This window comes from Methanimicrococcus blatticola (assembly GCF_004363215.1).
Lineage (GTDB): Archaea > Halobacteriota > Methanosarcinia > Methanosarcinales > Methanosarcinaceae > Methanimicrococcus > Methanimicrococcus blatticola.
The window spans coordinates 1-57,671 of the sequence record NZ_SNYS01000011.1 but is presented as its reverse complement, the minus strand read 5'-3'; the positions used below and the strand labels follow the sequence as shown (position 1 = coordinate 57,671).

47 protein-coding genes, 3 tRNA genes and 3 pseudogenes (1 of these 53 running past the window's edge) are annotated in these 57,671 nt (G+C 42.5%); 20 read left to right on the top strand and 33 right to left on the bottom strand.

Translation table 11 applies throughout. The annotated features are described in order from the left end of the window. Nucleotides 1–304, top strand: partial view of a phosphoribosylformylglycinamidine cyclo-ligase gene (purM, locus tag C7391_RS07865; RefSeq protein ID WP_133518008.1) — the final stretch only. It extends 698 nt beyond the left edge of the window; only the last 304 of its 1,002 coding nucleotides appear in the window; its start codon lies beyond the left edge, outside the window; it ends in the stop codon at nucleotides 302–304. Between the two features lie 76 nt (nucleotides 305–380). Continuing rightward, complete coding sequence (locus tag C7391_RS07860; RefSeq protein WP_133518007.1) at nucleotides 381–680, top strand: DUF1894 domain-containing protein; 300 nt, start codon at nucleotides 381–383, stop codon at nucleotides 678–680. Between the two features lie 67 nt (nucleotides 681–747). Here C7391_RS07860 and C7391_RS07855 read toward each other — a convergent pair whose 3' ends face one another. The 8 genes from C7391_RS07855 to C7391_RS07825 form a co-directional block, all read right to left on the bottom strand. Beyond that, complete coding sequence (locus C7391_RS07855) at nucleotides 748–1,074, bottom strand: hypothetical protein (protein ID WP_133518006.1); 327 nt, start codon at nucleotides 1,072–1,074, stop codon at nucleotides 748–750. A 288-nt stretch (nucleotides 1,075–1,362) separates the two neighbouring features. Continuing rightward, entirely contained in the window at nucleotides 1,363–1,632 is a 270-nt protein-coding gene (locus C7391_RS07850; RefSeq protein ID WP_133518005.1) for a hypothetical protein, read from the bottom strand. 371 nt (nucleotides 1,633–2,003) lie between these two features. Beyond that, nucleotides 2,004–2,318: a hypothetical protein gene (locus C7391_RS07845; protein ID WP_133518004.1), complete on the bottom strand. Its 315-nt coding sequence runs from the start codon at nucleotides 2,316–2,318 to the stop codon at nucleotides 2,004–2,006. Nucleotides 2,319–2,548: 230 nt separating this feature from the next. Further along, a tRNA-Gln gene (locus tag C7391_RS07840) sits at nucleotides 2,549–2,621 on the bottom strand. A gap of 184 nt (nucleotides 2,622–2,805) precedes the next feature. Continuing rightward, nucleotides 2,806–2,952 carry a hypothetical protein gene (locus C7391_RS08385; RefSeq protein ID WP_166627459.1) on the bottom strand — a complete coding sequence of 49 codons (147 nt, stop codon included), beginning with the start codon at nucleotides 2,950–2,952 and terminating at the stop codon, nucleotides 2,806–2,808. Nucleotides 2,953–2,965: 13 nt separating this feature from the next. Beyond that, complete coding sequence (locus C7391_RS07835) at nucleotides 2,966–3,253, bottom strand: hypothetical protein (RefSeq protein ID WP_133518003.1); 288 nt, start codon at nucleotides 3,251–3,253, stop codon at nucleotides 2,966–2,968. A 1-nt stretch (nucleotide 3,254) separates the two neighbouring features. After that, complete coding sequence (locus C7391_RS07830; protein WP_133518002.1) at nucleotides 3,255–4,319, bottom strand: DMT family transporter; 1,065 nt, start codon at nucleotides 4,317–4,319, stop codon at nucleotides 3,255–3,257. A 257-nt stretch (nucleotides 4,320–4,576) separates the two neighbouring features. After that, on the bottom strand, nucleotides 4,577–6,001 hold the full coding sequence (locus C7391_RS07825) for an APC family permease (protein ID WP_223611049.1): 1,425 nt from the start codon (nucleotides 5,999–6,001) through the stop codon (nucleotides 4,577–4,579). Nucleotides 6,002–7,213: 1,212 nt separating this feature from the next. On the opposite strand from C7391_RS07825, the gene C7391_RS07820 reads away from it, so the two are divergent. From C7391_RS07820 to C7391_RS07810, 3 genes are read left to right on the top strand one after another with little or no spacing between them, the layout of a single operon-like run. Beyond that, a complete protein-coding gene (locus C7391_RS07820; protein ID WP_133518000.1) occupies nucleotides 7,214–7,702 on the top strand; it encodes a helix-turn-helix transcriptional regulator in 489 nt (162 codons plus the stop codon). Between the two features lie 6 nt (nucleotides 7,703–7,708). Further along, nucleotides 7,709–8,017 (top strand): transcriptional regulator FilR1 domain-containing protein, encoded by a 309-nt coding sequence (locus C7391_RS07815; RefSeq protein ID WP_133517999.1) that lies wholly within the window; start codon nucleotides 7,709–7,711, stop codon nucleotides 8,015–8,017. Between the two features lie 46 nt (nucleotides 8,018–8,063). Next, nucleotides 8,064–8,267 (top strand): hypothetical protein, encoded by a 204-nt coding sequence (locus C7391_RS07810; protein WP_133517998.1) that lies wholly within the window; start codon nucleotides 8,064–8,066, stop codon nucleotides 8,265–8,267. A gap of 151 nt (nucleotides 8,268–8,418) precedes the next feature. Here the strand turns inward: C7391_RS07810 and C7391_RS07805 are convergent, their stop codons facing one another. The 8 genes and pseudogenes from C7391_RS07805 to C7391_RS07770 form a co-directional block, all read right to left on the bottom strand. Further along, the gene (locus tag C7391_RS07805; protein WP_133517997.1) at nucleotides 8,419–10,515 is read right to left on the bottom strand and encodes a hydantoinase/oxoprolinase N-terminal domain-containing protein; all 2,097 of its coding nucleotides are present in this window, start codon (nucleotides 10,513–10,515) and stop codon (nucleotides 8,419–8,421) included. A 685-nt stretch (nucleotides 10,516–11,200) separates the two neighbouring features. Continuing rightward, nucleotides 11,201–11,851: a cobalamin B12-binding domain-containing protein gene (locus C7391_RS07800; RefSeq protein WP_133517996.1), complete on the bottom strand. Its 651-nt coding sequence runs from the start codon at nucleotides 11,849–11,851 to the stop codon at nucleotides 11,201–11,203. A gap of 33 nt (nucleotides 11,852–11,884) precedes the next feature. Continuing rightward, nucleotides 11,885–13,372, bottom strand: a pseudogene (gene mttB / locus C7391_RS07795) ([trimethylamine--corrinoid protein] Co-methyltransferase). Between the two features lie 460 nt (nucleotides 13,373–13,832). Next, nucleotides 13,833–15,239: pseudogene (gene mtbB / locus C7391_RS07790) on the bottom strand ([dimethylamine--corrinoid protein] Co-methyltransferase). A gap of 27 nt (nucleotides 15,240–15,266) precedes the next feature. Continuing rightward, entirely contained in the window at nucleotides 15,267–15,899 is a 633-nt protein-coding gene (gene mtbC / locus C7391_RS07785) for a dimethylamine corrinoid protein MtbC (RefSeq protein WP_133517995.1), read from the bottom strand. 836 nt (nucleotides 15,900–16,735) lie between these two features. After that, nucleotides 16,736–17,473: a DNA polymerase sliding clamp gene (locus C7391_RS07780; RefSeq protein ID WP_133517994.1), complete on the bottom strand. Its 738-nt coding sequence runs from the start codon at nucleotides 17,471–17,473 to the stop codon at nucleotides 16,736–16,738. A 133-nt stretch (nucleotides 17,474–17,606) separates the two neighbouring features. After that, the gene (locus C7391_RS07775; protein WP_133517993.1) at nucleotides 17,607–17,918 is read right to left on the bottom strand and encodes a transcription factor S; all 312 of its coding nucleotides are present in this window, start codon (nucleotides 17,916–17,918) and stop codon (nucleotides 17,607–17,609) included. A 181-nt stretch (nucleotides 17,919–18,099) separates the two neighbouring features. Next, nucleotides 18,100–19,485 carry a tripartite tricarboxylate transporter permease gene (locus tag C7391_RS07770; RefSeq protein WP_133517992.1) on the bottom strand — a complete coding sequence of 462 codons (1,386 nt, stop codon included), beginning with the start codon at nucleotides 19,483–19,485 and terminating at the stop codon, nucleotides 18,100–18,102. A gap of 111 nt (nucleotides 19,486–19,596) precedes the next feature. Between C7391_RS07770 and C7391_RS07765 the strand changes: the two genes are divergently transcribed. Beyond that, on the top strand, nucleotides 19,597–20,547 hold the full coding sequence (locus C7391_RS07765) for a TIGR00269 family protein (RefSeq protein WP_133517991.1): 951 nt from the start codon (nucleotides 19,597–19,599) through the stop codon (nucleotides 20,545–20,547). A gap of 61 nt (nucleotides 20,548–20,608) precedes the next feature. On the opposite strand, the gene C7391_RS07760 is transcribed toward C7391_RS07765, so the two are convergent. Further along, the gene (locus C7391_RS07760; protein WP_133517990.1) at nucleotides 20,609–21,043 is read right to left on the bottom strand and encodes a C-GCAxxG-C-C family protein; all 435 of its coding nucleotides are present in this window, start codon (nucleotides 21,041–21,043) and stop codon (nucleotides 20,609–20,611) included. 230 nt (nucleotides 21,044–21,273) lie between these two features. Beyond that, nucleotides 21,274–21,408, bottom strand: a complete 135-nt coding sequence (locus C7391_RS08600) for a hypothetical protein (protein ID WP_263295339.1) — start codon at nucleotides 21,406–21,408, stop codon at nucleotides 21,274–21,276. A gap of 139 nt (nucleotides 21,409–21,547) precedes the next feature. Between C7391_RS08600 and aspS the strand changes: the two genes are divergently transcribed. Both aspS and rpiA read left to right on the top strand, forming a co-directional pair. Further along, a complete protein-coding gene (gene aspS, locus C7391_RS07755) occupies nucleotides 21,548–22,888 on the top strand; it encodes an aspartate--tRNA(Asn) ligase (protein WP_133517989.1) in 1,341 nt (446 codons plus the stop codon). A 9-nt stretch (nucleotides 22,889–22,897) separates the two neighbouring features. Next, nucleotides 22,898–23,596, top strand: coding sequence for a ribose-5-phosphate isomerase RpiA (gene rpiA, locus C7391_RS07750; RefSeq protein WP_133517988.1), 699 nt, complete (start codon nucleotides 22,898–22,900; stop codon nucleotides 23,594–23,596). Between the two features lie 50 nt (nucleotides 23,597–23,646). On the opposite strand, the gene C7391_RS07745 is transcribed toward rpiA, so the two are convergent. Together C7391_RS07745 and C7391_RS07740 are read right to left on the bottom strand one after the other, a co-directional pair. Then, nucleotides 23,647–26,100, bottom strand: coding sequence for an ATP-dependent DNA helicase (locus C7391_RS07745; protein WP_166627458.1), 2,454 nt, complete (start codon nucleotides 26,098–26,100; stop codon nucleotides 23,647–23,649). Between the two features lie 197 nt (nucleotides 26,101–26,297). Then, nucleotides 26,298–26,852 carry a S26 family signal peptidase gene (locus tag C7391_RS07740; protein WP_133517986.1) on the bottom strand — a complete coding sequence of 185 codons (555 nt, stop codon included), beginning with the start codon at nucleotides 26,850–26,852 and terminating at the stop codon, nucleotides 26,298–26,300. A 263-nt stretch (nucleotides 26,853–27,115) separates the two neighbouring features. Between C7391_RS07740 and C7391_RS07735 the strand changes: the two genes are divergently transcribed. Together C7391_RS07735 and C7391_RS07730 are read left to right on the top strand one after the other, a co-directional pair. Next, a complete protein-coding gene (locus C7391_RS07735; RefSeq protein ID WP_133517985.1) occupies nucleotides 27,116–28,633 on the top strand; it encodes a DNA-directed DNA polymerase II small subunit in 1,518 nt (505 codons plus the stop codon). A 26-nt stretch (nucleotides 28,634–28,659) separates the two neighbouring features. Beyond that, the gene (locus tag C7391_RS07730; protein WP_133517984.1) at nucleotides 28,660–31,005 is read left to right on the top strand and encodes a DNA topoisomerase; all 2,346 of its coding nucleotides are present in this window, start codon (nucleotides 28,660–28,662) and stop codon (nucleotides 31,003–31,005) included. A 185-nt stretch (nucleotides 31,006–31,190) separates the two neighbouring features. Here the strand turns inward: C7391_RS07730 and C7391_RS07725 are convergent, their stop codons facing one another. The 4 genes from C7391_RS07725 to C7391_RS07710 all read right to left on the bottom strand — a co-directional run bounded on the left by C7391_RS07725 (nucleotide 31,191) and on the right by C7391_RS07710 (nucleotide 35,479). Next, nucleotides 31,191–32,054: a geranylgeranylglycerol-phosphate geranylgeranyltransferase gene (locus C7391_RS07725; protein ID WP_133518047.1), complete on the bottom strand. Its 864-nt coding sequence runs from the start codon at nucleotides 32,052–32,054 to the stop codon at nucleotides 31,191–31,193. A 48-nt stretch (nucleotides 32,055–32,102) separates the two neighbouring features. After that, nucleotides 32,103–33,017, bottom strand: coding sequence for a quinolinate synthase NadA (nadA, locus tag C7391_RS07720; protein ID WP_133517983.1), 915 nt, complete (start codon nucleotides 33,015–33,017; stop codon nucleotides 32,103–32,105). A gap of 127 nt (nucleotides 33,018–33,144) precedes the next feature. Further along, nucleotides 33,145–34,470 carry a KamA family radical SAM protein gene (locus C7391_RS07715; RefSeq protein WP_133517982.1) on the bottom strand — a complete coding sequence of 442 codons (1,326 nt, stop codon included), beginning with the start codon at nucleotides 34,468–34,470 and terminating at the stop codon, nucleotides 33,145–33,147. A gap of 187 nt (nucleotides 34,471–34,657) precedes the next feature. Beyond that, nucleotides 34,658–35,479 carry an aspartate dehydrogenase gene (locus tag C7391_RS07710; protein WP_133517981.1) on the bottom strand — a complete coding sequence of 274 codons (822 nt, stop codon included), beginning with the start codon at nucleotides 35,477–35,479 and terminating at the stop codon, nucleotides 34,658–34,660. Nucleotides 35,480–35,720: 241 nt separating this feature from the next. Here C7391_RS07710 and nadC point away from each other — a divergent pair, with 241 nt between their 5' ends. The 3 genes from nadC (at nucleotide 35,721) to C7391_RS07695 (ending at nucleotide 39,398) form a co-directional block, all read left to right on the top strand. Next, nucleotides 35,721–36,557: a carboxylating nicotinate-nucleotide diphosphorylase gene (nadC, locus tag C7391_RS07705; protein WP_263295338.1), complete on the top strand. Its 837-nt coding sequence runs from the start codon at nucleotides 35,721–35,723 to the stop codon at nucleotides 36,555–36,557. A 162-nt stretch (nucleotides 36,558–36,719) separates the two neighbouring features. Beyond that, entirely contained in the window at nucleotides 36,720–37,982 is a 1,263-nt protein-coding gene (locus tag C7391_RS07700; protein WP_166627457.1) for a DUF11 domain-containing protein, read from the top strand. 288 nt (nucleotides 37,983–38,270) lie between these two features. Then, entirely contained in the window at nucleotides 38,271–39,398 is a 1,128-nt protein-coding gene (locus tag C7391_RS07695) for a cell division protein FtsZ (RefSeq protein ID WP_133517979.1), read from the top strand. 643 nt (nucleotides 39,399–40,041) lie between these two features. Here the strand turns inward: C7391_RS07695 and C7391_RS07690 are convergent. Next, nucleotides 40,042–41,664: an MATE family efflux transporter gene (locus C7391_RS07690; protein ID WP_133517978.1), complete on the bottom strand. Its 1,623-nt coding sequence runs from the start codon at nucleotides 41,662–41,664 to the stop codon at nucleotides 40,042–40,044. Nucleotides 41,665–42,127: 463 nt separating this feature from the next. On the opposite strand from C7391_RS07690, the gene C7391_RS07685 reads away from it, so the two are divergent. Then, nucleotides 42,128–42,586 (top strand): 30S ribosomal protein S15, encoded by a 459-nt coding sequence (locus C7391_RS07685; RefSeq protein ID WP_133517977.1) that lies wholly within the window; start codon nucleotides 42,128–42,130, stop codon nucleotides 42,584–42,586. Nucleotides 42,587–42,970: 384 nt separating this feature from the next. On the opposite strand, the gene C7391_RS07680 is transcribed toward C7391_RS07685, so the two are convergent. The 5 genes and pseudogenes from C7391_RS07680 to ilvE form a co-directional block, all read right to left on the bottom strand. Then, on the bottom strand, nucleotides 42,971–43,858 hold the full coding sequence (locus C7391_RS07680) for a hypothetical protein (protein ID WP_133517976.1): 888 nt from the start codon (nucleotides 43,856–43,858) through the stop codon (nucleotides 42,971–42,973). Between the two features lie 206 nt (nucleotides 43,859–44,064). After that, complete coding sequence (hisS, locus tag C7391_RS07675; protein ID WP_133517975.1) at nucleotides 44,065–45,312, bottom strand: histidine--tRNA ligase; 1,248 nt, start codon at nucleotides 45,310–45,312, stop codon at nucleotides 44,065–44,067. A gap of 62 nt (nucleotides 45,313–45,374) precedes the next feature. Next, nucleotides 45,375–45,803: a VOC family protein gene (locus C7391_RS07670; protein ID WP_133517974.1), complete on the bottom strand. Its 429-nt coding sequence runs from the start codon at nucleotides 45,801–45,803 to the stop codon at nucleotides 45,375–45,377. Between the two features lie 132 nt (nucleotides 45,804–45,935). Beyond that, the gene (locus C7391_RS07665; protein ID WP_133517973.1) at nucleotides 45,936–47,033 is read right to left on the bottom strand and encodes an OBG GTPase family GTP-binding protein; all 1,098 of its coding nucleotides are present in this window, start codon (nucleotides 47,031–47,033) and stop codon (nucleotides 45,936–45,938) included. Between the two features lie 426 nt (nucleotides 47,034–47,459). Next, nucleotides 47,460–48,323, bottom strand: a pseudogene (gene ilvE, locus C7391_RS07660) (branched-chain-amino-acid transaminase); the annotation flags it as partial. 312 nt (nucleotides 48,324–48,635) lie between these two features. On the opposite strand from ilvE, the gene C7391_RS07655 reads away from it, so the two are divergent. Continuing rightward, nucleotides 48,636–48,710: transfer RNA gene (locus C7391_RS07655), tRNA-Arg, on the top strand. A gap of 78 nt (nucleotides 48,711–48,788) precedes the next feature. Here C7391_RS07655 and C7391_RS07650 read toward each other — a convergent pair. Beyond that, entirely contained in the window at nucleotides 48,789–49,706 is a 918-nt protein-coding gene (locus tag C7391_RS07650; RefSeq protein WP_133517971.1) for a hypothetical protein, read from the bottom strand. Nucleotides 49,707–49,971: 265 nt separating this feature from the next. Between C7391_RS07650 and C7391_RS07645 the strand changes: the two genes are divergently transcribed. Genes C7391_RS07645 through C7391_RS07625 form a run of 5 tightly spaced genes read left to right on the top strand, consistent with a single transcriptional unit; the run spans nucleotide 49,972 to nucleotide 56,666 of the window. After that, the gene (locus C7391_RS07645) at nucleotides 49,972–52,941 is read left to right on the top strand and encodes an S-layer protein domain-containing protein (protein ID WP_133517970.1); all 2,970 of its coding nucleotides are present in this window, start codon (nucleotides 49,972–49,974) and stop codon (nucleotides 52,939–52,941) included. Nucleotides 52,942–52,957: 16 nt separating this feature from the next. Next, complete coding sequence (locus C7391_RS07640) at nucleotides 52,958–54,085, top strand: 3-dehydroquinate synthase II (RefSeq protein ID WP_133517969.1); 1,128 nt, start codon at nucleotides 52,958–52,960, stop codon at nucleotides 54,083–54,085. Nucleotides 54,086–54,099: 14 nt separating this feature from the next. Next, nucleotides 54,100–54,849 carry a type I 3-dehydroquinate dehydratase gene (aroD, locus tag C7391_RS07635; RefSeq protein WP_133517968.1) on the top strand — a complete coding sequence of 250 codons (750 nt, stop codon included), beginning with the start codon at nucleotides 54,100–54,102 and terminating at the stop codon, nucleotides 54,847–54,849. Nucleotides 54,850–54,866: 17 nt separating this feature from the next. Further along, the gene (gene aroE / locus C7391_RS07630) at nucleotides 54,867–55,766 is read left to right on the top strand and encodes a shikimate dehydrogenase (protein WP_133517967.1); all 900 of its coding nucleotides are present in this window, start codon (nucleotides 54,867–54,869) and stop codon (nucleotides 55,764–55,766) included. A 12-nt stretch (nucleotides 55,767–55,778) separates the two neighbouring features. After that, nucleotides 55,779–56,666, top strand: coding sequence for a methyltransferase (locus C7391_RS07625; protein ID WP_223611048.1), 888 nt, complete (start codon nucleotides 55,779–55,781; stop codon nucleotides 56,664–56,666). Here C7391_RS07625 and C7391_RS07620 read toward each other — a convergent pair. Together C7391_RS07620 and C7391_RS07615 are read right to left on the bottom strand one after the other, a co-directional pair. Next, entirely contained in the window at nucleotides 56,663–57,346 is a 684-nt protein-coding gene (locus C7391_RS07620) for a TIGR00266 family protein (protein WP_133517966.1), read from the bottom strand. The genes C7391_RS07625 and C7391_RS07620 overlap by 4 nt on opposite strands. A 101-nt stretch (nucleotides 57,347–57,447) precedes the next feature. After that, nucleotides 57,448–57,519 (bottom strand) — tRNA-Cys (locus C7391_RS07615). Nucleotides 57,520–57,671 lie beyond the last annotated feature (152 nt).

Below are 57,671 nucleotides of genomic sequence, written 5' to 3'. Positions count from 1 at the left end.
TAAAAAGCATGAAGTTCACGGTCTTGCTCACATCACCGGCAGCGGTCTCTTAAAACTCAGACGCATCACAAATCTCGGGTTTGATTTCGATGACCCGATTGAACCGCCTGAAATTTTCAAATTCCTTCAAGAACAGGGCAATGTCAGCGACCTTGAAATGTACAAGACATTCAATATGGGAATGGGCTTCATTATCATTGTTCCTGAAGAAGTCGCGCCTTACGTCATGGGAATGACCGGCGGCAAACGTGTCGGAAAAATTGTTGAATCCGGCATTAAGTTGAAAAATTTAGTGATTGAGTAATCTCAATCCTTCTTTTCCTTTTCTTTCTTTTCATCTTTTTAACTTATTTTTCATCAAAATCAATTCGGTGCTTTTTATGGTTTGTATTAAAAATTTGGAAGTTGTCATTATCGGCAGTGAAATGACGCTTTCCGAATGTGAAGAATTGATTTTGGAAAAATCAGACGAAGTCTGGCTTGTTCCGGGCGGTTATGAATTGCTCGGCGTTTTATTAAAAGGAGCGCGACCGTTTCCGGTCGGCATTTCCGGCAATGATTTGTTTTTCCAATATGTAAAACCGTGTTTCGGGATTTTTGCGCTTCAATTGGAAAATTGTGAAGAAATTGAAGCGTTGAAGATGGATTTTCAAAATAAAAATTTCCAAAAAATAAAATAAGTAAAACTTGGAAATAAAAAGATTAAATCCAAAAATGAAAAAAGCGTAAAAATAAAAAAACAAAACCTCAATTTTTAACATAAACGAATTCAACCCAAGATCGTTCAAGAATCAGATTCCGACCGTCAATCATCACGATGCCGGAGTCTTGAGTTGAATTATTGCCGCAGACAGAAAGCCGATAAATGTCATTTGATTTTGTCCATGAACCGGTATAGGAGCCTGTTGTCCAATAATCTGAAATCCAAGTTCCGTCTTCATAAAAAATCATAGTGTCATTTATTTCTTTATTGATCCATGTGCCGACAATTTTATCATTGCCGAAGCAGCCTGAAAACATACAGGCGGCAAAGACAAGGATAAAAGACCATGTCGGGAAATGTTTTTGAACCATTTGAATTCCTCAAGAGTTAATACAGATAAATAATTGAAAATATTTATTTGATTAAAAAAATACAGACTTTTTGAAATAAAAATGTATTTATTGAGTGAGAATAAAAATAGAATTACTCGGTTCAAAAAGAGAGAGATAAGACAGTAAAAGAAAAGAATTGATAAGAAGAAACCGTTCAAAGAAAAAATCAAAAACAATCCCAAAAAGAAAATCAAAAATAATCCAAAAAGAGAAAACAGGTATTCATTTGAAAAATCAAATGAATAACTGATTAAATATTAAAACGACTTACTGTTTGGTAAAGTCGCCTTTCAACGAAAAGATACCGAAGCCGAGGTTGACTTGGAGGTTTTTGCCGTCAATGATGGCTGAACCGATTTTACCGTTGTTGTAGTAAAGAGCATAACTTCCGTCATCTGCTTTTTCCCATGTGCCTTTTGCACCTAAGGAACCGAAGGATGCGGAGTATGTGCCGTCTTTGTTAAATGTGATTGTTGCTTCAGAATCTGTGCTTTTCCATGTTCCGACGATCTTGTCACCAAGGCAGCCGGAGAACATACAAGCCACCAAAACAAGAACTAAAACGGATGCGAGTAAAGTTTTTTTGATAATAGTATCCCCTCAATAAATGAGTTTTAATTAGTATTATTAAAAGCTGAATGATAAAATTCAGCAGATATTAAAAATACTTATGAGTATAAAAACATATATCATCAAATTTTACAATATTTTCAAATACAAGTTATCAGTTTTTGAAATCCTCATTAATTCCGAGCAAGATCATAAAAAACAAAAAACGAAAACAAAAAACGAAAACAAAAAACGAATCAAGCTTTTTTGGAAAATAAAATCCCTTTGAAAAAATAATTGTCAGAACGGTTGACGTTCTGATACAAATATTAGGCATTTGTTTTAACTTATCAAATGAATCAAGCGGCAACGCGTTTGAAATCTTCATTCAAATCAAGCATTCCATACGTTAATTGAAGATGAATCAAATCGTCATTTACAAAAGATGCCGTTCCCGCGCGAATACCGTAACAATACAGTCCGTAATTTTCGCCGTCGGGTTTCCATTCGCCCTGCGCAATCAAATTGCCCGCGTGAATGCCGCATGTCCCGTTTTCATAGAATGTAAAAATGGTATCATCGGTTTCTGTTGCTTCCCAGCTGCCGATAAAATCATTTGCTTGTGCTTTATTCAAACAGCCTGAAAACGCGCAGGCTGCGACTAATAGAACCATTAAACCAATTATTATTATTTTGAAAGAAGCCATTTTTGGCCACCCACCCTCATTTTTGAGATAAATATTAAACCGTTTTTATAATTGATAACAGCAGATTTTGTATTTAAAGATGAGTTTGAAATTTTTTTAGAAAGAGCTGCTGAGCCGAGAAATAATGACCGAGTGAAACTGAAAAGAATAAAAAGAAATGAATCAAATGAAAATAAAAAAGTAGTAAATGAAAAAAGTAGTCCCGAACGGATTCGAACCGCTGTCACCGGCTCCAAAGGCCGGAATGATTGACCACTACACTACGGGACTGCGCGAATGAATGAGAAAGGAAACGCTCACATAAAAAGATTTTGATGTGAAAAGACACTTTTAAAAAAATAAGAAAACGGAGCAAAGAAAAATTTGCCCCGAATTTGATATTCGCCTGACAGTCGGCGAATATCGGTTGGATTGGACAGTTTTTAATTTTTGATGCTTGAATCTGATACGGATATCAGAATTCTGTAACAAAACGGCGGGCCATATAGAGGGCGGCGATACCGATGACGATAATGAAAATCATCCAAGTGATATCGGCGACCGGAACAATACCGGCCCACATTTCATTATAAGCTGCCATAGCTGCTTCTGTTTGTACCATTTATGACGCCTCCTTAGTTTGCGCAAGCACTGTTGGCTTTTTCTTTTCCGAAGTCAGTGATGACATACTTGTGCAGCAAGAAATCCTTCTTGTAAATGCCTTCAGTATCCACTTTCTGTTCAATGTCAGAAAGCATGCCGCCGGAAGCCAATTCAATGATGTCGAAATTAATCAGGTCACGTTCATAATTTCCACTCATTTTGTATTCTTTGAAAATCATTTCAACGATCTCATAATTCCAATAGGATTGGCCGTCTTTGAAGATTTCCAAAATTCTGATTTTAAGCGGTCTTTCACCCATTTTAGTCACCTCTCAAACTTGCCATACCGTCTGTGCTCTCAGTGAACATCAGCAAACTGCCGGCGACACAGAGAATACCGCCGATGATAATCGTCCATCCCGGAGATGTTCCGAAGAAAAGGAAAACGAAAATCACAGCACAAAGACCGTAAAGGTTACCAATGCCCTGACCGCGGCCGACACCGATAAGCGGGAACGATTTGTACCAGGTCACATAACAGAAACCGAATGTGATACCGGCAAACATCAAAACGACAAGAACCAGCGGGTCAAAGATCTGAAGCGCGTATGTAATCATCGGGAAACCGAGAAGTGAAAGAACCGGAATGACGATGATCCACCAGTAGCCTGCTTCTGCAATGAAACGGATGGTCAAAGCGGAGTCGGGTTCAGCCAAGTCAAGACCTTTTCCGGCGACAGCGCCTTCAAGACCCCAGCTGACGGCAGCCATTAAACCGCCGAGGTAACCGAACCACTGAACACTGCCGGTTGCCAATTCAGAGACGAGACCGCCGGCGTAAATGGAAATACCTCCGGCAACAATAACAATAATACCGGCTGCAGCGCGTTTAGAGATTTTCTCGCCGTACCAAAGACGGGCGACAGTTGCGCCGACAACAGGATACAACAAACCGGCAACAGCTGAGAAAGCGGCACCGATGAAACCCATAGCTAAGTATGAACCAAAAACGGCCAACATACCGCAAATACCGGCGAGGAAGAACCATTTAGAACATTTTTTAAAGTCAAGGATTGTGCGCTTTAATTCTTTCAATTTGTGCTTGCCGAGAATGGCGTTCCATGCGAGTAACGCAATCACACAAGTTAAAGCGTTTAATGCCGTAATTAAAACGGCCACAATCACCAATGACATAGACTCGCCGTGCGTTGCTGCAATGGCGACAGACATGTCATCAAACGGATTTAAAACCCAAATTGCTGTACCGGGAAGATACCAGATACCCCAAAAAACAGCACAGAAAAGTGCCCACATATAACCGTATTTAAATTTACGGCTTCTTTCTTTTTCTCTTATTTCTTCTAAAGAGACCACATTTTCAACCATAGATATTTCTCCTGAAATATTGTTCGCCCACACACACTTTTAGCGACACCTCATAAAGAGGCCGAATGGTCACCTTTTGTTTTTTCGTTTTGCTTCGGCAAAAGTGCCGAAATAATTGAATTTGAAAGGATTGCCATGCACCGAACGAAATTCGGTTTGAAATGCAATACCATTCCCTTCAAGATCATTATAACAGGAAAACGATTGTTGCCAAATCGGCAATCAATCGATGATCCTTTAAAATTAAGCTTTCAGTTTTAAGCTGCAGCTTTATTCTTTTGTTCTTTTTGTGCCCACCACCAAAGCGGCGCGAAAACACCGAGAACAACGAAACCGAGAAGTGTCGGTCCCCAGCCGGCGTCAGTTGCATTCAAGTAAATAATACCCACCAAGTACAAGGTGAGGTTAAGTATTGAGAATGCCAATGCGACGTATTTCCAGCCCTTGGGTGCCTTGAACGGGCGTTCCAAGTCCTTGAATTTCGGATCTGTTGCTGCTTTGTAGTATGCCAATAAGCTGATACCGTTTGCAAACACATAGCCCATTGCGGATGCTGACAAAATAGCAGCCGGACCGCTGGATGCTTCCATGAAGGAGAAGATCAAAATCAACAGGACGTTGAAAATCGCAATGATATACATTGCTCTCATCGGTGTTCCTTTCGAGTTCACTTTGGACAAGTAAGACGGCAAGTTACCTTCAACAGCCATTGAGTGCATAGATCTTGCAGATCCGTTAAAGGCGGTCTGAATGATCAAAACCATTGCTGCGATAAGCATAACAATAGCGATTAATGCGCCCCACTCGCCGAAGACCATTGTTGCCATCGGAAGAAGCGGAGAAACACGCTGTTCAATAATGCCGTCAACGCCGAGCGTTCCGGTAACGGATGCCTGGACGAAAACGAAAGAGAACAAACAGATTAAACCGCAGATGAAAAGTGCTTTCGGAACGTCGGATTTCGGATTCTTATATTCCGGACCGTAGATAGCTGCAGTTTCCCAGGCACAGGCACTCCACTGAGCGGTGGCCATGATACCGAGAAGAATTAAAACGTTTGAAAGTCCCCAGTTCCAGTCTGTCGGGAACCAGCTGCCTGTGATATATTCCACATGGAAGTTGCCTGTAAAGAACGGAGCAACCGTAATCACAAGAAGCGGAATTAATGAAAAGACGGCTAAAATATAACCGACCGTTGCACCGCTTGAAACACCTCTTGAGTTAATCAAAATAAGTGCAGCGAAGATAATAATTCCGGCTCCGATGGAGAGAAGAACGGGTGATACATCAGCGAATGCAGGAATAATAGAAGGCATGATACCGCTGAGATAGTCGCCGATTAAAATAGAGTAAATCGCAAGCACAGGGTTCCATGCAAACCAATAACTCCAAGCGGAGAATCCACCGATAAATTTACCTGTTTGTGTTCCTGCGCCGAACACTGTCTGTGCGAAACCGGGCAAACCGGATGCGTTGGCAAATGTTGTTGCCATTTCACCGTATGCCAAGTTCTGGATAAAGCCCTGCAATACTGAGAGACCCCATGCGACAATCGCAAAAGCCCATAAGTAAACCGCAAAGGTACCGATTGACGGTAAAATCAATAAGGGTACACCGAGCGCAATTGCAAGACCTTGTTTCCAATCAATTGATCTTTGTAATGAAGTACTGTCACTGTCCACAAAACCACCTTGGTTTCTAATAATTACAACAATAATCTGACAAACACTCGCAAAACAGAATTTTCAAATCGAAACCCCCATCAAAATTTTTGATATGGAGAATCAATTTTACATTGATTCCATAAAACCGAGAAATATTAGAAACGACAGCGGAAGTCGTAATAAACGTAAACCGAATATCGGCCGTTGTCTACAGCCTCCGCTCATCCAATCATTTTTGTTTGCCTTTAAACCTCCGTATATTTTGCACGCGTGTTTTTCGCACGACATACAAAATGGGAACACGAAACTAAAAAATAAAGTTCAAGAGAAATATCCCTCGAAAATACCCCCATATCCCTGTGATAACAAGTCAACAAAGTTGAAAAATCACAGGCCTTATTTTTTATATTTCCGGACGGACAATAAATTGTCTCTTCGGAAATTATTCGCGGCGTATAAATGGATAAAAACGTATATAGCATAACCGTTTGACATTATCCTGACGGCATTGTAAACTACGAAACAATGAAAAAAAATTGAATTCGACTCGAATTATAAAACTGTTAGAAAAATAGAATGTTAAGACAAAATCTGAACGAAACGGACAAAATTGAATTTTTTTCAAAGAAAATCGACATCTTGAAAATCTGTTTAAATTTTATCAAACAGATTGTTTTGATTTAGATTTTTTGGAATTCATTGCAAATAAATTTTTGATGCGATTTTTCAACGAAATTTTTGATGAAAAAATCAACATTTTACAAGAAATTTTTAAGCTTTTTACCCTGATTTTAATAAAAAATCATAAATTTCTTCAGATTTGCGCTGACCGTTTGATTGGTTTAAAAGAATTCATGCCGCATTCATTTTTGAGAATTCTTCCGGTAAAACAATCCATAACATCTTCCTGTTAATAAAGCTTTAGATTTATATAGGTAGAACTGCATTTAAATATAAGAATCAAAATTTTATATTGCTTGAATGATTCGAAGTTATGCGGCTGAAAATAAAAAACCGGGGATTCGGCCGGCAATGAATTATTAATTAACAGAACAAAATTCAAGCATGATGTTTCAGACTTGGTAATCCGTTACAATTGTAAATGTTGACTCATCAAATCATAACAAATAATTGTGAATAACAGACGTTGTTTAAAAACAATTATCGGTACATTAAACGGTGGATTATACCGGTAAAATTATACAAAATCATTTCGGGACGGCGTTAGCGTTGAATAAATCAACAGTTGCATTAACTTTGAGTGACATTGTTTGTCTTTCAGAAAAGAGAAGAGCAATTCTTTTGCTTCTCGGCAAGAAAGGATATTCAATAGACGAGCTCACTGAAAAAATGAATATGACAGCACATTCATTAGCCCCTCAGCTGAAGACGCTGAGAGATGAAGAGATTGTCGTGTTAAAAGACGGAATGTACGAGCTGACAAATATCGGACAGGTTCTCGTCAAAAATATGTTTCCGCTTTTTGAAACGATTGATATCCTTGAAAAGGATCAACGCTTCTGGTTCAGCCGAAATCTGACTGTCATTCCGCCGGATTTAATGGAACGCATTCGCGACATCGGCAACTACAGGCTTTTAGAATACGACATCAGCGAATACATGTATGATGTCCCCGCCGAATTCAGCGACAATTTCAAGAAATCAAAGCACGCCATGTGCCTCTTATCCGTTTATCATCCGATTTACACGGAAATGTAGTTCGAAATGGCCGAATCAGGCAAAGACATGACAATCATCGTGACGCCGAAAGTTTACGACCGCCTCGTCGAAGATCATGAAAAACGCCTTCAAGACATTATCAAAAGAGAAAACGTCACCTTCATGAAATTAAACGACAAAGGTGATGCCATCGGCCCGTCCATGACAATTACAGATGTTTTCACATACATTTATTTCTTCAACAACGACGGCGTTTACGACTACAAAATCATCGTCAGCTTAGAAGATGCCACCCGTTCATGGGCAAAAGAACTGTACAAACACTACAAAAAGCAGTCAACTGCCATGGAATAAAACAAGGCAGGAAACATGGAGCAAGCGTGGCTCGCGCGAATGCTGCATGTTTCAATTTATTTTTAAAAAACGACCCCGCTATTTTCTAATTTTAAAACAGCCCCGCCGGTTTGAAAATCAAAAAACGGACACTGTTGCTGCCCATTCCGTCTCGGCACTGTCAAAACAGCAGCACAGCTGTTATCCGTTCCATCTCGGCACTGTCAAAACGCAGCACAGCTGTTATCCGTTCCGTCTCGGCACTGTCTAAACAGCGGCGAAGCCGCCAAAAATCGCAACGCGATTTTAAACAAACGCCTGATGAAATCGTAGGCGGAGCCATAAAACGCGAAAGCGTTTCTGCAAACACCGCCCTCCCCTCGCCCCTGAAATTTTGTGAGGCGAAGCCGAACAAAATTTTTTTACAACACATTCCTGGCGAAGCCTTCGAAAACAAAATGCGTCATATACGGCAAAACGCCTTTGGAAATTGAAACATCTTCTTCATGCATTTTGAATTCAACTTTTTCTGCCGGCACCGCTTCACGTTCCATATATTCCATAATCATTTGTTTGCCCAACTCCCGGGCATAATTCAACGCATCATCGCGGTTTGCAAACGCTTGGCGGCCGCCCGGATAATAAACAATGAAACCGTTCGTTTTCAACATATACCTTGATTCGCTTTGAACAGTTCTGACGGAAATGTCAATGCGTTTCGCAATTTTTCCGACAAGCGCGCCGACGGCATTTCCGACATCAAAATATTCGGGCGTCAAAATCTCAGCGTCAATGAATTGGCGAAGATCGTCTGCAAACGCTTTGACGGGACCGCCGATCATCACAACCGGAATATCGAGTTTGTATTTGAGCAACGGCTTCTTGAAAGCTAAAACGGCTTTCACTGAATCCTTAAAAACAGGAGAGTCCGTCAAGTCGGGATTGAACGACGCTTCGAACCGTGACCGCGTATTAAAAACATCCGAGCGGGATGTCTGAACAATATTTTCAGCATTATCCGCCAACCCTTTATCGACAAGGAAATAAACCAATTCCTGCGCCATTTTTAATGAAAACGTCTGTTTCAAATACCGGCAAAGTTCCATGTATTCCGTGTCCAGAAAAGAGGCGGTAATGCGAGCCGCAAGAACAGATGCCTCGGCGTTGAACTCATTATAATCGCCCAAAACATGCAAAACATCCGTCGGCGTAAAACCAATCATATTGATCAATTTTTGAGTGACCAACGACTTCAGAATGTCGGCAGGAACGTAAGTCATGTCCCACATAATATCATTGATTGAAACAGGCGCATCTTCCTTGATTTTGTTATATACTTTTTGTTCTTCAGCGGTTAAGCCGATTGCGAGGTTGCCGCTTCGAATATAGAAGCGAACGGGTTGAACATATTCGCTGAAACGATATTTGTCGGCAAACCATCTTTCTTTCAAACTTTCCAAAATTTCAGGATAGAGCGATGCGGCGCGGCAAATCGGAATAATCCGTCTCGGCCCGAACATGATTCGATCTTGGACAGCAGAATCGGAAAGAGACGGAAGACGAATCCAAATTTGGCTGTCACCGCCGAGCGCAGATGTTTCCATACGGATGGCACGCACTTTGGTCCGCCACCCGCCGACAACAGCACCGTTATCGGAAATATCCGGAAAACCGTTTTCAACCAGAGAAACATCGGTGCTGGTGCCGCCGACATCAATCATTAAACAGGATTCACGGCCGGACAAAAAGGACGCGCCGAGTAAACTGGCAGCAGGCCCCGAAAAAATAGATTCGACCGGCTTTTCCATTGCTTCTTCGATGCCTGAAACCGCGCCGTTACATTTCAAAATTTTAATATCGGCATTTAACCCGCGGCGTTTGACTTCGGAAACGACTGCGTTTACAAAGCGGTTCGTGGTCGGCAAAAGCATTGCATTCAAATAAGCCGTCACACCGCGCTCGTAAGTGCCCAGAGATTGCGCCAATTCATGACCGCAAACAACAGGGTGACCGGATTGACCGTCGGCCACGGTTAATCTCTGAATCAATTCTTTTGTTTGTAATTCATGGTCAGGATTGCGGACGCTGAAATAAGAAGAAACGGCAAAAGCAGAAACTTTGTCTTTGACGGAAAGAACATATTCTTCAATGGCTTCAAAATCGAGCGGTTCGGCTTCATTGCCTTCATTATCATGACCGCCTGAGACAATTGTATAATTTTGAACCGCTTTTTGATCATCGAAATTCAAAAGTTTCGCGCTGCCGATTAAAATGAGCGCGGCGGCTTCGCCCGTATTTTCAAGAACAGTATTTGTTGAAAGAGTTGTCGATACAGAAACAACAGACACTTTTTCGATCAAATCCGCCGGCATTTCATCAAGCGCATTTCGAATGCCATCAATCGGATCAGGATAAGTTGTCAGAGACTTTGCGGATTTTAAAACGGTTTTACTCTCATCGTCAATAATGACAACATCAGTGTATGTTCCGCCTGTATCAATACCTAAACATAATGTCATTTTCTGAGCCCCAATAGATTTCGGCCGGAAGCCGATTTTTAAGATTATGAAAATTTAACAAAATAAAATTTTGAATTGTAAATTTCTTGAATCGTAAATTAAAGATAAATTGTAATTTTGAATTTGATTTTGAATTTAATTTTGAATGAAATTTTGAATGAAATTTGGGATAAATTTCCGAATAAATTTGAATGATAAATTTGAGGAATTAATTGAGTTAATTAATTGAGTTAATTAAATAATAATTTTGAGAAATTAAATTAATTTCGAACAATAATTTTAATGGATTTTTAAATGAATATCATTTCGACAACGAAAAACTGTAATCGTTGTAATAAAGACAGCTTCTCAAATCAAAGCGAAGCCGCAAAAAGGCTCACGGAAAGCCACAAAAAATACAGCTTTTCAAAAAAGCCATAAAATCAAAAAGATTTATATGAATTTGAGCAATTGGTATAAACTTGTTTTTAATACCAATCCTAAAATAAAAAAGGAAAAGGAACAGCAGATTATGACTTTGCTGCCCATTTCCAACACGGGGGTTGTTGTATATATCTTGTCACCTGATGAGTGCTTATCAGAGAACTGACAGGGACAGTGATAATACAGATATTAAAAACGAGCGGGACGGAGTGTGTGTGGAACTTTTTTCATGCCGCCCCTCCCGTCTCTAATTGTGATTTATTTAAGCACCTGTTGCTGCTTTGACTTTTGAAACAGCGTCAGTTGCGCTTTCGCCGTAGATGTCTGCGCCGATCTTGTCAGCCCAGTCCTGTGTGCACGGTGCACCGCCGACCATTGTTTTAACGGTGTCGCGGACGCCTGCTTCTTTAAGCTGTTCTTCAACCTGGATCTGAGTGACCATTGTTGTTGTCATCAAAGCGGAGGTTCCGACGATAGCGGGTTTGTGTTCTTTGACTGCTTCAACAATTGTTTTGACCGGAACGTCACGACCAAGGTCGATAACGTCATAGCCGGCAATGCCGAGCATGGAAACGACGATGTCTTTACCAATAGAGTGGATGTCGCCTTCGATTGTACCGATAACGACTTTACCCTTGCTGACCGTCTGTGCTTTTGTCTTTTCCATTTCAGGTTTTAAGACTTTAATGCCTGCATTCATTGCTTCGGATGCGGCTAACACGTGGGGGAGGAAGAGTGTGCCCTGTTCAAACTGAACACCAACGTCGCCCATTGCAGCGGTGTATGCTTCAATGATTTCAACGGGGTTGATGCCTGCTTTAAGGCCTTCCTGTGCTGCTTCTTCGGCCATTTCGCCGTCGAATTCCATAATTGCTTCTTTTGCCATTGCCATAACTTCGTCTTTACTTGCCATAATTTAAACCTCTGTATTTTTTGTTTAAAGAATTCAGATCTTGAATGCTTTGTCTGCCTTGTCAACAATTGCTTTCATTGCTGCGAGGATGTCTTTGTCAACTGCCGGAACTTCGTGGTTCTTCATGACATCAAGGTAGGTGTCGTGTGCTCTGTCAGCAACATCTTTGGAACCTGCTGCTTCCCAGTCGCCGAACATCTTTCTGTCGAAGAGTTTCGGAGAGGACGGAAGGTTAACGAGTTCTCTTGTTTTCTTGAGTGCAAGGAAGTTGTTACCGATACCGACTTTCTTAATCTGGTCAACACCGAGTGTTTCTTCTGTCACAACAATGCCTTCCATGGCTTTTTTGACCATTGCGATGATGTCGTTGTCGATGATGAGCTGTTCCATGGAGAAGGTCATACCGAGTTCGAGCATACCGGCACCGTAGATTGTGTTGGAGCCTGCAAGTGCTGCAAGGGTTGTTGTGATTGTCTTTTCGTGGCCGGCCTGTGCGTCCGGAACTTTTGCGTCGGTCTATGCGCCTGCAACGAATGCGGGGAGACCGTAGAATTTAGCGAGCTTGGAGACACCTGCACTGATAAGACCGAGTTCGGGTGCGCCGACAGGTGCTGTTCCCATCTTCAAGTCGAATGTTGTGGTGGAGCTGCCGTAGTAGACAGGTGCGCCGGGGTTTGTGATCTGTGCGAGCACGATACCTGCAAGAACTTCTGCGTTGTGTGTCACGAGTGTACCGGCAAGGTAAACAGGTGCGGAGCCGCCGGACATTGCCATAGAGAGGACGTTGACGGGCATGTTGTTCATTGCGCCTTTCATGATAACTTGACAGGCGTTGCTGCTGAGTTCGAGCGGGCTGGTCGGGCAGACCAACATGGACATGATCGGTTTTCTTCTGGCTTCTTCTTCGTCGCCGCCGTAGTAGGCTTTGATGATTTCCCAGTAGGTTTCGACGTTTTCGCCGACGGGGTCAATGTCGTGGTAGTGTTTCTCTGTGCTTGTCAAGGGTGTAAAGACTTCGTGGACGTCCTGTGCACCTTTGCCGGCCCAGTCTCTTGCGGAAACAGGGAGGGAGAAGTAGTCGATGTTTTCGGCCCAGTCACAAAGTTTTGCGACATTGGCGATGTCCTGTTCAACAGAGTCGACGGTTTCGTATTTACCGGGTGCGACGTAGTTGGTCATCTTAACGCCGGTACCGAAGCAAGTCCAGTGGACTTTGCCGCCGCATTCCATGACAGTGTTGTATTTCTTGTTTCTGGCCCAGAGAGTGAATCTGGAAGGAGCTGTCTGAAGTGCTCTTCTGACAACAAACTCGGGGATTTTGACAACCTGTGTCTTTTCATCAACAAGACAGCCGGCCTGCTTGAAAGCAGCGATGGCGTTTGCATCGGAAACCTGGATACCGGGTTCCATGAAAACATCCATTGTTGCTTCGTGGATTGCTTTTAATTCGTCTTGAGTGAAGAGTTCAAACTCAACACCATTGAGTGCTTTTGTTGCTGCAAATGCATTACATTTTGACATATTTTTAGCCTCTGTTATTTTTTGTGTAATTTTTTGTAAAACACACACTAACGCGTGCTTTATAAATTTGAAGGGGTTGAAACGAAATATCGGACAGCGAAACGGAAAACAAAATCCTTAGGTTGTGTGTATTTTTGGGTGTGTGTATTGTGTGTGTATAGCAAATTTAGCCGTTTTTTGTTAGACAATTTTTTTGGATTTTAGATCAGATATTTTAAAGAGCATACGCTCATCTGTGAATGGAATATTGCTCCCCGTATCGCTTTTGCGAACTCGCCTGACGGCGTTTTTCAATAAATATAAATTTTTTGAAGCTTTTTCTGCCGGGATTATTTGAAAATAAAATAACCAATAAAAGCGGAATCAGCCACAAACCTACAGTCCGATAAAAATGATTTGCAGAGGATTGTTTTAACACACAAAACAATCCCCGTAAGTTTGCAAATCAAAATCGTTTACATTACTGTTTAATCTGGTTTCTGAAATAGTCACAGCAGTTGATCTTGGTGTCGAGAACTTTCTCGATGTTCATCTTAGCTGCAATGCCTTTCGGAGCGCCCGGAACGGATGTGATGACACCGATACCGAGGTCTTCTCTGACGTCTCTCATTGCGTATTCGTCTGCTAAGTCGAAAACATCGACACCGACTTTCTTTGCGACGTATTCTTTGGCTTCCTTGATCTTCATGCTCTTGGAGAGCTGCATACGTGCGACAAGGTCGCCGCCTGCGCGAAGACCGGTCATACCGGATGCCATGATGTGTGCAATCGGCATACCGAGCGGGTCGCCGACACCGATCTAAATGCCGTCTGCGCCTGCAATTTCAACAATTGCTTTGCTTGCGCGTGTAACAGCGTCAATCGGGGGTGTTTCAAGCATCGGGATACCGCCGACACCCATACCCATGTCTGCATGGATCGGGATTGTGGATGCTTTGCAGCATTCTTTTGTGAATGCAACGGAGCGGGCAAGGTTCCACGGGAAGGTTCTGCTTGTGTTTGTGTTAACAGCGGGGCCGAAGATGCTGGCGCCTGCTTTCTCAACGAGCTTAACCTGCTGGTGCGGCCAGAGACCGGCAAGAACGGTGCCTTCGAATTCGAGCATACCGTGCATACCAATCCAGCTTTCACCGGCACTGCCGACTTCGATGTACATTTCCGGGAATTCTTCGCGGAGTGCTTTCACAGCGGTAAGGGTACCGTATGCGTCTGCATCGCCTGCTGCGCCTGTTGTGTCAAGGTTAACACCGTCTGCGCCGGAGGCCATCAATTTCTGCATGATCCAGACAATGTCACGGGTCAAGTGTTCTGCGGAGTGTTCCATGGAAGCGAATGCTTCTTCGAGTTTGAAGGCTTTAAGCAAGTCTCCGGGGTTCTCGAACGGACCGTCAGGGGTGTAGTAGAGACCCATGTTCGGCATTGCACCGTAGAACAACGGAACAATCATGTTCTGCTGAGCGACTTCCATCATCTGACATTCGTTAGAAACGATGGGTTTGACGGGTTTGAAACTGTAGTCGATGTGACCGAGTTCCATTGTGTCAGCGCCGAATGCACGTTCGTGCATCATCATACCGACAAGACGGCTGGACGGGATACCGACGCCGCTGTTACCCTGGTCACCGTCGAGACGGATGGTACCGATGTCGTGAGAAACCGGGATTTCCATACCGTATTCAACTGAAACGGATTTACCGGGCATTGTACAGATTTCGATGAGCTTGTCGATTTCGTCTGCGGAAAGTTCGGGAACTAAACCGTAGTCAACAGCGTTTCCTGCACCGGCGAGGGTGTCTTCTTTGATCTGTTCTTTGGTCATGGAGACGCGTTTACCGTCACCCATTCTTAAAATGTATTCTGTTGCCATTTGTGTAACCACCATATTGTTTTATATTTACAACAGAAGTGCCTTTGCTCTTTCAACAGCTTCACTTGCATTTTCTGCATAGCAGTCTGCGCCGATTTTCTCAGCCCATGCTGTTGTTGCGGGTGCGCCGCCGACCATGACTTTAATGTTGTCTCTCATGCCGTTGGCTTTGAGGAGTTCAATGATTTCCTTCTGGCCGTTGAGTGTGGTTGTCATTAAAGCGGACAAGCCGACCATGTCAGCGTTGTATTCTTTGATTGCTTCAATGAATTTTGCATTCGGGACATCTCTGCCGAGGTCGTGGACTTCAAATCCTGCGGACTGGAGCATTGTAGAAACGATAGATTTGCCGATGTCGTGAACGTCGCCTTCAACAGTACCGTTGATGATGACTTTCTTAACGGTTGCGCCGGCTGCGCCCATGTCGAGTGTGTCAACAGCGGCTTGCATGCCGTTTGCTGCCATCATAACGTGGGGAAGGAAGACTTTTCCTCTTTCAAACTGGTCGCCGACTTCGGTCATGCCGTCTGCAAGGCCGTCAATGATTTCCACACTGGGCATACCTGCATCAACTGCTTTCTTTGTAGCTGCCATGATTACATCTGCTTTACAGGAAACCATCGCATCGGATAATTCTTTTAAAATAGCTTGTTTATCCATTATATTTACCTCCGTAAATAACTCAATTTGCAAATTCTGATTTTTTGCATCAAAATTTTTCAATTGCGTTTTTGTCTGAATCAGGTTTTTCAAAAGATGCAAAAACAATTGCATCCCCCCGTGTACAATTCGAAAAACCTACAAAAAATGAATTGTACTGGGAGTGAAAAGGGCTGAAAAATATATAGACTAATCCTTGATGAGTTTGCATTTTGGGGAAAAAAACACAGACAGGTAAAAATTTTCATGCCCATTCATACATTACAACATCATTGTAATTTTCTAATATAATTGTTATGAAAATGCAAAACATTCTTTTAAAAAATAATAAAATAAAAAACGAAAAATGATTGAAAATGATTTCGGCCGAACGACATAGAAGTCAAAGAACATACCATTAAAAATTTTCATGGCTTCGATTAACTCACGATACATGAGGGATTTAAGATTTTACACTTCTAAAAAACAGAAAATAATTTTTTAGAGCTAAAATCTAAGAAATGAAAAACAACAAATATCTAAAAATAAAAACAAAAAATAATCAAAAATAATCCAATAATAAAAACAAAAAATAATCAAAAATAATCCAATAATAAAAACAAAAAATAATCAAAAATAATCCAATAATAAAAACAAAAAATAATCAAAATAATCCATAATAAAAACAACAAAAAATGAAACAAACTCTGAAACGTGAACAAAAAGAAAACAAGCTCTGAAACGAGACAAAAATAAACAAAATAAAAGAAAAACGACGAAAATAATCTGAAAAAAACAATAAAAACGATGAAAAGAGAAAAGTTTGCGGAAAAGAGATTTCCGCAGAAATGTCCGAATCAGTCGGATTCGATTCTCGGGGCCAACAAGAATGTCACATGACAGGCGTTGGGCGCCACATCGAATTCAATTAAAATCGGGAAGTCACAGCCGATGGAAAGGGTTACTTCGTTGGCTTTGCCGGCTGATTTGATGATGTCGAGAAGATAGTCCAAGGAGAACAAGGAGTTTGCTTCACCGGATTTCAAATCAATCAACTGGTCTGTGCCCATTTCCAAACGAACCTGGTCTGTGTCGCCTTTGGCTTCCATGAAGAAAATGTCGCCTGCAACACCGAGCGTCATGTGGTCACTGATTTTTTCAGCGGCTTTGACAGCGCGTTTCAAGTCCTGACCGTTTAAAACGACGCGTGCCGGAAGATCCAACTGCGGAACGCGGGGTTCGGATCTGATTGTGGACGGGTCTAATAAGGATAAGGTGTAGGAAAGACCGCCGAAATTCAAATGAAGTTTTTGAGCAGTCATGTCAAGTTCCATATCGACCAAAGTCTTTTTCTCAACAATGCCGAGGATGTCGTTGAGTTTGACAAGGTCAATGCCGACTTCCGTTTCCTCCGCCGTGTAGCTGTCAAAAGCGCCGGCTTTTAAGTCAAAGATAACCATTGCCACATTTGCGGCATCGACGGCTTTGACTGAAATGCCATCCGGCTTAATTTTCAAGCGAACCTCACTGACAATGACGGAAAGCGCCGTAATGGAATCTCTGAGAAGATCAATATCGATTGAAGCTTTGAGCATAGAAATCACTTTTTGTTATAACGTTTAATAAAGTTTAGATAAATGAAATAAATGTAAAAAGATGACGCAAGTCAATTTTTACTGTTATAACCATTTACAAATATAAATATTTAATATTCAAAAATATTTAGGTTTAATCATATTCACGCCATGTGTAAGCGCATTTTGTACATTTGAAGAAACGTGTCTCAGATTCATCTGCGGAACGAAGCTGCCTGAGCCACCAGTAGGCTTTTCTGTTCTTGCATTCAGGACACATAACATCGGTTGTCGGAAGGCCTTCTTCGATATCTCCTTCTAAAACGACGACTTCACGTTCTTGGATTTCAGATTTGAAAGCCAATTCGGAAGAGTCCCCCATTGCGGATGTACAGCCGCATTTCTTGCATTTAAATTCACTGCCTGCCGGCATCATCATGCTTTTACATTTCGGACAAAATTGCATTATAGATCACTTACATTTCATTAAATCTCATGTGTTAAATAGCAACGACCGCCGTGATGAAACAAATACAACAAATACAAAAAAAGCGGTGCGTTAGAATTTTACAAAATCGGTTTAAAATTATTTATTCAAACATGCTGTTTCATGATTTAACCGTTTCGTTTATGTTTTTTTATTAAAATCACCTTAATCCCAGGAAATAAAGCATAACGGGAAAGAGGATGACTCCCATTAAATTTGATTTTCGGACATGAAGAACAACCGGCAAAAATCCGATGAAAACGGAAACGGCAAACAAAATAAGACCATAAGATCCGCTCATTAAAAAGATTAAAAGCGTCAGCAGCAAAAGAACAAAAGCCGATATTTTCCGGTAATCGATTTTTTGAAATATTTCAGGAATAATTTTTCCGACATAAATTGTTGAGAAATAAGAAAAGAAAGCGCTGATCATAATAACGGCATAAAACAAAATAAACAATTCAAGCATTTCACCGGAAAAACCGTTTGAAAGCGGGAACCCGGCCGCCGACAAAATATCCCGAATTGAAACAACTGCGCCGTTTCTGGATTTGCCGATAATAAAAAACGCTAAAAGCCCGAAAACCGCGTTTGCCGTATTGATTGCAGAAACAATAACAATATACTCTTTTGAGTGAGAAATCTCCACGTTGAGAGAATCCGGAGATTCATGAAAGTCGCCGCCTGTTTCATCAAAATCATTCTTTTTAAAAAATCCCGCTAAAATTGCGGCAACCGATGAAGAAACACCGGGAATCCATGAAACAAATGCACCGGCAGCCGTCCCGAGAACCGCATTTTTTAAAAAAAGTTTGTTTGAAAAATTCAATCCGGTTTCATGAACATCATATATTTCGGATTTGGAAAACAAACTGATAATCAGTTGCGGAACACCGAAGAGTCCTCCAAGAAGCGGCATTAGAACAGAAGCGGAAGATGAAAGCAGAACAGGAGTCAAACTGCCGTCCATTTCAAATGCGATCACCCCTAAAACGCCGGCTGTCAAAAAAACAATTGTCGCCGAAATAATTTTAGAGATTTTCTTTTCGGAAAGCAAAACAATTAGAGACAACGCAAGCAGGATGAATCCCATTTTTGTTTCCAGCAACGGATAGAAACGAGATAAAAAGAAAGCGGTCGGAAGAATCATCAAAAATGAAAAGATGACTGCGGCCGCGCTTCCGAGAGCGGATAAACGAACAGCCGGCAAGCCTTCGCCGGCAATCAGCAGTTTGTGTCCGGGCAAAACGGCAAAAACTGTTTCTTCGCCGGGCGCGCCGAGAAAAATAGCCGGAATAATATTATGAAAGGTATGAGAAACCGCGCAGGAAAGAATAACAGCGGACAAGAGAACGGGAGACAATCCGAAGCCGTACAAAAATGCGGCTGCGCTTGCCAAAATAACAGCGATGTTATTGACATGAATTCCCGGAATCATGCCGGTCAATAATCCGAAAATCCAGCCGCAAACGACGCAAAAAATAAAGCCGCAAACGAAGTTTTCAAATAAAATTTCAAACGGCAATGAAACAGCGGCGGTAATCATACACCCCGGATATTTTGAAAAGGATATCAAGATGCCGAAATTTTTGAAAACATAAAGTTTAAATGAGAAAGGTATCGTTTTTCAATTCAGTTTCATTTATCAGGTTGACTTATGACGACAAAATGCCGAAAATGCAGCACGCCTGCAATCATTTACCAGCCGTATTCCGGCCTTCATTTATGCAAAAAACACTTTTTTGAAGACGTGGAGCGCAAAGCGAAGCTGACCATGCGCCAGCGTTATCCGGTAAAAAAGAATGATGTCATCGCCGTCGGATTTTCCGGCGGAAAAGACAGTTCCGTCTCTCTTTTGCTGATGCATAAAATCTTCGGCAACCGACCCGATATTCGAATTGTCGCGATTACAATTGATGAAGGCATCGACGGCTACCGCAATTATTCAATAGAGCGGACGCGTGAGATGACAGAACGCCTCGGCATTGAACATATTGTCAGATCTTTCAAAGACGAATACGGCAAAACCATGGACGAGCTTGTCGTTGAAAAGAAAATGGTTGAAAACCGTTACAGCGATGATAAAAAAGAAGTCGGACCGTGCAGTTACTGCGGCGTTCTCCGAAAAAAAATCCTCAACAAAGTCGCCCGCGAAATCGGCGCGACCAAACTCGTCATCGGACATAATTTAGACGATGAAGCGCAGACAATCATGCTCAACCACTTCCGCGGCGACGTCGAACGAATGGTACGCTTTTCCGCCGCCAACGAACTGGACGGTTTCATCATTCGCGTCAAACCGCTTCGAAAAATTCCGGAAAAAGAAATCGCCCTTTACGCTTATTTGAATGATCTTCCGATGGAATTAACAGCTTGCCCGCACTCATTCGGCGCGCTCCGAAAAGAGGTTCGCAGACTTTTGAATAATTTTGAAGTGAACCACCCCGGCACAAAATATTCTCTTGTACGCGGTTATGATACAATGGTGCCGCTCATTTCCCAGGCGTTGGATGTTTCCGTGATGAAAAACTGTCAAATTTGCGGCGAGCCGTGCAACGATGATGTTTGTCAAGCGTGTAAAATGTTGGAAAAGAAAGCAATTGAATAAATTTATAAAAACTATTTTTTGACATTTTTCGAAAAACGGCAATGAGCTTTAAATCTAGTAATCAATATCCCATCTCTTCAAGGATTGTGATGGCGCTGACTACGAAACCCGTGCATTTTACGGTAAACAAATTTTCCGTGGTCGCTTGGCTCAGGCCTTCCTGAGTGAAAATGTTGCAGCCGAGCAACTCGCGGCATACAACAGACCCGTTCGTTTCTCGAAACCGTCGTAAAAATTCTTCGGTTTCTTTGTCACACAGCTCTTTTGCAGATGAATCTGAATCGAGATCACTCCCGCATCGCAGTCCGATGACCAAAACAGCACCCGAGACGGCTCCGCATACATCCGCGGTCCGAACACCGCTTCCCAGACCGCCGGCGATTCTCAAAGCGGTATTTTGATCCAATCCATAATCGGCACTGAATGTCGAAAATACTGCCTGCGCACAATTAAATCCTGTTTTAAAAAGATTTGAACCAATGTCTGTTTTATTCAAGTTGTACCCTCTCACATCATCTGTTTCATATGATTTATTTCAATGTGCCATAATCCGAAATAATTATGCAGCAATGATGTAAATAAGTGTGGTGGCTCGCGCGCGGGCGTCAGATCAGCATAATGTGACTCACGGAGTACAGCAGTGTCAGCCGCATATTTTTTATTATGATTTATTGAGGCTGATAAAAAAGCCCACCGTTTTAATAAACGGCAAAAAATATGATTTTTTCAGTCGATGACAAACAAATAAAGATAAGCCAAACATAAAACGACGAAGAGTAAAAGAACATTTTTCATTTTAACAATATGAAGCGCATGGTCAAATGCATGTTCTGCCGATTCTTCGATTTGGTGTAAATCCATAAATATCGCCTTTTATTTATCAATGTAAAATATTCACCCTTTTTATTCCATTTAAATTTTTGCTTAAATTAAAATACGATATGGATTATTTCTCAACCGAAATACGCAATTTTTACTTTTTACAATTTAAGTGATCATTATGTCATTAAAAGCACTCAGAACACACTTTACGGGGGAAATTAACCCTGAAGCGGACAACGGTCAAACCGTTACGCTTTCCGGCTGGGCTCACGAAATCCGTGACCTCGGCGGCATCACCTTTTTGGTTCTCCGCGACAGAACGGGACGCGCGCAAGTAACGATTTTAAAGAAAAAAGTCGATCCCGAACTTTTGGAAACCGTTAAAAGAATGAGCCGTGAATCCGTTATTACTGTAACGGGAACCATCAAAGCTGAGCCAAAAGCACCCAACGGCTACGAATTAATGCCCGAATCCATTACAGTTGTGACTGTTGCGGAATCTCCGCTTCCGATGGACACGACCGGCAAAGTGGACGCCGAACTCGACACGCGCCTTGACAATCGCTTTATGGACCTCAGACGCGAAGAGCAGACCGCAGTTTTCGTCATCCGCGACACCGTTCAGGCTGCAATCCGCGACTTCTTCAGAGAAAACAAATTCGTCGAAACCACAACTTCCAAAATTGTGGCCGCGGCAACAGAAGGCGGAACAGATTTGTTCCCGATCAGCTATTTTGACCGCGAAGCTTTCTTAAACCAAAGCCCGCAGCTCTTTAAACAAATGCTTATGTCTGCAGGACTTGACCGCGTTTATGAAATCGGCCCGATTTTCAGAGCGGAAGAACACGACACCAGAAAACACTTGAACGAAGCCACTTCAATCGACATTGAAATGAGCTTTGCCGACCACGAAGATGTCATGGAACTTTTGGAAAACATGATTGTTTACATTTACGAACAAGTGGTTGAAAAATGCCAAAAGAGCCTTGCAGTTCTTGAAAAAGAACTTCAGATTCCGAAACTGCCGTTTAACAAATACACATATGAGCAGGTTTTAGACATCATCAACAATGAAATCCCCGAAATTGAAGATAAAATGCAATTCGGCGATGACATCGGAACCCAAGCCGAACACCTTTTCGGTGAATACGTGTTCAACAAAACCGGCGAATCACACTACTTTATCATCGACTGGCCGACGGAAACAAAGCCGTTCTACGCCATGCCTTACGAAGACCGCCCTGAAATCTCAAAAAGCTTTGACATGATGCACCGCATGATGGAACTCTCCTCCGGCGCACAGCGCATTCACCAGTACGATTTGCTTGTCGAGCGCATCGAGGCAAAAGGTTTGAACCCGGACGGCTTTGACTTCTACTTAAAACCGTTCAGATTCGGCATGCCGCCGCACGCAGGATTCGGTGTCGGCGCAGAGCGTTTGATTATGACAATGCTGGAACTTGACAACATCCGCGAAGCTGTTTTGTTCCCGAGAGACAGAAAAAGACTTTCACCCTGAGGGAAAACAATGGCAGACAGAAACCAAGCAGCAGAGTCGCCTGAAAAGAAGGCGGCCGGCATTTACGCCGCGTCTCTTGTCAAATCAGGCGATGCCGTCGGTCTCGGAACCGGCTCCACCGTCGCATACACGATCAGAGAACTCGGCCGCCGCGTCCGTGAAGAAAATTTAGACATTGTCGGCGTTGTGACTTCTTACCAATCCGAAGCCATCGCCATCGAAGCCGGCGTTCCGTTAACAACACTCGCGCAAACACCGAAATTAACGATTGCAATTGACGGCACCGACCAGTTTGATGAAAATCTTTACGCCATCAAAGGCGGCGGCGCAGCGCATACGCGCGAAAAAATCGTTTCCATGTCTGCCGACCGTTTTGTCGTTGTGTCCGACCCCGCTAAAAAAGCAAAAACCCTTTCCATTTTTGTACCGATTGAAGTCATGCCGTTCGGCAAAGAATTGGTCATGAAATCACTCAAAGAAATCGGCGGTGACCCCGTTCTTCGCGCAGCCGCTAAAAAAGACGGTCCTGTGATTACCGACAACGGCAATTTCATTATTGACTGCACTTTCGGCGAAATTAAAAATCCGCTGGAAATGGCTGCGAAACTCTCACAAATTCCCGGCGTCGTCGAACACGGCATTTTCATGAATGTCGATGAAGTCGTCATCGGAAAAGCTGATGGAACGGTTGAAGTAATCCGAAAATGAGAACAGAATTGTTCTCACTTTTTTTAGCTTTTTTAAAAAAATATTTTTTATTACATAAAATCGTCAAATCGTTTTTGAATTTTGCCGGACACCGTTTTTTCCGAGTCGATTTCCCTGACAATATTCGTTTCATTTTCTTCTTTTGTTCGCCGAGCCGCTTTCTTTTTTTCGGGAACAGCGTAACCGCTTGTATCAATTCCGATTTCATTGAACAATTGAACGGCGATTTTCGGGCCGATTAAATCAACGACGGTTGAGAAATCAGCCGGCTGAAATGCTTCTTTGGATCTGAATCCGGCATTGTAAAGACGGCGCGCTCTGACGCGACCGATACCGCGGATTTTAAGAAGCGGCAGAAGTTGAATGGACGCGCCGTATTGAAGACGGATTTCCAAATCGGAAAACAATCCGGCATAAGGAGATCCGTTCATTTTAAGAAGACGGGCACCGGCATTGGCAATCCATGCCGCGGTTTCGGAGAATTGGCGAATATCGCCTTCGCCGACATCAAACTCTTTTGAAATTTCATTTTCGGGAATTTCCGAAATCCAGCGGTAAAGAAGAACAGAAGTTTTAAGCTCGCCCAAAAACCATTCAAAATCGGCGGGTTTCGTTGTCGGCGGCATGGAAATGATATGCTCGCAATTGTCTGTCGCAAATTCGGTCACCCATTGATAATCGCCGGTTTTCATGTACAAGAGCTTCATATCCGTTGTCATGCAAATAAGATGAAGCAGACTGATTTCCGTTAGAGTCATGCCGTTTTTTTCCGCTTTTTGGATCTGATCCAAAATAACGGAAGCGGAAAGAGGATCCAAATAAAGTTTTGAAACGAGAGAGCCGAGTTTGGTCGGAATCAGCGGACAATCGTCGGCTTCCTTTGTCGAATTGATTTTATCCGCCGTCACGAACGGACTTGTTTTTTCTTCAATCGCATCGGATTTGCCTTTGTCTTCATGGCACATATTCGCGTCAATTAAAAAATCCAAACATGTATCAATAATTGTTTTCAAAGCAATCGTGCTGAGAAGACCCCGCTGATAAGCAAAAAAAGTTCCTTTGAAGAAATCCAAAAGCTGATTGCGCGTGTACGCAAATCCGTTTGAAACGGTCGAGAGAATGTGTGTTCTAAGCGCGTTTTCCGCGCCGAGTTTAGACTCAACCGATTCGGGGTCGGCTTCAATATACATTTCTTTGAGCCTGTCAATATCTTCTTCTTTTGCTGCGATGAGAACAGACTCCCCGAACGGGTCCAAGTGCGGCCGCCCGGCGCGTCCTGCCATCTGTTTGTATTCCATGACAGGAATCATCTGCATGCCTTCATTGGAATCATAGCGTCTCCAAGCGGCGATAATAACGCGTCTTGCCGGCAAATTCAAGCCGGCTGCCAGCGTCGGCGTAGATGCGATCAGTTTGATTTTGCCGGCTGAAAACGAGCGTTCGACCAGCTCGCGCTGGTCGGAAGAAAGACCCGCGTGGTGAAAAGCAACGCCCATTCGAATGCAAAAAGCCAGCGTTTTGGCGGCATCCGTGTCGCTGCGATCGGTGATTTCAGCGGCCAGCATCGAGAGCTCTTCCTGCTCGGCAGCCGTTAAATAAGATTGGATAACAGGTCCCGCTTTTTTAGCGAATCCCGCCGCGTTTTTTCGGCTGTTCGTAAAAACCAAACATTGCCCGCCGTCACGAATCGTATCCGCGGCGAGTGATATGCCGGCTTCTTTTCCTTTGCCGACAAGTTCGATTTCCTTAACAACTTTGTCTTTTGTATGAAGCACTTCCCCTTCAAAAACGCCGTCGAAGTAAACGCCTTCATACAATTTCGTCGGGCGCCAATCACTGACAACGCACTCGGCGTTCATCCAGTCGGCAACCTCTTTTGAATTTTGAATCGTTGCCGAAAGCGCGATAATTTGAATTTTCGGATTTAATTTTCTCAATTTCGTAATCACGATTTCAAGCGTCGGCCCGCGATCTTTGGAATCAAGCAAATGAACTTCGTCCAAAACGACAACGGAAATTTGAGAAAGCCAATGCGTTTCATTGCGAATCAAAGAATCAACTTTTTCGGATGTTGCGACAATGATGTCGTTCGTCCCGATATTTTCATCCCGCTCATCCAGATCCCCTGTTGAAATACCGGATCGGAAACCGAGTTCTTTGAATTCGGAAAAACGGCGGAATTTTTCAGAAGCCAGCGCCCGAAGCGGAACAACATAAAGACATTTTCCGTTTTGCTCCAAACTCTGAAGCATCGCCAATTCGGCAAGAAGCGTTTTCCCCGAAGCCGTCGGAATAGAAATAAGCACGTTTTTGCCTTCTAAAAGTCCGGCGGAAACGGCTTTGGATTGAGGCGGATAAAGCTCCGATATTCCGGAATTTGTGTAAAAAGATTTCACGCGGTCCGAAACCGGCAGATTCTCTATCGGGATTCGAATATCTTCCGTTTTTGCCGGGTCATTCTCTTTGTCCCAAGCCGGAACACCTTTAGATTTCTTTGCCGCCAATACTTCTGCCTCAAAAATCAATTTTGAAAATAAGAACCGTCATATAATTTAAAGACTGCCTGAGCGGAATGAAACTATTTCAAAATATAAAAAATGAAAAAACAAAGAGAAATAAAAAAATCAAAATGAATAAAATCAAAAAATGAAGAACAAAATTAAAAGAAAATGAATGTAAAGGAATTGAAATTCACTTTACATTAAAACGGTAAACGATTGGGGAAAAACAAGAGCCTGATCTTTCCAATGAACGGAATCTTGAACCTTGAAGTTCCGACAATCCATTCTTCTTTAACAGGAGTCTGATAACTGATTGTCGTTTGCTGGTCCAAAATCGGATTGGTTTGCTCGTTATCGCCTTGTGTAATGTATCCCGCATGTGGCGCAATCGGTCCGCCCGGCCACATTTCTTCGCCTGCTTCAACATAATACATGGCACGGTGAATTACAAGCATATAACTTTCGTTACCGTAAGGGCGAAACAGAATCACATCGCCGGGATTTCCGAATTTCATGTAAACTTTAGAAGACATACTTAAAGCATCCTGCTGTGTAATAACTTCACCGCGGTCAATGCTTCTGACAAAAACGATGTCACCGACATTCATATTTGGTTCCATGCTTGTTGAAGAAACAACGTACATCGGCGTCCACAATCCAAAAGCAATATAACAAACCAATAAAAAGGCGAGGACAATACCGACAACTGTGCCGATATCTTTCAGAAGTCCCTTCAGCTGCTCATTTTCTAACATAAATTCACCTGTGTATAAAAATAATAAAGATAAAGATTATTACCACCGAAATAATAAATAAATTACTACAGATATATCAATAGAACTATTCACTTATAAAGATTACAGATGGAAACCCGATGCACCTCGTTTAATGAAATAAGAGATTTTGGTTTCCGGACTTATTTCCTGACTTTAAAGATTTTTAAAATCGTTAAAAGAAAGACTATTTATTTCAGAGAAATCTTTTTCAGAGAAATCTTTTTTCCGCCCGAGAGATCAAAATGGATGAGACAATTATTTTAGAAAAAGCATCAGAAGCAGGCTTCATGATTAATAAAGAAGCAGTTGATTATTTAATCGGCTGCCGCCTTCAAGAAGATTGCCTCCCTCGCATTTTCTCGGAAATTGACGCATCCGTTTTTGTGATTGAAACGGAACACTTAACAGTTCTTGTTCAGACATTGGAAAAAGAAGCGGAAGCAACAAAAACGGCAGAAGAATCAAAAGAGACGGCAGCGCTTCCGTACAAATATTCGTTTGATGAAAATATGGTGGACGTTTTAGAAGACATTTCTGAAAAAACAACCAGCGTCGGCGAATACAATCAGTTTGTTCAATATTTCAGAGACCGGTATACGCGCATCAGCGAAATGATCCGCTCGCGTGTCAGCGCCCGACCGATTGAAAGCCTGCCGAAAGGAAAAAACGTCAAACCGCTTTCCCGCGAAGGAAATTCAGACATTACAATCATCGGAATGATTTCCGAAAAAACAACAACGGGAAATCAACACATTATTTTAACGCTGGAAGATCCGACCGGAACGTTTCCGGTTTTAATCAATCAGCGCGATACGGATTTGGTGGAACAGGCCGACAAATTGCTGTTAGACGAAATCGTCGGCATCACCGGAAATTTGACACCGGAAGGAACGATTTTGATGGCAAGCAAAATCACGCAGCCGGATGTTCCGAACAATTATTCATCCAACCGCCGAAGATCGGAAGGGTATGCGCTTTTCATTTCCGACGTTCATGTCGGCAGCAAAGAATTTATGAAAAACGAATGGGAGACGTTTTTAGATTTTTTAAACGGCAAATCCGAAAACCCGCAACTTCAAAAAATGGCATCAGAAATACGCTACATTATTGTCGCGGGCGACATTGTTGACGGAATCGGCATTTATCCGGGACAGGAATTCGACTTGGAAATTCCCGAAATCATGAGACAATATGAAGTGACGGCGGAATATTTCCACCGCATCCCGAAAAATATTCATGTGGTGATTTCGCCCGGCAACCACGACGCTGTTCGACGTGCTGAGCCGCAAATTACATTTTCAAAAGAGATTCAGAGACTGTTTCCGGAAAACGTCACTTTTGTCGGCAACCCGGCTGTCATTTCGATTGACGGTGTTTGCGTCCATATTTACCACGGCTGTTCAATGGACGATATGGTGGCCGCAATCAAGGGGGTTTCTTACCAAGAACCGACATCAGGAATGGTTGAGATGGTCAAACGCCGTCATCTTGCGCCGACTTACGGCAGCCGCGTTATGATTTCACCGGAAAAAAGAGATTATTTAATTATTGACAAGGTGCCCGATATCATTCATTGCGGACACGTTCATACAATCGGCGTTCAAAATTACAAAAATATTCTTTTGATTAATTCAGGCACTTGGCAGGCGCAAACAGATTTCCAGAAAAAGGTGAATATTATGCCGGATCCGGCAAAGGTTCCGTTTGTGGATTTAAAGACAATGAAGCCCGGAATTTTGGATTTTAATGATGATTATTAAGCGGGAAAAGAGGCAGAGGTGGAAAAATGACAATCGTTGCATTCGCTGAAAAAAACAAAGCGGCTGAAGAAATTGCCAATATTTTAGGTCAAGGCAATTACAAGCGCACGTCCATAGAAGGCATTGCTGTTTACCGATTCAAGCGTGACGGAAATGATTGGGCGATTGCGGGTCTTGCCGGTCACATCATGAATTACGATTTCCCCGCTGAATACAACAGCTGGACAGGCGTTGAGCCCGGTGCGCTTTTGGACATTTCGCCGATAAAAATGGTGACGAAAGAAAATTTCGCGTTTGCGATTGAAAAGTTGGCAAAGGAAGCCGACACAATTATTTTGGCCTGCGACTATGACCGCGAGGGTGAAAACATCGGCTTTGAAGCCAAAGAGCTTGCTGAACGCGTTGCAAAAGTGCCGATTAAACGCGCCCGTTACTCAACGTTTTCTAAAAATGAAATTGAAAATGCGTTTGACAATCCGGGAGAGCCCGATGCCGCTTTGGCGATGGCTGCCGAGACGCGCCAAATTTTGGATTTGAAAATGGGCGCGGCGTTTACGCGTTACGTCACGCTTTCCGTTCGTGAAAAAGCGTTTACGAAAGACATTCTTTCAATCGGCCCGTGTCAGACGCCGACTTGCGGTTTCGTATACGAGCGCGAGAAAGCGATTCGTGAATTCAACCCCAAAGACTTTTGGAAAATCACGGCTGATTTTGATGCCGACGGCAATGTTTTTACGGGAACCCACCGCGCCGGGCACATTCCCGAAAAAGAAAAAGCCGATGAAATCATGGCGCGGATTAAAGGCGAAAAAACAGCCGTCGTTCATAAGAAAACGGTTCGTGAACAAAGCATGGCGCCGCCGTTTCCGTTAAACACGACCGAGTTTTTGAAACGCGCTTCCGCTTTTTTAAATATCAGCCCGGAGAAATCCCTTGAAATTGCGGAACAGCTTTACCTTTCAGGTTTGACCAGTTATCCGAGAACGGAGACAAATAAGTACGCGGATGATTTTGATTTTAAAGTGATTCTTGCCGACATGGCCAAAAATCCGGATTACGCAACCGCCGTTTCTCAAATTGTAACCGCGCCTGCCGGCATTAAATCCAAAAACGGTCCGAAAGATGCGAAAGACCATCCGCCGATTCACCCGATTCGCGGCGCAACGAAGTCAACCGTCGAGAGTATGATAAAACTTCCGGGCGCGTATGCGGTTTATGATTTGATTTGCCGCCATTTCCTTGCGAATTTAATGCCCGCCGCGATTTTTGAAAAGACGAAAATGGAAATGAAAATCAAAGAGGATTTATTTGACGCGGCCGGTTCGATTAAAAAGTTTGCCGGTTGGCTTGACATTTATGATTTTGAAACGAAAAACGACAAGTTTTTGCCGGACATTAATGAAGGCGATGCAACCGCCGTTAAAAAGATTATGAATACGGCATCAAAAACCGCCCCGCCGAAGAAATTAACGGAAGCCGAATTGCTCACGCTGATGGATAAAAACGGCATCGGAACAAAAGCAACCGCGCCGACACACATTGAAACAAATAAAAAACGCGGTTATTTTGAAGCCAAAGGAAAAACACTGTCGATTTTGAATACCGGTTACATGCTTATGGAAAGTTTGGACGCGTCGGTCCCGATTGTGATTCGCCCGAAAATTCGTGCTCAAGTTGAAGAATTGATTCAGCAAGTCGAAGACGGCAAAATCACAATGGATGAAGCCGTTTCCACCGGAACCGAATTGATTAAAAAAATGTATGCCGACTTGACGGAAAACAAAGACCGTTTGGTCACAAAACTCAGCGGCAGCATCAAAACAGAAGCCGCCGAGAGCGACAAAAAGAATTACATCGGCACCTGCCCGATCTGTCAAAACGCGCTTCGAATCGTGACAACAGACAACGGCCGCTTTGTCGGCTGTGTCGGCTACCCCGATTGTTCGCAAACATATCCGCTGCCGAAAACCGGCGCGCTAACTGTTCAGCGAACCAAAAACTGCCCGAAAGAAGGCGTTGCCGTCTTAGATGTCGGCAAAAAATACGAATGGGCTGTCGGTGTCGGCCCGTGTTTCAGCTGCGATCAAAATGTGATTTGCAACCCGCCCGAAGTTGTCGGCACTTGCCCGCGCTGCAAAGAAGGTGAGATGCAGCTCATCGAATACAAAGACGGGCGGTTCCTGAAATGCACACTCCAATGCGGTCACACGCAATCCCTGCCGGATAAAGGAAGATTGACAATTTTAGACAACAAATGCGAAACATGCGGCTGGAATATGTTCCGCGTCAAAGAACAGAATAAAGATGCTGTTGAATTCTGTGCCAATCGAAGATGTAAGGCGATTGGGAAACGAAAAGAAGCAGAGAAGTGATGTTTTATTTTGGAAAAACAAATGTCATTTTTTTCAAACTTTTTTGAAATTTGAACGGATCGCGGAGCGATTTTTCAGTAAACGCCACCCTCCCATCGACGGCGAAGCCATAAAACGCGAAAGCGTTTCTGCAAACACCGCCTCCCCCCGCCATGAAAAATCGTGAGCGAAGCGAGCGATCTTAGTTAAAAAAGCCCGACAATAAACGCTGCCAACGCCAAAAACATTGCGAGTTTAAAATATTTGGATGACTTGGCATAATCTTTGTTGGCAACCAAAGCGTAAATGGCAATGAAGAAACACAAAGCTCCGAAGACGAGAGCGTAAAGATAGTGAACCGTCAAAATGTTCATCAAATACGGAAGCGGGCTGAGAAGAACGGCTAAAAAGCCGAAAAGAGCCGCAAGTCCGATGGCCGGTTTTTCGCCGTATTTAATCGGGAAAGTAACGGCGCCATCTTCTGAATCTCCTTTGATGTCTTCGATATCTTTGACAATTTCACGCGCCGCCGTTGCTAAAAATGCCAGCAGGAAAAGCGGAATCATCACAATCACGCCGTCTGTTCCGAAGAAAGACGCGCCGAAGAGAAAAGTCGAGCCGGTCAAATATGCAATAGACAAATTGCCGAGCAGAACGGTTCTTTTCAATGTCTTCGCATACCAAATCAAAATGAAAACATTGATGAAACCGATGATTCCCGAAACCGGATTGATTAAAAATGCAATCAAAAGCGCAATGGAGAAACAAATAATCGTCAGATAAACAGCTTCTTTTAATCCGATGCGACCGGACGGGAGCGGGCGGTGCGGCTTGTTGACGCGGTCAATGTCAATATCATAATAATCATTGAGCATATTGCCGGCGCCGGTTGCTAAAAAGACCATGAGGAAAATGTAGAAGAGATGTGAAATGTTGTAAAGCAAATCTCCTTCCATCGGATAATCGAGAATAGAAGAAACGATAAAAACGGCAATAACAGATGAAACGCCGGCCATAGCGGCATTTTTGTATCTCATAAATTCCAAATAAGTTAAGATTTTTTGAATCAGATTCATGATTTCATCCGTTTGCGGTCAGTTATTAGAATTATTTTTGAATTATTTCGGAACGGCTTCAAGCATTCGATCCAATGCCTTTTTCGCTTGGATTCGGATTTCGTCGGGAACCGTAATTTTTGTCGTTTCCGTTTCAAGCGCATTCAATATGGAAGGAAGTGTCGCCATTTTCATATTGGCGCAATAAGCATATTTGGAGACGGGATAAAATGATTTATCAGGGCTGTCCTGCCGTAATTTATGCATCATTTCCTGTTCCGTGCCGATGATGAATTCTGTTTCATTTGACGCGGCGGCATATTTAATGATGCCGGCCGTACTGAAAATACCGTCGGCAAGCTCCAAAACCTCGGGGCGGCACTCGGGGTGCGCCAAAAAAACGGCATTCGGATGTTGTGATTTTGCCGCCAGTGCATCAAACGCGGTGATTTGCTGGTGAATCGGACAAAAACCATCCCACAGATGCACTTTTTTATCCGTTAAAGTCGAAATATAATGACCGAGATTTTTGTCGGGAACGAATAAAATTTCATCTTCTTCAATTGCCGAAACCACTTCTTTTGCATTCGCTGATGTGCAGCAAACATCGGATTCGGCTTTGACCGCGGCCGAGCTGTTGACATAACAAACAACGGCAGCATCGGGGTGCTTCTTTTTCGCTTCACGGAGGGGTTCAACCGTTACCATATCCGCCATCGGACAGCCTGCATCAGCATCCGGCAGAAGAATCGTTTTCTCAGGCGAAAGAATGTAAGCACTTTCCGCCATGAAGTGAACGCCTGCAAAAACAATCATATCCGTGTCTAAGTCGACAGCGGCCTGACTGAGTGAAAAAGAATCACCGACCAAATCGGCAATGTCCTGAACTTCGGCGCGGGCATAATTATGCGCTAAAATGACGGCGTTCTTTTCCTCTTTTAACTCGGAAATACGCCGTAAAATCTCATTGTTGTCCATAAAATCCCAATCCTTGAAAACAAATAATCAAATCTATATTCCTATTAAACGGTTTCGGAAAAACGAATTCTAGAGAAATGACTTGAATAAAAATGAAATGAACAGAAAGAATGAGAACAAAAATCCATTACGGATTCAAATAATCATCCAATTCTGACTCAAAGAAAAATTCAGGTTTCCCGAAAGCCGGTTTCAGTTGGTCAATCCATGTGGCATCGGGATCGAATTTCGCAAAAAACGGGCGCGCCACCCAATTCGGATTCCGGCCCTGAATAAAACGAAGAACAAAGACTTTTTCGCCGGGGTCATCGCTGACACCGAGAATCTGAATTTTTCCCGGGTGTGAGCTCATACTCGGACCGCGAACGGTTCGGCAGATACCGCTGACACCCTGATACGCCTGCTGAAAAATGCGGTGACACTCAGCGAGCGGAAGTTCAAAGAAATGTTTGGCACCCGTATCTCGCGCAACAAACATGTAATAAGGAATACAGCCGAGGTCGACTTGACGGCGCCACATTTGAGACCAGGCGGCAGGATCATTATTAATATGATTTAAAACGGGAGATTGCGTTCGAATTTGTGCGCCTGTTTTTAATATGCGCGCAATCGCTTCTTCAACGACCGACGTGGATAATTCTTTGGGATGGTTGAAATGCGCCATCACCGCGACATGTTTTCCGGCATCTTTGATGCGTTCAAACAATTTGATGATGTCATCCGCGTCTTTGTCGGTTGTAAAGCGATACGGCCAGTGCGCCAAAGATTTCGTGCCGAAGCGGATCGTTTTGATTTGCTTCATGTCCTCTTCAAGAAGCCGATCGACATAAGAATTCAAAACGGATGTGCTCATTGTCAGCGGATCGCCGCCCGTAAATAAAATGTCAGTGACATCCGGTTTTGATTTCAAATAATCCATGTAAACTTCATAATCCTGCGTCATGGAAAATTTCGTATCGGACAGATTTATGAATTTTGAAAATTGCGGCCACCGAAAACAAAAAGTGCAATACGCGTGGCAGGTTTGCCCCTGCTTCGGGAAAAAAAGAACGGTTTCCCGATATTTGTGTTGCAGCCCGTCCAGTTTCATGCCACCGATTTCAGGCACATTATGAACTTGGCCGGAGGGGTTTGGATTAAATGACAGACGGACTTCTTCGACTTTTTCATCAATGACAGACTTATCCGCATCCGACTGAATCAGTTTTTTAATGGATTCATACTGATCGGGAAGCAACATTTCCCTGCGCGGGAAATGCAATGTAAAAAGAGGGTCTGCCGGTGCGTTCTCCCAGTCGATAAGCTCTTCCACAACATAATTATTGGTTTTAAAAGGAAAAACGCGCCCGATGATTTCAACGACTTCGCGGTCGGCGTCTGCGACCGCGGAAAATTGCTCAATTTCGTTAAAGTTGTTGAGCGTATACGCGCGATATGTTTTTGAATTCTGCATCACAGATAATATCAAACCCGAATTTTATAAGTGTTTCGAAATTTGTCGGAAAATATGACAAATAGCGAATCGGACAGATATCGGCCGACTGAAAAAATATTTGAAAAAAGAAATATAAAGAAGAAAAGAAGAAGAAAAAGAAGGATTAGAAGAAAATCAATAAAAAGAAAGTAAATTAAGAAGAAAATCAAATGCCGACTTGAATCGGGTCGGTGATTCTTTTTAAAGCAGAAACCGCGGAAAGTGCTGCCAAATAGCTTGTTTTCGGATTCTGCGGAGACGGTTTGTTTTCAATCGTCATTTTCATGTGTCCGAAATCGCCATAAACTTCTAACTCGTGAATATTTTCAGAAATCGTCGGGTCGGCAATAATTCGAACATTCGTTTTTTCAAATCCGAGACCGCATAAACTGATTGTTGCGCAGACATTCACATTTTTAGGAAAGCCGACAACCGCTTCAGCTGCCGCTCCTTCAAAAACAAGTTTCGGCTCTTTAAGCCCCGACAAATCAATGCCGTTTTCAATGAGATAAGGAGAGCCGGCAAGTCCTGAAACTGGTTTTCGAGTTGTTACCGAAACCGATGTTAATCCGGCAATTGCTGCTGATTTTAAACCGTCTGTTCCGGCAATCGCGCCGGACGGGATGTAAACTTTAGATCCGCTTGCGGCTGCGGTTTCCCGGACTTTGCGGTAAAAGTCGGGATCTTGGAACGCGCCGACGCTGAGAACCATGAGGTCGACACCGTTCTCTGCGGCAGGAAGAGCATATTTCAAAACCGCTTCCTGAGAAGCGCATTCAATAATTAAATCGCAAGATTCAATCATTTCTTCAGGCGTGTATTTTTGAGGGGTCCCGTTTAAATTTTTGAAAAGTTTTAAAACAGCATCGGCTTTTTCATCCGAAAAATCAAAAATACCGAATATTTCGGCAGGAATTGCACCCGAATCTACCGCTAAACAGATTTGAGTGCCGATAAAGCCGCATCCGATAACACCGATTTTAATCATGAAATGACATCCTGAATTTGAATGAATAGTGATTCTTCGGTTTATATTTTCGTATTATTATGTCTTTTGCTTTAAACGAAAAAGAAAAGATTATAAAATACGCGCAAAATTTCGATTTTTGACTGAAAAATATTTAATTCAAAATCTGATTTATCTAATAGTTAAATCTGATTTATCTAATAGTTAATATCTGATTTATCTAATAATTAAATCTGTTTTAAAATAAAACGCGAGGAAAAAAATGATACTGCAGAAAGAAATTGAGCACTTCCTTGAAGAAGATTTAAGAGAGGATGACGTTTCCTGCACGCTTGTCAAAAATCAAAATGTCAATGCAATCATTTTTGTAAAAGAAGACTGTGTTGTATCCGGTCTTGAAATCGCGTCCGCTATTTTTGATTATATGAAAATAACATATAAACAGAAAAAATCTCCCGGAGATTTTGCCAAAGCCGGAGATGTTTTGTATGAACTCACCGGCGATTCCGTTTCAATTTTGCGTGCGGAACGCCTTGTCTTAAATTTCATCTCTCATTTATCGGGAATTGCAACCAACACCGCCGGTTATGTCAAAATCGTAAAAGATGCTGCCGGTGAAAATGCGCCCAAAATCGCAGCCACCCGCAAAACAACTCCCGGCATTCGAAAATATGAAAAGAAAGCGGTGTTGGACGGCGGGGGAGATCCGCATCGCCAAAGTCTTTCGGACATGGTGATGATTAAAGACAATCATATTGAAATTATGGGATTGGAACAGGCATTTAACGAAGCGAAACGTCAAACCTCTTTTTCGAAAAAAATAGAAGTGGAAGCCGACACAAAAGAACAAGCGATGAAAGCCGCTGAAATCGGTGCTGACATTATTCTTTTAGATAATATGACACCGGATCAGATTCGTGACATTGTCATTTTGTTGGAACAGAAGAATCTTCGGGCCCGTGTTCTTTTAGAAGCTTCCGGCGGCATTCGCAAAGAGGAGTTAAAAGAGTATGCTGTCACCGGCATAGATGTTATTTCGCTCAGCGCCGTTACAAATGATGCGGAGTGGATTGATATAGGACTTGATATTGTCAAGTAAAACACTGTCGAACTCCGCAACTGTGATTGTTGAAAAATCAATAATATTAAATAAATGAGATGAATGTTAACTTAATTAAAAATACAAAGGTTGTAAATTAAAAACGAAACATAGACTTTATAAAAACATAAACCTTATAAAAACATTTAGAGGGGAATTATTTTGAAACTGATAAAATATGGTGCAGGATTATTATTCTTTACAATTCTGATAATGGCGGTTATATCACCCGCTGCCGCGTGGCAAAAAGACGACTGGCTTGAAGGCGGCGACGGGTACATGATAAACAATGTGATTATTGAAGCCAGTGCAATTGCTGTTACTACTGACGAAGATAACAGTAGCAACACGTCCGGAAACGCTTCAATCAGCATTTATGAATGGAAAAATGATAAATGGGAAAGGATAAACGGAACCAAATTATCATTGAATCAAACAATGAGTTTTACGGCTGCTGACGGAAATTACACCGTCAGAGCAATTGATTTCAGAGAATCAGGCCGATTTAACCAGGTTCGATTGGAATTTTGGTCCAACGCGGACATTACAAACTCCGGATACGTTGACGGCGGCCACTCCAACGCGGAAGGCGCAGGCAAACCGAATTTGATTGTTACAAAAGTTCTGAGTCCTGCAACCAATATTTCGGTGGATGATGTTGTCATGGTGACCATTTACGTCGAAAACAAGGGAAATTATGACGCGAAGAACGTTACAATTAACGACCACCTCCCGGAAGGATTCATGCAATCAAATATAACCATAAACAATACCGTGAATCAGACCATTAATAAAAACACAAACAATACATACAAAATTTATCAGATTAAAGCGGTTGAGCCCGGCAACAAAAATATGCCGCCGGTTGAGGTAACCGCTGAAAACGCACTCGGCGTAAAATATGATTACAAGAGTAACGGCGGCAAAAATGTAACAATTGAAGTCAGTGATTTGGCAGCATTGGTATTTACGCCGGCAGGACCGAGCGGAAACACGGTTGATTATTATACGCGTTCAAAAATTGACGGAAATATCACCATCAGAAATATCGGAACAATGCCCGCGCAATACGTCAGCGTTCAATTCCAACTGCCGACCAACGCAACAATCAGCGGAAAAGACATTAATGTCACCGGCGATACCGCAACGATGTACATTGATTTGATCACACCGAACAACCAGAAAGTGATTGAGTATTCTCTTTCGGCAACCTCTGAAGGATATTATGAAGTGCCGATCACTTACAGTTACACATACAACAACAGTGCAAAAACCGGTGGAATTCAAACCGTTACTTATAATGCAATCGGAAGCAACACCATTGAAACGGCTTTAGATTACTGGTTTTTATTACTCATTCCGGTGATTATAATTGGGGTTGCGGCTCTTTTCATCTGGAAACGACATAGAGAATATAAATTTTAATTTTGAGTTAATTCTTAAATTAACTCTCCCCTCTTTTTTATTAAATTCGTCAATTCTTCATATACAGATTTAAAGACATGTCGTCGTTTGCCGATATTACTTGCTGTTCCAAAAAATAGCCACTGATGGCGTTTATCTGGAAAACAGACATAAGAGGAATATAAAGACAGAAGAACAAATATATATACGAAAATTGATAATGAAGAACAAATTAGTTATAAATAATATTAATTCGCTGACATACTAATACATTTTTCAATTCAGATTTAATGATTCGGAGGATTCCACTTGCTTAATGTTTTACTTATCGGGAACGGTCAATGCGGTAACAGAATTTTGGATGCCGTCAACAAACACGCCATGAACCGCGGCTCAAATGTTAAAGAAGCCGGCGGAGGCATTTCCAAATATTTTTCAAAACATAATTATCAAAGCAATGTTCAAACCATTGCGATTAACACGGCAATCAATGACTTGAAAGAAATGAAGTTTACGAAAGCCAAAGACAGAATTCATATCAAAAACCTTCACGGTGTCGGCGCAAACCGCAATATCGGCAAAGAAGTTTTTGAAACGCATAAAGCGCATATTTTAAGAGCTATTGAAGAAAGAGGCAGTTTCGATGTCGCTTTCATCGTGACTTCAGCATCCGGCGGAACAGGATCCTCTTTTACACCGCCGTTGGTTGAAGAAATTAAAAAATCTCACAATTTCCCGGTTTATGCGCTTGTCATTTTACCGTTCAGAGAAGAAGGAACGCTTTATCTTCAAAATGCGGCGTTCATGCTCAAGGAACTCAGAGAAGGACCGTGTGACGGCATTATCTTGGCAGACAACCAGTATTTGAAATCCATCGGCGGCAACGTTCAGGAAGCGTATGACGGCATCAACAGCATGATTGCAAAACGTCTTTTGTTCTTGCTTGACTCGTTAGACAGCGAAATGATGATGGTTACCGACTTGGGTGACTTTAAGACGGTGATGAGCGGCGGTGCCGGTTTGGCAACGGTCGGTTATTTCAAAGCTGAAAATGAAATGCCGATTCGAACCGTTATTCAGAACAGTTTATCCCCGCGCGGATTGCTTTTCTCAACGGACGTCTATAAAGAAGGCGGTCGTGCTATGATTATTTTAAAAGGCGACAAAAAATATTTGAGCATGGAAGAAATCTCCAATGAAGTTGAGAAACTTTCAGGCGCAATCGGCCACGTTTTCAAAGGTGTTATTGTTGAAAACGGCAGTTTGCCCGAAGCCCTTTGTGTTTTGACGCTCAATTCCGCCGAAGAATTAGAATCACTCTATGAAGGCGCGATTCAAGCCATCGGCATGGAAAAAGATAAAAAAGACCGTGTCAAAAAGAAAAAGGAAATGGAATCGTCCTTTATGACGATTGATGGCATGGATCCGGAATACTAATCCGGCTCCTTTTTTTAATCTCTTTTCATTTACTTTTTATTCTCTGATTTTTCGATTTTATTTTCATCATTTACTTAGCAATTTATTCTTTTCTTAATTCATTTAATTTCATCTCGTTTTAGATTTAATTTCAAACCGAAACATCGATTTATTTAAAATTAAGAAACAGGAACGCCCGTTAAAATCCAAAAATAAAAGCCGGTTTTTTATTTTAAGGTTTAATCGGCGTTCGTTTTTTTAAATTGAGAAAAACAGATGTTTCGATTCAAACAAAACATCGAAAAACTAAAATAACCGCCTCCAACGACGCGTTTCACGAACGAAGTGGTGAAAGAAGTCGTTGGAGATTCGCCCCATACGATTAATAAAAACGAATCAATAGCAGTAAAGATAAAAAAATATTCAATCTGTAAAAACGGTTTCATTGACGGCGCGGTATAATCCGCATTTCCAATTTTTGCTTGTTACCGCTCACAAAAACCGAAAATTGAGGTCGTTCGTGGACTTTTTTTATTTAAATAAAACAAAACATCGTTTTGCATTTGCTTAATTAGTTGCCTATTTAAAAAAAGAAAAAAGGAAAAGAACTTGAAGACTGGATCTTGAAATTCTTTTCATATTTATGATGATATCTGTTTTATGATTACATTTTTGTTGAATCGTGCGTATCGATAACGGGTTTGCGATAAAGTTTCATCAGGTTGTGTATGACGTAATTGCCGAAGATGAAACTGATGACCATGACGATGAAGTCACCGGCCAACGCGCCGATAAAGACACCGGGAAGTCCCATTCCCATGTATACGCCTAAGAGGTAAGCAATCGGAACTTCAAAGACGAATGCGCGAATCAGTGTTAAAACCAATGCTGATGGCCCCATTTTCAAACCCTGAAGCATCGAAGATGTCAGGATGTTGGCCGGCAGGAACAGGAAAATCAAACACATGATCTGTAGGAATTCGGCAATATCAGCTTGCAGGTAGGCGGACTCGCCTGTTGCGAAGATACCTGCAATCGGGTCTGCAAAGATGAAAACGCCTGCCGCAATCAGCACTTCTAATACCAAACCGATTTGGATGCCGAAATAGTAAATGGATTTCAATTTCTTGATATCGCGGCCGCCGAAAGAGACGCCCGACATCGTTGTCACACCGGTTGCAAGTCCCATCATCGGCATGATTCCGATGGAAATGATACGCCAGCCAGTGCTGTAAATGGCCGCGCCGTCGGTTCCGCCGACGTTTAAGACAATCGCATTCAACAAAACGGTTGAAATGGACATTGTCAATTGGGAAACCATTGCAGGGATTCCGACAATAATAATATCGCGGATAATCGGCCACTCAAATCTGAATCCTTTGAAGCGGATTGTGACATAAGTCTTTTTCTGAATCAAGAGCCAGTACATAATCATCGCCGTTGAGACGCTGAATGACAAAACACTGGCGTAAGCCGCGCCGTTAACGCCGAGCCCGAGACCCCAGTCAAAGATGAAGATCGGGTCAAGAATCATGTTCAAAACCGCACCGACAATTGTTGCAAACATTGTTTTTCGGCTGTTTCCTTCGCTGTTGAGAAGTGAATTTCCGACATTGAGAAGGAAAATCGAGAAGGAACAGAAAATGAACGGGTTCATGTATCCGGCAGTCACGGCAGCCAATGACGCATCTGCGCCCATCAGCATGAAAATCGGCTCCATGAGCGGAACGGCTAACCAAGAGATAAAGCTCATGATGACGGCAAAAATAATGGCGTGCGTCGCGAATTTATCCGCGCTTTTCTTGTCTTTTGAGCCGATGGCTCTGGAGACGGCAGATCCGGCACCGACACCGATACCGGTTGCGATTGCCATTAAAGCGATAAAGAACGGAAATGCTAAGCCGACAGCGGCCAATGCCTCAGCGCCGAGACCTGCGACCCAAAACGTGTCGACCAAGTTATAAATGGATTCGAAAAAAAGCGCGATCATGACCGGAATGGAAACTTTAATCATGGCTTTTTTCGGATTTCCGAGAAGATCGGCAACTCCTTTTGTCATCCCGCCGGGATTTTCGCCGTCAGAGCCGTCAGTGTCGGCAGCAGTTCCGCCACCGTCTGTGATTGTTTGGCTTCCGGACTCGGAAGTGTTTAAAACCGCCGAATCTGTCAGCGGTTCCGTCGGAGAGGATTGGGGCTCTGTTGACCCCGCAGAAGAGAATGTACTTTTATCAGTGTCATCTGAATCGACAGCCTCCCCCGTTTGAGAATGAATATTTTGAGTTACCATAGAGTAAAACCTCGTAAAATTAATTTAGAAAGAATTCGCTGCGATGCAATATTCAAGCATTGCGGACAGCAAACAGCAAAGAATATCATAGAACTATATATAATTTTGTTCTGAATTAAAATGATGCGTCGGCTTTGCGCTTACAAAATAAATAAGCAGTCGAGAGAATAAATAACTGAAGAAAAATAAAATTGAATTGGTTGGAAATGATTAAAATTGATTGAAAATGATAAAAATTGGTTGGAAATGATTGAAATTGATTAAAATTGATTCGAAATGAATTGCCGAAAATTTATATACCATATCGCTGTTTTGAGTTTGCGAATTTTGATTCATGAATTGATTTTATTTTAAAATCTCTTTTGAGTTATTTTCGACACAATAACACGCGAAGAAGTATCGGGAATCCGTATGGAAATCCGTAACGGTATTTTGAAGTAGCGGTTATTTTGAGGTTGATATTATGGCAAAAATGCACACTAAAAGAAAAGGTAAGTCCGGCTCAAAGAAGCCGCTCAGAACCGAAGTTCCTGAATGGTCAAATGTTTCTGCTGACGAAGCAACAAAGCTTATTCTTGACATGTGGAAACAGGGTATTCCGACAAGCCAGATCGGTATGATTTTAAGAGACCAGCACGGTATCGGCGATGTTAAATTGCTCACCGGCAAAAAGATTACACAAATCTTAAAAGAAAACGAAGTGGCACCCCACATTCCGGAAGACTTGACCAACTTGATTGTCAAAGCGCTCAGACTCAGAAAGCACTTGGCAGCCAACAAACACGACCTTCACAACAAAAGATCTCTTCAGTTAACTGAATCCAAGATCAGAAGACTCGTGAAATACTACCACAACACAAAAGTTCTGCCGATGGACTGGCTCTACAAGCCCGAAACCGCAGAAATGATGTTGAGCAGATAATTTCTGTTCAATTTTCTTTGTTTTGTAAAAAATTTAAAATTATATTTCGGCAGCTTTTCAGCTGTCAATCTTTTTTATTTTATTAAAAAGTGAAGAGACGAAGTCTTAATTAAATAACCGGACTCAAGATTTAATAAAAATTGTAATTAAGAAACAAAATGATCTTATAAGTTGCTAAAAAATATAAAAATAAAGATTGAAAAAGCTCAATCTTTATTTTTGTAATTCTTAATTTTTAAGTTCTTAATTTTTAAGTTCTTAATTTTTAAGTTCTTAATTTTTAAGTTCTTTATTTTTAAATTCATGTTTTTTTAATTCATGTTTTTGCAATTATTTATACAGCCGCGATTGCCGGCGGTGAATCTGTCAGCTTAAATTAATGATTTAATTTGCTGATTTAATCGCTTTCTTTTTGCGTTCTTGTGATCGTCTGTACCGAAGCCAGAGATAAGCTGCCAGCAGTGCCAAATAAACTTTACTGCCTAAAATGCTGTTGGCAAAATTAATACCGTCATTTAAAGAGATTGGATTTCCTCTGCCGTTGATAACAATGTCACTCAGATGCATAAGATCCGGATATGTGGATATTGACGCACCTGCCGTAAAAGCCCAGCCGAACAGAAGCATGCCGATAAACATCGGAACACAAGTGTAAGTTTGAAGCACTTTCCACGTTTTGGGTTTGAGTCTCTTTCGAATAACCGGAAAAGAGGTCAGCCAAGGCAGAATAATCAATAACAATATAATCGGGCCGATAATTGCAAAGGCCAAAATTCTCAAACTGAACTCGCCGTCTAAAAAGCTGCTGAAACTGTTAGAAGCACGACCGATACGCATCATGCCGTGAGCAACAAGAAGCGTTGCGCCGATAATTGAGAGTTCAGCCCTGATTTTATAGAGTTCAATCACAGTTTTGGACTTTGGAAGAACGCCGATAAACATGACAATCGTAATAAGCCCGATTCCGAGTGGAGTCACAACCCCGAGACTGTACGGAAATCGTATCAAAGTGATAATCCACCAATTATTCATCCCGAGTTCGCTGATAATATTGAGATTAAACAAGCCGGTTAATCCGGTAAAAGTGAACCAGATACAAAGAAGAATCGGATAAATGTAAAAAATGAGCGGATACTTTTTGATATACTTTTTGAAAATAACTGCAAAAAGAAAAGCTAACACGATACCTTTAACGACGTCGGGAATTCCCAACCAGACATAGGCATCCAATACCTCATTGATGCCGGAAATGGCATCTAAAATTTGTTTCATATTACATACTCCTTTTTTGCCGCCTCCGATTGTACAACATGCGAAAATCTTATAAGAAGTTTTCGCTTATGCGAATATATTTCACATAGACGAAAGAGAGAATGAAAACACCCGGCTATGAAAAAACAAATGAAAACAAAAACAAAACGAAAAATAAAAATGAAAAAATGGAAAAAGAGTCGGAATTCGACTGCCTTTACCATTGATTACGAAAATTTGGAGATTAATTCTTCCAAACTCAACGAAACCTGTTCGCCGCTTTTCATATCTTTCAACGACAAAAGTCCCGATTCAATTTCTTTTTCACCGACAATCAAAACATAGTCGGCCCCAACTGTGTTGGCATATTCCATTTGTGCTTTGAAATTGCGGCCCATGATGTCGGTCAAAACGGAAACGTACGGTCGAAGTTTTCCGGCAATTTCAATGCCGTTTGTTTGTGTTTCGGGTTTTGTAATCAAAACGATTGTTTCAGCTTTGTTTGCCGGGAGATCACAAATTTCCATGATTCTGTCAAAACCGATTCCGAATCCCGTCGAGACGACATCACCGCCGCCGAAGAGTGAAATGAGCTTGTAAGAACCGCCGCCGCAAATTTGTTTTTGGGCACCGAGACCTTCAGCGTAGACTTCAAAAACAATTCCGGTGTAATAATCCAAACCACGGGCGACGCCGAAATTGACGGTGTAATCGGTGACGCCATAAGAGGCAAGAAGCGTGAGCGTCTTTTCAAAAGAATCCAGCTCGGGCAAGTCGCCGACAACGTCGCGAGCACTTTTGACAGCCGCGAATCCGTCTTTGCCGGAGAGGGAAATAATTTTGTGAATTTTATCAATCAAGTCGGCGGAAACTGAAAGTTCGCCGAGATAAGTGTCTAAATTTTCATACTCTTTTTTATCAATGTAGCGCATGATTTGATCCGAAACGACGGATTCTGTTGTGATTTGAGCCAACAGATAGCGAAGAACGGACAGATTTCCGATGTTGAGGTCGCCTTTAATACCTGCTGCGGAAATCATCGTCATGGCAAGTGCAATGACTTCGGCGTCCGCTTCCGGCTTGTTGCTGCCGATCAGTTCGGCGCCGAACTGCCAGAATTCTCTGTAGCGGCCTTTTTGCGGGCGCTCGTAGCGGAAACAGTTTTCAAAATAGAAAAGTTTGATCGGCCTTGAAAAAGACTGCATTTCATTGACATAAGCGCGCATGACAGGTGCTGTCAGCTCGGGGCGAAGCGTCATTTCACGGTCGCCCTTGTCGGTAAAATTGTAAAGCTCGCCGATAATTCCCTGGCCGGATTTGAGCGTGAAAAGTTCAAGTTCTTCAAAAGTCGGCGTCACGATTTCGCCGTAACCCCATTTTTGAATGACTTCGCGCAATTTGAATTCAACAGCACGTCTTTTAGCCATTTCTTCAGGCAAAAAATCGCGCGTGCCTCTCGGTTTTGAAACTGTCATGATAAAAATCCCATGAATTATGAATGTGAATAAATGTGAATTAATGTGAATTAATGAATAAATTATTTCCACTTAATGCCGTCTTCCCAAATAATCTGCCAAGTGATTCCGAATTTGTCAACAACCATTCCGTAAAGAGCGGCGTAAAAGGTTTCCTGAAGTTCCATTGCAATCGTTCCGTCTTCGCTTAACCCTTTGAAAACGGAGCGGATTTCATCAGCGTCAGGACTTCCGAAAACCAAAGTGATGTTGTTTCCCAAAATCCATTCATATTCCGACGGCATGTCGCAGAACATTAAATTTGTGCCGCCGATTTCCATTTCAGAATACATGACGATCTTTTTCAGCTCTTCCGTCAGCGGGAAATTCGGGTCGGCCGGCATTTCTTCATAGGTTGAAAAATGCGGCACGTCTTTGCCGAAAACTTTTGCATAGAAGGTGACTGCTTCGCGGCAGTTGCCATTGAAATTGATGTAAACGCTGAACGTCATGAGTTTTCCTCGGAATCAGAAGTGAAATAATAATTTAAAAGATAATTGATAAAATAATTGATAAAAATTATTTGAAAAATGAAAGGCAGGATAAATTAAAAAGTTTGTGACAAAACGCCATTCACTTTTGAATTATTTCTGAATAACGATTGAAACAATGTCTTTATCCATCAATTTATGTTCCAACCCGACACGCTGCCCGGGATGTTTGGCAGATTTGCCCCAAACGTATGCGAATCTGAACTTCCGTCTGAAATCTTTGTGCAAACGGTCGCAAATCTGACCGATGTCTGTTCCCCTGAGAACGATCATCGGCTCTTCCAAGTCGGCGGCTTCACCTTGCGGTTTCATATAAACGCGGATAAAACCGAGACGATCGTAAAGAACTTCGCGGAGCATTTCTAAATTCTGGCTGTTGTGAGCGGAAATAAAGACAGCTTCGGGATATTTCTGTTTGTATTCGTCCAGCATATGCGGATAAGCCAAATCGACTTTGTTGACGACAACCATTGATCTGACATAACTGCGGTTGCCGGCGACAACATCAATAAACTGGTCAACGGTTATGTTTTCTCTGATTAAAACCATCGCGTTGTGGATTTTGTATTCATCCATGATGGACTTAATCGTGTCTTCGTCGATGAATTCCAATTCAACCGTCGAGTTGATTCGAATACCGCCGCGGTCAACTTTTTTAATGACAACATCCGGCGGTTCCTGATCAACGCGGATGCCGGCTTCATACAATTCGTCCATGAGAACCGAATGGTGCGTCGGCTGAAAAATATCCAGTAAAAAGATAACGAGATCAGAATTTCGGATAACGGCGATAACTTCTTTACCGCGGCCGCGGCCGGAAGCAGCACCTTTCACGAGACCTGGAACGTCCAAAATCTGAATGATTGCGCCTTTGTATTCCATAACACCCGGAACAACCGTCAGCGTTGTAAACGCGTAAGCGCCGACTTCGGAATTGGCATCGGTCAGTTTATTGAGAAGCGTCGACTTACCGACAGACGGGAAACCGACAAGCGTCACGGTTGCGTCGCCTGATTTTTTGACGCTGTACCCTTCACCGGTTCCTGCCGAGGAGCTTTTCTTTTCAACTTCGTCATGAAGTTTGGCAAGCTTCGCTTTCAAGCGGCCGATGTGAAAAGAAGTGGCCTTGTTGTAAGTCGTCTTTTTAATTTCTTCTTCGACTTCCCGAATCTGTTCCTGTAATGTCGCCATTGTGAATACCGAAATGAATAATGATGAAATGAATATGAATGTAAAAAGCGAGTCAGCCTCGCGGTGAAGAATAACCTTTTTTTCAGTATATATAATTAATGAGGGGCAAGCGTAAATCGAAAAAGAGAAGGAAAAATGAATAAAAGAGATGGGAAAGGAGCAAAAAACTTACCTTTCCAATCATCCGGATTTATAAAATTATTTACGAGCGGCCGGCTTTTTTGCTGCGGGTTTTGCAGCAGGTTTCTTTGCGGGTGCTTTGGCGGCAGTCTTAGCGGCAGGTGCTTTGGCAGCGGGCTTAGCGGCTGTTTTAGCAGCAGGTGCTTTGGCAGCGGGCTTAGCGGCTGTTTTAGCAGCCGGTTTTGCAGCGGCGGTTTTGGCAGCAGGCTTGGCAGATGCAGCTCTTGCCGGTGCTTTCTTTGCCGTATAGATTTCGGTTCCTGTTGTGCTTGTGATTTTCTCAAATTCTTTGAGCATCAGAGCAGTCACAGGCCCTGTTTTGCCGGCACCGATTGTTCTTCCGTCAACCCAAACGACTGCGGCAGCTTCAGCGGCGGTGCCTGTGACGAAGATTTCATCAGCGGTATACACGTCAAACAAACTGATGTTTTCAACGCGGGTCGGAATCTTGTTCTTTTCAAGGAGCTCAATTGCGGTTGCTCTCGTGATTCCTTTTAAATTGTTGATTGTCGGCGGTGTGTAAACGACGCCGTTTTTGATGATGAAAATATTATCGCCGGAACCTTCCGCGACAAAGCCGTTGTGGTCAAGGAAAATGGCTTCCTGGCCGCCTTTGGCGTTGGCTTCGATTTTGGCCAAAATATTGTTCAAATAATTCAAAGATTTGATATTCGGCGACAAAGCGTCCGGAGCATTGCGGCGGACACCGACTGTGATTGCTTTTAATTCCATCGTGTCATACAAAGAAGACATCGTCTTGGCAACGATAAAAACGTTGGCTTTATCGCATTTCAGCGGGTCCAATCCTAAATCGCCGTTGCCGCGGGAAACGATCGGGCGAATGTAGGCGTCTTTAAAATTGTTCTTTCGGAGAGTCTCAAGGATGGCTTCTTCCATTGCTTCTTTTGACATTCCGATATCCAAATCAATGGCTTTTGCGGAGTCGAACAATCGGTCGACGTGTTCTCTTAACTTGAAAACGCGGCCGTTGTAAGCGCGAATTCCTTCAAAAACCCCGTCTCCGTAAAGAAAACCATGATCAAAGACGGATATGACAGGTTGGTTCTCAGGAACGAACTTGCCGTTGACATACATTAAATTCTCGCTCATTTGTAAAATCACCCGATTTTAGGTTAGTGATGTGTGATTCAAGCGCATTTGCGCTTCTTTATGAAGAAAATCCTCAATTGAAACGGAAAATCATCATAAATGTAAATACCAAATTCCCAATGGATTTAAATGTTTTTCCAAAAAAACAGCTTCATGAAGATTTATAATAAAAAGAAAAAAGAACCGTTTACCGAAACGAAAAAAGAAAAGCAAAAAGAAAAACAGATAGAAGACAGAGATAAATCAGAAAAATGAAAGAGATACTGAACAAAAGGTATATATGAGAAAAAAGCTTTCATTGCAATCCAATCTGGGCTCGTGGCTTAGCCAGGATATAGCGTCGGGCTTCTAACCCGAATGCCGGGGGTTCGAATCCTCCCGGGCCCGCTTTATTTTTCAAATGATTTCACATTCATAGAACACTTTCTTTTGATTTGCTTTTTGATTTTTTTATGATTGATTTAATCAGGACAAAACATATTCAATCTCACGGACCGTGACATCAATTTCGAAGAGAGAATCTGAAGAAATAACCAACATTCCTTTTTCAAAATCCGATTCTGTTTTTAATTCGGGAAAATCCCGATTCAACTCGTTTTCAAATTTCAACAACCAATCCTGAAAGGCTTTTTCTTTTTGAGCCGCCGCCGTTTCATTCAAAAACGAATCAGATTCAGGCGGCAAATAAAAGATACAAATTTCTGAAACAAAATCGTGAACATCGGCTGTTTGAATAATTCTGTAATTCAAAGTTGTTAAATTGCTGAAAACGAGAGAGGGCGATAGAGAAGAAGACGAAGAGGAAGAAGACGGGAAATGAAGAACATCACCGCGCATGGAAAACAGAATTTTGCTGTCTTTATTTTGCCAAACCCGAACAGCCGGCGGTTTAAGAAAAGAAGAGCCGCCTTCTTGAATCAAAAGAAGCGAAGAGTCGCCGAAAGAATAGAAGCGATCGGGAATCTGAGAATAGCGGCATGAGAAAAGAAGGGATCCCGAGCTGAGTTTATAGAGAGCAAAATCACCGGCAGATCCGGATGATGGATTTGAAAACGGATTTAGAGAAGAGTCGAAAGAGTAATCGGATTTCAAAAAAGATTCTGTTTCAGGCGGAATGGAAATGTTTGCGGCAAACATAATTTCGCCGCCTTCGGCGATTTGTACGGTCGAATAACCGGAATGGAAAACGGTGTTGCCGGAAAGTGCTTCGCTTTCGGAAAATTGGAGGATTTCAGACAGCAATAAATCATTTCCGGCAGATTCGTCAGACATTATTTTTGCGGGAATTGCCGTGATTAAAAAAGCAGACAGGAAAACGGCAAAAATTGCCAAAAGCAGCAGAGCCCCGAAAATGACGGAAACGCCGGAGTCATCCCGAAGCATTAGAACCGGTTTTTTGAAAAAAATATTGAATTTGCCGAACATGACGAATACAAAAATAAGGCAGAATTAAAGCGTTTTTAAATATTTTCAAAAAGGATAGAAGCAATAATATAAATAAACCATTAACGCATATTAAAAACAAATGATTTAATCGACATTTTTATTAAATGTCAAAATCAGGGTTGTTTCGTTGATTCAGATTTATAAAATTCACACGATCAATAAATTCACACTACCAATTACAAATGAGATACGAGTGCCGCACATGATTAAGAAAATGAAATATTTGAGTTTTTTAGTTTTACTTGGTTTGATTATCGCAGCTTTAGCTGTCCCTGTCTCTGCCGCCGCCATTAAAGGCAGTAACGTATGGGACCAGGAACAAAGCATGTCTTCAACGTACACATGGACCCCCGCCATCTATTCCGGTCTGTGGTACGATTTGGACAGAGGAATTTACACAGAAAACATCACATTAACGATTTCCGCAAGTGACAGGCAGATCAATGCGGATAACGCGGAATATGTGACGGAATACAAAAACATGAGATTCGCTTACGCCGACTGGGGCAGTTACCGCGTCATCGGCTGGCAGGGAGAGCCGTATTTTGCAGGTTACACCCGTTCAAATTCCGGCAACATGTCAACCACTCAATTTACAAACAATAATATCAGCACGTTATCAGATGAGAAAATTTATCCGGTTCTGTTGGACAATGACAATGAAAAGAGCCTCAGCTCCGGCGACACATATACGCTTGAAAACGGCTACAAATTAAAAATCAGCGATGTCAACGAAAGCAGCAAACAATTCAGATTAACGCTTGAAAAAAGCGGCAGCAGCGTGAAAAATGAAACGGTTTCAAACAACACGACTTTCGTTTATGAAAGATCTCTTGACGATGTCGGAACCGTGCCGATTATTGCGGTTCATGTCAAAAACATCAACGGCACAAAAGTTGTCATTGACGGTATTTTCCAGATTTCTGAAAGCGCAACCGATGTGAACGAAGGGAAAAAGGTCGGCGCGATGGAAATTAAAACCGTTAACGAAACGCGCATTACAATGAAAAACCCGGACCGCATCAAATTAAATGCCGACAGCACCGTAACGCTGATGGGACACATTAAAATTGATGTCAAAGACGCTTCAAAATTGAAATTCGAACTTGTTTCCAATCCGAAAACAGACGACGAAAAAACATATTCTGACAGAGGAATGGTGTATGACAGTTCCAACAAAAACAAAAGCTGGAACGGTATGAACTTCCCGGGCTTTACTTACGATTATAACAACAGCACAGAAACGGAAAACTTGTCTTTTGATGTCAGTGGCACGCTTCAACGCTCCGTTTCCGCAAAACAGATTTTGTATTCAACCAACGCATACAATGAATCTTTCAATTATTCAGATTGGGGAAGTTACCAGGCAATCAATCTCGGCGGCGAGAATTATTTTGCAGGTTACCTCCGCTACAATTCATCCAACAAAAATAACACGACGAACTTTACCGATAGCAATGACAGCATTTTGAAAGACGGAGACGTTTCAAAAGTTTTGATTAACAACGGAACAGAGAAACAATACAACAAAGGCGCCAACATCAGTTTGGAAGAAGGCTATTCGCTTCAGATTTCAAACATCACGGATAACGGTTCAAAAGTGAATTTGGTTTTAAAGAAAGACGGAAGCACCGTAAAAGAGGAAAAAATCAAAGCGGGCGAGAATTTTGTTTATGAAACATCTGTCGGTGACACAACCATTCCGGTAATTGCCGTTCGCGTGACAAATGTGTTTGAAGGATCATCAGCGGTTGTAAAAATCGGCGGCATTTTCCAGATTTCAACAAAAACAACAGATGTCGGAAAAGGCACATCTTTGGGTAATATGAACGTCGAATACACAAGCAGCACCGCGCTGATATTCGTCAATAAAGATTCAATCAACCTTTCCCGTGGATCAAACATCACGCTGATGGAGAATTTGTCACTTCATGTCGCTGATTCGGATGACCTCAGACTCTTCCCGTTCAGCAAATCTTCCGGAAACAATTCATCCACCGTTACGAATTTGAGAATTGAAGTTCCCGAAACGATTTACCCCAATGAAGAAATCATCATTAAAGTCGTTTACAATAACAGCAGCAGCTGGAAGGAACTTGCCGGCGCGATCGTTAAAGTTAACAACACCACGATCGGTGAAACAAATTCATCCGGCGCGATTTCATACAAACTCGGAAATGCCGGCTCTTATGAATTCAGAGCTGAAAAAAGCGGCTATTCATCGGTGACATTGACGAAATCAACTTCCGAAGGCGGCGACGAGCTTCAGATTGTGATTCCGGATTACATCTTTTCGGAAGATTCATTCCGTTTGTATGTGAAAGATGAGAATAATACGAATGTGACCGGCGCCGGCGTTTACAAAAACGGCGAGCATATCGGAACGACAAATGACAACGGTATGATTAACGTGACGGCAGATTCCACACCGGGACTTGCCAAATTAACAGCCAATAAAACAGGATACATGACCGGAACCAAAGAGATGGAAGTTTTGCCGTACGGCCCGTATTTTGCCGTGACGAACATCACGCTTCCTGAAGAATCAATGGTCAATAAAACCGTTAAAATTGCAATGACAATTGAAAATGTCGGCAAGGAAAAAGACACACAAGAGGTTGTGATTGTCGCGGAAAACAAGACGGAGACAAAGAAAGTCACATTATCGCCGGGCGAGACGAAAAACCTGACGTTCAGCTTTAAGCCGAAAACAGCGGGCGAGTCTTCAATTGAAGTGACAAATCAAACATTTACATTTACAGCAACTGAAAAACCGAAAGTTGAAATTCCGTGGAAGCTGATTTTACTCGGCGGCGGTTTCTTAATCATTATTATCGGTGCGGTTTTGGCTTTGATGTATTACAAAGAAAGGGAAGAAGAAGAAAAGCAGAACCCGAGGTCCGGAAGAGGAAATGACCCCGAGTCAAGAAGCATTTATGAAAAGATTGAAGGTCTTTTCGGCGGCAACCCTGACCAGAAAGAGAAGACGGGCGGCAAGAAATCAAGCGCGTCCGCTCCGGAAAAATCTGCAGGCAAACCGAAGTCAAGCACGGCAGCACAATCCGCCGCTGCGACAAAATCCAAAGCATCTCAGAAATATTCCAGCAGCAACAAACCGCCTGAATTGAAGAACAGTCAGAAAAGAGCACGTAAAGAACAAGAAAAGAAATAATTAACAGGAAGATACGATGAAAAACGTATGGATAAAAGCAACAGAAGGTTCATGGGATCAAAAAAGAAATGGAATTACGGCAGCGATGGAGTCCGGCGCGGACTTCGTGCTCGCTGATGCCGCCGATTTGCCCGAGATCAAACAGCTCGGAAAAATCAAAACGGCTTGTTTCTTTGACGGAAAAAATTCAGAAGAAGCCGATGTTTTGGTATGGAACATACCGCTTTTATCCGAAAATGATGATGAGAAAAATGAAACGGCTGAATTAAAACAGATGAAAGAGAAAAAGTCAGCCGGAAAATCCGTCGCGGCTTATGTCGATATTCAGAATAAAAAAACAGAATTGTTTGCGGCAGAAGTCGGTAAAACGGCGGATTATTTAATCATTTCAGCCGGTGATTGGCGTATCATTCCGCTTGAAAATCTGATTGCGGCTCTTGAAAAATATGATGTTGAAATCATCGCCGATGTGAAATCGGTGGAAGAAGCGCAAACATCTCTTCAGATTTTGGAAAAAGGCGTTGACGGCGTATTGATTGACTCAAGTGATATGAGCGAAATCAAAGAAATCGCTGCTGCCGTTAAAATGAGCGGCCGAACGGTGGAGCGGTTGGTACCTGCAACGGTTGTGACGGTGAAGCAGCTCGGCATGGGCGACCGTGTTTGCATTGACACTTGCAATCTGATGGCGCCGGGCGAAGGCATGCTGATCGGCTCGCAGTCAGCCGGTTTGTTCCTGATTCATTCGGAAGTGGATGAAAGCCCGTACGTTGCGTCCCGCCCGTTCAGAGTAAATGCGGGCGCAGTTTATTCTTACTTGAAAATTAATGAGATCACGCGTTATCTTTCGGAGTTAAAAGCAGGTGACGACGTCACGATTGTGGGCGCAGACGGAAAAACGCGTCCCGGAATTGTCGGCCGTGTTAAAATTGAATCGCGCCCGATGATGCTTTTAGAAGCAGAAGCAGAAGGAAAACGATTGAAAGTGATTTTGCAAAATGCCGAGACGGTAAAGCTTGTCAAACCTGACGGCAAAAGTGTTTCGATTACAAATTTGAAAGTCGGCGACGAAGTTTTTGTTAAAATTGAAGAAGCCGGCCGTCATTTTGGAATGAAAGTGACTGAAAAAATCATTGAAAACTAAGAAGGGATCTGAAAATGACTTACTTCACTCGTCCGGCGGTTGTCGGAACGATCACAAAGAATGTCAAAGAAAATGTAAAAACCGGCAAGGAAAACGGTGCTGACATATTGGAACTCCGCTTTGATTTGCTGCTCACCAACACGATCGGATTTGAAAAATACTTGAAAAAAGATTTTGAAGAAACGGCGTTAATCGACCAAATGAAGGAATGGATAAAGGAAGCAAAAGACAGCGGTCTGCCCGTCATCGGAACTTTGCGGTCAAAAGAAGAAGGCGGCGCTTTTGAAGGAAAAGAATCAGACCGTTTCGATTTGATTAAAAAAATCCTCCCGGATGTTGATTATGTTGATATTGAACGGAAAAGTTCAAAGAAAAATATCTATAAATGCCGGCGTATTGCTGAAAAATCCAATACGAAAATCATTCTTTCCTCTCATTATTTTGATGAAAAGGATATGCCGTCATTGAAAAAGATCGAAAGTGTTTTGGAAAAATCGTTTGAAAAAGGCGCGGATATTGCAAAGGTCGCCGTCATGCCCGAAACAAAAAAAGACGTTTTAAAGCTTTACCAGGCCGGTCTCAGAAGCAAAAAACCCGAGAGAATCTGTTTGATTGCAATGGGCGATTTGGGCAAGCAAACGCGCGTTTTGGCGCCGTTTTACGGGTCAATTTTGTCTTACGGCTATATGGATGAAGAAGCCGCGCCGGGACAGCTCCCGGTCGGCAAAATTAAAGAGGGTTTCAAACTTTTCGGCCTTCTTTAACGATGTTGAGGGATGAAATGAAAAAAGATCAATACGGTGTTTTCGGCTGCCCTATCAATCATTCGTTGTCTCCCGCGATGCATTCTGCCGCTTTCGCCGCACTCGGCATGACGGACTGCGAATACAAAGCTTATGCTGTTGAGCCTGAGAATTTAAAACGGGAAATATTAAAGGCGCAAGCCGACGGTTTTGTCGGATTGAATTTGACAATTCCGCTCAAAGAAAAAATCTTTGAAACCGGATTAATCATCCCGGATGAGTTTTCTAAAAAAGCGGGTGCCGTCAATACGCTTCATTTTAAAGACGGGGAAATTTACGGGTACAACACAGATGCAGAGGGCGCTTTTGAAGCGTTGGAAGACGCAGGATGCGTGACAGACGGAAAAAAGATACTAATTGTCGGTGCGGGCGGCGCAGCCAAATCAATTTCTTTGTTTTTCAGCGAACGCTGCAATTCTGTTAGAATCATAAATCGAACGGTTGAAAAAGCACAAATTTTGGCGAAGGAAATTCGCGAAAAAACAGGAAATCAAAATGTTTTCGGAAGCGGTTTTGAATCCGGGTGGAATGATTTGAAAAATGCGGATGTGATTATTCAAACAACGGAGCTCGGCATGGGAAAATACAAAGATGTCTCCGTTTATGATAAACTGCCTTTGGAAGAAAATAAAACAAAGTCGGAAATGATTCAAGAATGCTTGAACGGTAAAACTGTTTTTGATGTGGTTTATAATCCGGAAGAAACAGTTTTTTTAAAAGAATCGCAGATTGCCGCGAATGTCAAAACGCTTAACGGTGTCATGATGCTTATTTATCAAGGGGCTTTGGCTTTTGAAATATGGACGGGAAAAAAGCCGGATGTAAATGTTATGAAAGAAGCGGTCTTAGAAGCTCTTTCAAAGAAAAGAAATGAATAACGGGCGTGAAGAATGGAAGAGATCAACAAAGAGACGGAAATTGAAATGGAAAAACTCATCGGTTTGATTGAAAAGATTGCCGTTTCCAAACACGCGACAATTGCGATGGGCGTTCGCGACCCGGATCCCGAGACGGTTAAGTGTGCCGCTGTGGCTGTTGAAAAAAAATATGCGAATGTGATTTTGGTAGGCGATAAAGCGGAAATTGAAAAAGCCTCCCGCATTTATTATAAATTGAGAGAGGATGAGGTGTTGTCGCTTCCGTTTCAAATCATTGACACGGCAGTGCCGGAAGATGAACTTGTTTCTTTGCTGGTTTCGGGAGAAGTGGATGCTGCCATTCGCGGAACGGCAAAGGCTTCGGATTCACTTTCAAATTTGAAAAAGGCCTGTCATATTAATAAGATTCATCGAATTGCGATTTTGTTGGCAAAAGATGAGAATCCGCATTTTTTCGCGCCGGTTGGCATTGATGAAGGAACAACAATCGAAGACAAGGTGGAATTTATTTGTCTCGGAACGCATTTGTTAAAGCGTCTCGGCGTTGCGCCGCATGTGGGATTGATTTCAACGCCGGATGAAGCCGGAAGATTGGAAGCAGCTGAGATCGTACGCATTATTACAGAAGAAAAAAAGCTTCATGTGGTTGATTATAAATTAGATTTAGAAGAAGCGTTTGAGCATTCGAATTATATTTTGGCCCCGAACGGAATTACGGGAAATCTGATTTTCAGGGGTTTGACGTTTTTGGGTGGCGGCGACGGCCTTGGCGCGCCGATTTTAATGGACCGGCATGTTTTTGTCGACACCTCGCGGTCGGCGGGTCATTATACGAAAGCTATTATGGTTGCAAGCGCGCTTTCAAAAAAGAAAAAGATTGAAGAAGAATCTTCAAATTAATTGCGGCTCGGCGGAATTCTTGAGAGAATAATATCGACCAAGCTTGCCATTGGCATGGTTTGAATCCAAACTTTTCCGGGGCCGGTCAATGTTCCTAAGAATAAACCTTCGCCGCCGAAAAGAACGTTTTTGGCACCGGAAACGGTTGTAATGTCAAACTGAACGGTGTCTTCCATTGCTGCCAAATGTCCCTGATCAATCAAGAGCCGTTCGCCGGCTTTTAAATCATATTCAACAACATCGCCATCAATTTCCAAAAAGACGAAACCGTTGCCTGAAAATCTTTGCATGACAAACCCTTCGCCGCCGAAGAAACCGGCACCGATTCTTTTCTTGAAATGAACATCCATTTCAACGGTTTTCTCCATCGCGAGAAGCGCGTCTTTTTGAGCAATAATTGTTCTGCCGCCGCTGAGATTAAAATCCAAAATGCGGCCGGGAAAAGAGGAACCGAATGTAATGAATTGGTTATCACCTTCGGCTGTATAAGTATTCAAGAAGAAAGATTCGCCTGAAAACATGCGACCGAGCCCTTTCATGAAACCGCCTCTTGTATTGGTTTCCATTTTCATTCGGTCAGTCATCCAAGACATGGCACCTCTTTCGGTGATCATGGCTTCGCCTCTTTCTAAATAACAAGTAACAACAGGGAACGGAGTTCCTTTGACTTCATATCTCATATTTTAATTCTCCATAATGAAAATACCAAACCTGAAAAATCAAAGGGTATGAACATATTAAAAATTTCTTAAAAAGATGCATAATGTAATAAAGAGATGTAAGCCAACGTCCGGATTTGAACCGAAGTAGATTCGCTCTGCAGGCGAACGCATAGCCGCTCTGCCACGTTGGCTTTTTGAATTACAAAGATCAACAGCAAACATGCCGTAAACTCTTCTTTTAAAAACAACAAAATAAGAATGATAAAGAAAGACTCATGGCAGCGATCCAAGGTTCCCGAAGGCTCGCACACTTCAGTACAACAGGGAACGCCGGCGGGCTTAT

Coding starts and splice junctions, on each gene's coding strand:
- C7391_RS07860 (WP_133518007.1), top strand. CDS start 381: ATGGTTTGTATTAAAAATTTGGAAGTTGTCATTATCGGCAGTGAAATG.
- C7391_RS07855 (WP_133518006.1), bottom strand. CDS start 1,074: ATGGTTCAAAAACATTTCCCGACATGGTCTTTTATCCTTGTCTTTGCC.
- C7391_RS07850 (WP_133518005.1), bottom strand. CDS start 1,632: ATGTTCTCCGGCTGCCTTGGTGACAAGATCGTCGGAACATGGAAAAGC.
- C7391_RS07845 (WP_133518004.1), bottom strand. CDS start 2,318: ATGGTTCTATTAGTCGCAGCCTGCGCGTTTTCAGGCTGTTTGAATAAA.
- C7391_RS08385 (WP_166627459.1), bottom strand. CDS start 2,952: ATGGTACAAACAGAAGCAGCTATGGCAGCTTATAATGAAATGTGGGCC.
- C7391_RS07835 (WP_133518003.1), bottom strand. CDS start 3,253: ATGGGTGAAAGACCGCTTAAAATCAGAATTTTGGAAATCTTCAAAGAC.
- C7391_RS07830 (WP_133518002.1), bottom strand. CDS start 4,319: ATGGTTGAAAATGTGGTCTCTTTAGAAGAAATAAGAGAAAAAGAAAGA.
- C7391_RS07815 (WP_133517999.1), top strand. CDS start 7,709: ATGGCCGAATCAGGCAAAGACATGACAATCATCGTGACGCCGAAAGTT.
- C7391_RS07810 (WP_133517998.1), top strand. CDS start 8,064: ATGTTTCAATTTATTTTTAAAAAACGACCCCGCTATTTTCTAATTTTA.
- C7391_RS07805 (WP_133517997.1), bottom strand. CDS start 10,515: ATGACATTATGTTTAGGTATTGATACAGGCGGAACATACACTGATGTT.
- C7391_RS07800 (WP_133517996.1), bottom strand. CDS start 11,851: ATGGCAAGTAAAGACGAAGTTATGGCAATGGCAAAAGAAGCAATTATG.
- mtbC (WP_133517995.1), bottom strand. CDS start 15,899: ATGGATAAACAAGCTATTTTAAAAGAATTATCCGATGCGATGGTTTCC.
- C7391_RS07780 (WP_133517994.1), bottom strand. CDS start 17,473: ATGCTCAAAGCTTCAATCGATATTGATCTTCTCAGAGATTCCATTACG.
- C7391_RS07775 (WP_133517993.1), bottom strand. CDS start 17,918: ATGCAATTTTGTCCGAAATGTAAAAGCATGATGATGCCGGCAGGCAGT.
- C7391_RS07770 (WP_133517992.1), bottom strand. CDS start 19,485: ATGATTACCGCCGCTGTTTCATTGCCGTTTGAAATTTTATTTGAAAAC.
- C7391_RS07765 (WP_133517991.1), top strand. CDS start 19,597: ATGACGACAAAATGCCGAAAATGCAGCACGCCTGCAATCATTTACCAG.
- C7391_RS08600 (WP_263295339.1), bottom strand. CDS start 21,408: ATGGATTTACACCAAATCGAAGAATCGGCAGAACATGCATTTGACCAT.
- aspS (WP_133517989.1), top strand. CDS start 21,548: ATGTCATTAAAAGCACTCAGAACACACTTTACGGGGGAAATTAACCCT.
- rpiA (WP_133517988.1), top strand. CDS start 22,898: ATGGCAGACAGAAACCAAGCAGCAGAGTCGCCTGAAAAGAAGGCGGCC.
- C7391_RS07740 (WP_133517986.1), bottom strand. CDS start 26,852: ATGTTAGAAAATGAGCAGCTGAAGGGACTTCTGAAAGATATCGGCACA.
- C7391_RS07735 (WP_133517985.1), top strand. CDS start 27,116: ATGGATGAGACAATTATTTTAGAAAAAGCATCAGAAGCAGGCTTCATG.
- C7391_RS07730 (WP_133517984.1), top strand. CDS start 28,660: ATGACAATCGTTGCATTCGCTGAAAAAAACAAAGCGGCTGAAGAAATT.
- nadA (WP_133517983.1), bottom strand. CDS start 33,017: ATGGACAACAATGAGATTTTACGGCGTATTTCCGAGTTAAAAGAGGAA.
- C7391_RS07715 (WP_133517982.1), bottom strand. CDS start 34,470: ATGCAGAATTCAAAAACATATCGCGCGTATACGCTCAACAACTTTAAC.
- C7391_RS07710 (WP_133517981.1), bottom strand. CDS start 35,479: ATGATTAAAATCGGTGTTATCGGATGCGGCTTTATCGGCACTCAAATC.
- nadC (WP_263295338.1), top strand. CDS start 35,721: ATGATACTGCAGAAAGAAATTGAGCACTTCCTTGAAGAAGATTTAAGA.
- C7391_RS07690 (WP_133517978.1), bottom strand. CDS start 41,664: ATGGTAACTCAAAATATTCATTCTCAAACGGGGGAGGCTGTCGATTCA.
- C7391_RS07685 (WP_133517977.1), top strand. CDS start 42,128: ATGGCAAAAATGCACACTAAAAGAAAAGGTAAGTCCGGCTCAAAGAAG.
- C7391_RS07680 (WP_133517976.1), bottom strand. CDS start 43,858: ATGAAACAAATTTTAGATGCCATTTCCGGCATCAATGAGGTATTGGAT.
- hisS (WP_133517975.1), bottom strand. CDS start 45,312: ATGACAGTTTCAAAACCGAGAGGCACGCGCGATTTTTTGCCTGAAGAA.
- C7391_RS07670 (WP_133517974.1), bottom strand. CDS start 45,803: ATGACGTTCAGCGTTTACATCAATTTCAATGGCAACTGCCGCGAAGCA.
- C7391_RS07665 (WP_133517973.1), bottom strand. CDS start 47,033: ATGGCGACATTACAGGAACAGATTCGGGAAGTCGAAGAAGAAATTAAA.
- C7391_RS07650 (WP_133517971.1), bottom strand. CDS start 49,706: ATGCTTCGGGATGACTCCGGCGTTTCCGTCATTTTCGGGGCTCTGCTG.
- C7391_RS07645 (WP_133517970.1), top strand. CDS start 49,972: ATGATTAAGAAAATGAAATATTTGAGTTTTTTAGTTTTACTTGGTTTG.
- C7391_RS07640 (WP_133517969.1), top strand. CDS start 52,958: ATGAAAAACGTATGGATAAAAGCAACAGAAGGTTCATGGGATCAAAAA.
- aroD (WP_133517968.1), top strand. CDS start 54,100: ATGACTTACTTCACTCGTCCGGCGGTTGTCGGAACGATCACAAAGAAT.
- aroE (WP_133517967.1), top strand. CDS start 54,867: ATGAAAAAAGATCAATACGGTGTTTTCGGCTGCCCTATCAATCATTCG.
- C7391_RS07625 (WP_223611048.1), top strand. CDS start 55,779: ATGGAAGAGATCAACAAAGAGACGGAAATTGAAATGGAAAAACTCATC.
- C7391_RS07620 (WP_133517966.1), bottom strand. CDS start 57,346: ATGAGATATGAAGTCAAAGGAACTCCGTTCCCTGTTGTTACTTGTTAT.